Source organism: Mycobacterium scrofulaceum (genome assembly GCF_002086735.1).
In the GTDB taxonomy this organism is placed as follows: Bacteria; Actinomycetota; Actinomycetes; order Mycobacteriales; family Mycobacteriaceae; genus Mycobacterium; species Mycobacterium scrofulaceum.
Genome location: NZ_MVIJ01000002.1, coordinates 110643 through 163670 on the forward strand (window position 1 = coordinate 110643; position 53028 = coordinate 163670).

Below are 53028 nucleotides of genomic sequence, written 5' to 3' on the forward strand. Positions count from 1 at the left end.
CCATTTCCACCAGCCGTTGCACGACCTGTTCGGAAGGCACACCACCGTCGATATCCGTCGCGATCACGTGGACGCTGGGAAACCAGTTTTCAGCGCTGACTCCCGGCGGCGGGGGCTTCGCATCGCCCCCAATGCACTGAACGTAACCGTTGACGCCCGTCTCGGCGTGAGCCGGCGACGCCCCCATCGGCACGGCGACGGCCATGCCGACCGTCGCGGCGACATAGATGAAACGCATCCTCGCATTATCCCGCGTCTGCGCTTTTGCGGAAGACCCGCTTTTGGAGGTCGGCCCGCAGTGGCAGCCGCGAAGCCCGCTCGAGGCGATGAGATCATGAGCGGATGACCACCCAGACCTGCATGGGTTGTGGCCTGCAAACCCGGTACTCGTATGGGCGCACCTGCATGGGTTGCGGCCTGGAAACCCGCTACTCGTACGGGAGCCGTCCGGATCTTTACGAGCGGGCCGCGGCGGCGTCTGCCGCGCTGACGAGGATCATCAGCCTCAGCGACCGGCATCCCACGGCGGCGCTGGCGCTCACGGTGCCCAGCGTGATCATCGGCTTGGCCGCGGTCGCGGCGTACCCGTTCGTGTTCGTGCCGATGCTGGTTCTGCTCGGCGTGGCCTTGGTGGCCTCCGCCCGCTACGAGGAAGCCCGCAACCCCTCGAAGTAGTTGGTTGGTCGACACCAGCACCCGACGAGGGGGACGAAGCTCCCGCCCCCTACAGCGCTGGCGATCAGCAGCCGACCGGACCGCCGCCCGCCGGGCAGGTAGGGACGTTGATGGGTATGCAGCTCACCGACGTCGTCGAGCCGGCGAACGCGAGAAGAATTGCAAACAAGCCTTTCTTCCCCCTGATCATGAGTTGAAAGCTTACGCCCAGCAGGGATCTTCATTGGCGGATTCCGCAGAAGCAGCAGGAGTTTTGGCAGGCGTCATGCTGGGCACGCCGCCTGCAGTGCCTGGCCGGCCCGCTGGCTCTGGGCGGCGTAATCGGTGTAGGCGCGCTGGAAATCCTGACTGGATGAGCCACCGCCCGATCCCGGCTGCGATTGCCCTGGAATCGTCTGGCGCCACGCGTCGAGAATCTTGTCATCGAGACGGACTACGGCGTAGGCCTTTTCACGTAAGCCAGGATCATGGATCCGATCGGCGTACTGCCGCATGCGGGTCTCCCGAGTTTGATACGCGTCCACCAACTTCTGCGGGTCACCGATGCTGACTGGAATCAGGTTGCGCATCCGCTCATTTTCGGATTTCGAGTACTTGATCATCTCGTTGACGGTCGCACAATCTGACCGGAAGGAGAGTCTGAGGTAGAGCCAGAGCGACACCCCGACAGCGACTATTACCATAACCGCGACGGCCGCGGCAGTGACTACGGTGCGTCTAGTGGCCACTGGTCATGACCCGAGGTACTGGCGGGCCTCCGGCCCAAAAGGCTTTCGTGATTTCGATGTTGGCGTCAACGATCTCGTATGGCCAGGTGCGTTCCGTTGCCGGCCATCGCTGCGCCGGCGATGATCTCGATCAATGATGCTATGCCGTGGAGCCGTACCATCCGGCGGCGAGCAGGATGAGGCCGCAGCCAACAGAAACCAATGGCACCGACCGTTTCCATTGTTCCGTCGCGTCGGGATCTCTCCGAAGCAGAAGGCGCATGGCGGCCAGACCAGAACGCCTACGACAAAGACTGCCGCAGCAATCTCCAGGGCTATTACCGTCATCGCGGCCTTGGTTCAGTGCGCGGAACCGCTGCGCTCATCGACATTGCCAGCGCGGCCGTCCAACGCCTTCACGGTGAACGCAATCGACCACAGGAGTACGACGTAGGCGAGAGCGTAACTCGGCACCATGACCCACAACGATTTTCCACCCATGAACAGCCCGGCTACGCCGCTCACGGTGTCGCCTACGAATCCCGATAGCGCCACACCCGCCATGATGGCGATGTAAGCGTGCTCCCTCTTCTGCGTGGCCTTGCTGGATCTTCGTTGAGTGAAGTACCAGATCCCAAAGGCGACAACGACGATCGCCGAGGCGATGAATCCTGCCACGATCCACACGGGCAGGGGCTTGCTGGGGGTGATGTGGGCTGACTTGAACACAATGTCGACGGTGATCATCGCAGCGATGTACACCGGCAAGAGCAGGACCGCGCGCTTCAGATTGATCATGGCTTCGGCAACCCCGGTATCGGAATGTCAGCGCACTCTACTGCGCCCACGACGGCTGACTTTACGGGCGCTTCGACGAGGCCCCTGACGAACCCGCCGACGAAGCCCGCGACGCCCCCAGGTATCGCTCCCGCGCCGGCAAGTTCGGGTGTGGCGACCCCGCCCGCGATAGCGCCGCCGATTGCACCCTTGATCGCGTTCTCGTACCCGCTTTTGACCATTTCTTTGCCGATGCTGGCCTTCACTTGTCCACCCACACACTGGCCAAAACTTTGGGGAGGTACGTAGGGCGGCATCGGTCCCGGGGCCGGCTGAGGTCCGGGATCGGGGCGAGGACCGAACGCCGGCATGGGCGTCGTGGGCGGCGGCGCTTGCTGGCCGGGCGACGTCAGAGCTTGCTTGTACTGGTCCAAGAAGTTGGGCTGCTGCGGGGGCTGCGGAGCCCCGGGTTGTGGTTGTGGGCCGCCGTCCTGCTTGAAGTCGATAAGGCGCACCCCGTTGCGGTGCGAGCCAGATGTCATGCGGTTGTCGGCTGGTGCGCCGTGATTCTCGGCCGTCGCCGGCGCGAAGCTAACTTCACCCACGCCGCCTGCGGCGGTGGTGAGCTGACCGGCGACCTTGGCGTCTGCGCCGGCGAGCTGCTCCGCGCGCAACCGGATGTCCGCGGCGAACGCTTCGGCTTGAGCTTGGCGGGCGGCGCGTTCTGCTGGGGTAGTGCTGTGGGTGTCGGTGACCGACAAGTCCCCTCCGACCGCGAATCCCGCGTTCTGCGCGTCTTCGACGCCATAAAGGACTCGCCGCTGGGCGGCGCTGATGTCGCTGGCGCCGTTGCGGGCGATTCCCGCTGCCTGTCGTAGCAGGTCGGCTTTGCCGCTGACGACGGATAGGTCGCCCCGGTGCGTTGCCGCAGCGCGTCGCCGCCGGCGCCGTGCCAGGTGGTGGATTGCGCCTGGTTGCGCATCGTCAGGAATGCGTCTTCCCAGCGGTCGGCGGTTTGCGTCCAGTAGGCGGCGGCGTCGATGAGGTGCTCGGTGCTCCATGCCATGATCTGGGACAGGGTGGCGGGCATCTAGACCACCGTCACTTGCGTCACGTCGTTCATCGCGGCCGCCGATGTGGCCTCCTGGCCGAGGTATCCGCCGGCGGCCGTGGTCACCCCACCGACCGTTGCTTGCGTCCGCGCTGTGAAAGCTGCTGTGGCAACGCCGATCGCGGCGTTGACGGCGTTCACACCCGCAGTGGTGGCCTGGAACGGTGGTCCCGGTGACGGCGGAGCGCCCGCTAATTGGGAGGTCAGCGCTCCCCACTGGCCGGCTGTTGCTACGACTTCGGCGGGGACGACCTGTAATGCGTCTTGCCCCATAACTGCATGATTTTATGCGGGTCGCTCGCGGGCTGCTAATCACCTGCGGGGGCCGGTCCGGCGCTACGTGGCCGATCTGGCCTGGCCAAGCATGATCTTGGGGCAGGCGTGGCTGCGTTGGAGGCAAGAGGGTCGACGAGGGCTGGATAGCGAGGTATGAGTTGCAAATCTTTAGTTCTAAGACGGCAGTTTCGTGGCCGAACGATTGTTGGCCGAAGTAACTTGATTGCGAGGCGCAACAGAACAGAAGGGTGTCAACCGCTGGCCGCATAGGCCGTGCGACGAAGTAATCTCAATTGCGCGTATGTTGCGCGATGTTCGCCTAGTCAAACTAGATAAGCATGCTGAAATCGTCGAATTCTGGTGCGCGATACTGGGATTGAACCAGTGACCTCTTCCGTGTCAGGGAAGCGCTCTCCCGCTGAGCTAATCGCGCCGGGGTCCAAAGCTGGAGGTGGAGACGGGAATCGAACCCGTGTGCACGGCTTTGCAGGCCGTTGCCTCACCACTCGGCCACTCCACCGCTGGGACTGATGCCACTTGCACCTTCGAGCGGATGACGGGATTCGAACCCGCGACCCTCACCTTGGCAAGGTGATGCGCTACCAACTGCGCTACATCCGCGCGCCTCGGACGAGATCGTCGCCCGGTGCGAAGCACGACGATAGTCGACGTGAGCGGGCACATACAAATTTCTCCGTACAAGCCGTGTCCAGGCTAACGCAGAGCCGTAAAGGGGCGTATGGGCCGGTACTGTCGACACCGGGCTCGTGCTAATCTTCGACGTCGTTCGCCTGTCGGCGCCGGTCCCGTGGCTCAGTGGGAGAGCGTCCGCTTCACACGCGGAAGGTCGCTGGTTCGATCCCAGCCGGGACCACCCACATTCATGCACGTAGAATAGGGTATCTAGCCCAGCGAAGCAATGCCGGTGTTATGCCGGTGTTATCGCGAATCTGGCCGCCGCGTGGTTCTCCGCCTACCAAATGTCAAGTGTAGGAGGACAAATCATCGTGACGAACCCAACTGAAGCCCCACTCATCCCCGCCGACCTGTTGGCCGCCGACAACCAGCGTCGCCTCCCGGCTGGTGCCGTGCGCGCCGATAGTTGGCAGGCCGCTGACCGCCCGTACCGTTCCATCTTCACCGCTGATAGGCGGCTCGACGCCGCTGACGTGGCTGATGTTTGGGGCCATGCGATTCAGTTCTCGGGCGGCAGCATCGATACCGGCGACGTCGTGGATGCCCCGCGTGTGATGGCGGAGATCGGCGGCATCAGTGTTGATCTCGGTACGACCGCTGAGGTACGCGAGTTCGTTCGGGTGTGCATGGCGGTCGCGGACGAGCTCGACAGCTGGGCCGCTGACGGTAGCGACGGGTGATGACCACGATGCACGGGAAGGGTGTCGCCGCTCGGCGGCACCCCGACCCCAACGAGCCCACTACGGCCGCGGGGCCATGTGATGACGAGACCGTCATCGTGCCACCACCGACCGAGGCGGCGCCCGAGCTTGCGTGGTCGCGAGACGAGGGCGAGGTTTGGGATTACCCGACTACTACGGCGTGGTGGGCCAAGACCCGGCAGCGCGTCACCGACTTCTTCCACCCGTTCCCCGACGAGGCCCGTGTCGCCGCGATGGATGACTACGACGACGCGATGGACGATGACGCCGACGATGATGATGCCGAGCCGATCGAGATCCCCGACGCCTCGTGGCGCGCCGCTTTCGCCGCGGCGTCGCCGATCGTGTTCGCTTGCGCCCTGGTCCTCCTCATCGGCATGGTCGCGTTGTTCGTGGCCTCGAAGCGCCAGGACGCGCCTCAACCGGTGCCCGCGCCGCCACCTTCGGTGATTCCTGCGGCCGCGCTTCCATCTGCCGCTCCCGCACCGACGACGGTGACCATCACGCCGACACCCCCGGCAACGGTGACCGTGACCGCGACCCCGCAGGCCGCGCCATCACAAGCACCAGCAGCAGAACCACCAGCAGCAGCACCCGACCCCGACACGGTCTTCCGCAATTTGGTGCACGGCATCCCCGGCATCACGGTCACCAACTGGGACATCACGCAGGCCGGTGCGCACCGCGTATGCGGCTACCTGCGGGCCGGGCACAGCCGTGACGAGGCCGTGCAGCAGGTCCTGGCCAATGACCCGACTTTCACGCCCTGGCAGGCGTCGGCCATGGTCAACGCGTCTACCACCGCCTACTGCCCCCAATACGGCGCTGTCTAGGGGCGCAATCTGATAGTGATCCAGACACGGCCAGGCGTCATTGCCCGGCCGTGCTGGTCATGGTTACCGCCCGTATGAGGCGAATCCCGGCGGGAACGGCGGCTTCAGCGACTGGCGTCGCGCGCGGCACCCCTCGCATCCCTCACAGTAGGGCGGCTTGATCCCGTTATCCTTCGCTCGCGGCGAGTGGTCAGCGGGGTGTTTGCACACTTCACAGGTGCTATCCATGCTTTGTCCTCCTGGACTTGTTGGGTGAGGGACGGTTTTGCCCTCACCCCTTTGGTCACGGGAAGGCCGAAAACACATGAATGGGAACGCTAAGAGAACGGTAAGGTTTCTCTTAGCGTTCGCACCTACATGGGTGGGGAGCAGGCCACCAGCCGCCCAGGAATGCCACTGGCTCGTGATTTGTTTCACAGATGCGGGGTCTATACCCTGTAACTTGCTGTACTTCGCACCAATATGTAGTGCTTTGCACGCCTATGTTGCCGTATTCTCGGGTAGCGGCAATTTTCGCGATCCTGAAGGGAGGGGTGGGAATGGCCAGCATGACTGTTAGGAGCGGTGCCGGAGTCACCGTTGTCACTCAGCGCGAAATGAGGCAGATGACTGGCGCCGACACGCAGCCCAGTACTGCCCTGCAGCAAGCCATCGCGAAGCGGAACGCCAAAGCACACGCGCGTTGACGGATCTGCGCTTCGAACCGATCGGGTCGGAGCACGACGTCTCCTATTTCGATTGCGGGATCGCTTCCCTCGATAACTGGCTCGGTAGAGAAGCGCTCAACGCTCACCGCGGCGGCTTGTCCCGCACCCACGTGTCCGTCGACCCAGATGATGACTACCACGCTGTCAAGGGCTATTTCACTCTGGCGCCGACGCTGGTCACCGAGCAAGTCCCCGGCAGCAGCGGAAGCCGAACGGATGGGTATCCCTCGTACGTGCTGTGCAGGCTGGCCAGGGATCGATCGATGGCGCGCACCGGCCACGGTGCCGAGCTAATCGCCGAGGCCGTGGTCAAGACCCTGGAGGCCGCGGACGCCGCCGGCGGCCGGTTCCTGGTTGTCGACCCGCACTTCCAAGATCTGACGGACGGCGACGCGGAAAAGCTGAGGGCCTTCTACCGAACCTACGGATTCGTGGATCTCGTTGAAACGAACCGCATGTACGCGACCATCAAGACCCTGCGCAACTCATCGCGTTAGGGGCCATCGAGCCTGGGGGTTGAGTTTCAACCTCTCAAAATCGGCTGTCGTCATCTCCCGTACTGCTGCTCGGCGCCCTGGGCGCCGATGCCGAGCGCGGCGCCGATGACGGCCCACGAGTCGCCTGCGGCCCGCGCTGCCGCGACGGCGGCCGCCAGGGCGGCCTGCGTGGCGTTGTTGGTCATCGCGGCACGGATACGCCGGAAATGGGTGGCGTCGCGGACGTCGGCGGGATCTATATCTATCGAGTCCAGCCACTCGTTGATCTCATCGGCCGTCGGATCGGGCACGTAGAGCAGGATAATGCCGCGGAACGGAACCCCGACCGGGGCGTGGGCGCTCCGGGCGATTGTCCAGGTGTTTAGTCGCTGAGCGATATAGTTTGTCGGAGGGGTATGCGACCCTACTGGTATCAACAACCGCGCAACCGAAGGGGGTGTGAACGCATGGCAGTCAAACTTGAGAAGGTTACCGCGGAGGGATCGTGGCAGATCTTCGATCAGGCCGCCCACCGGCTCCTGGGCATTGACGCCGCGACGTTCGTGCAGCGTTGGGACAGCGGTTCGTACGCCGACGACACCGATACCAAGGTCATGAAGGTCGCCATGCTCCGTCCGAGTGGCCGGTAGGAACCCGACCGCGGCGGTCAAAGCATTCATTGCGCCGATTCAGGAGGCGCTCGGACTGTTTGCGTCCGGCAACGTGACTGCCGACAGCTATAGGGCCGACGTTGAAGGCGTACTCACGTTCAACCGTGGCGAAGTCGTCAAACTCCGGGGTGACAACAACGTCGGGCTGGCAATGAGCATGCGGTACCGCATCATCCAAACCGATGAACCCGGACGCGGGCCATGGAAGATCTCGACGGTCGGGTACATGTACGAGCTGCAGCTTGACGGCAAGACGCTGTACGACTACCACTGGCATCCCATCTCCGTGTCGCACGAGGTGCGTCCGCACCTGCATTGCGCAGCAGTCGGCAAGGGCCACATACCGACAGGCCGCGTCATGATCGAGGATGTGCTGAATCTTGCTGTCCACCATGGGGCGAAGCCCAACAACATGACGCGATGGAAGGAACTCGACCAACTCAACCGCGAGAAGTTCGCTCGCGGCGCTACTTGGGGCGTCGGGCCTGTCGGTGGTCGCGAGTAGCTTCGGCACATGGACGGATTCGACTACCAGCCGCAAGGCGGCGTCCTGAGCGAGTGGCTATTGGAAGTGTCGGGATATGAGGACCCTGTCTTGAACGGTCAGCTGGATCTCATACCCCCGCGCGGCTTAGTCGAAGTGGAGGACACCATCCGGTTGTGGGAGCGGGACTATGCGGAGGACACCGGCGCGCACGCGACTCGGATTTGCGGGGGCTACGGGTGGCGCGAATTCCATTGGCGTAACGGCGCATTGCACCGCTACGAGTGGAAACACGTCCTGATCGATATGCGCTGCCGTATCTGCATGCGGCCTCAAATTGCGCGGGTTTACATGGTGACCGACGAGGTGTGGGAGAGTTCCGGCCTCAGTGGTTGGCCGTGCTGGAGGTGCCTTGAGGATGCCATCGAGCGCCGCCTGGTGCCGGAGGATTTCAAGCCCGGACTGCCTTGCAACTCCGAGCAAGGCAACCACGAGCCCGAGCTGCGTGCCCGTATTGGGCTGGCCGAGTAAGGCAGTGGGTCAGTGGCCGAGCAGGGGCACGACGATCCCGCCCCAGACGGTGCTCGATGCCATCGGGGCGTTGAACGCCGGTGCCGCTTGCCACAGCGCGTCGCCGATGAGGCATGAGTGGGAGTTGCCGCTGATGTTTGCCACCCAGCGCTGGTTCTGGTTGTAGCCGGTGAAATTGGCGTAGCCGCCGAGCATCTGAAAGAAGCCGCCACGTGCGTCGCCGCCCGATGCGGACTGCCCGGCCGGGGAGGTGCTGCCACTGGCTTGTGCTGGGGTGCCCAATGAGACCACCCCGGCATAACTGACGGAGTTGGCGGTGACGGCGTAACTGTAACCGCCAGTAAAGCTTACGGCGATGATCGGGTTATTCTTCGGCGGGTTGAAGAACGAATAAATGGCCACCTGGCCTGAGCTGTTCACACCATTGCTGTAGTACTGAAAGCCAGCGACCTGGGTCATTGCCGTGCCGCCCAGTGTTGCGGTGAAGGTGCCAGGCCCTGACGCGAAACTCGATACCCCCACGAGCACAAGGCTTGCCCCGCCACCGACGGGATGCGGCCACGAGCCGCCGGTTGTGGCCTCGATGCCAGCACCGGTCGCATCAGGGAGCACCCGAGGGATCAGCGGTAGTGGCCGCATCAACGCGTTGCTAGGAAAGCCGCGCCCGAGTCTGACGCCACTCAACGTGGTGCGTTGTCCACGGGCACACCGGGATCCATCACCGCCGCGGTGATCTTGGTGTTCAGCTCCGACGGCCCGTCCTGCGCGGTGCCGGTGGACTCGACGCCACCCTGCGCCAACCCGTGTTCAAATGAGCCGCTGAAGTCGTCACGCGTGATTGCCATAATCTGTTGCCTTTCTAAATGTTTCGGTTAGCTACGGCCCGTGAACATGCTGCCCGACATCGGATGGGTGTTCTCGGCCATGGTGTATTTGTCGTTGAACTGCTGCATGCCGTCGTGGAACTGCATCGGGTCGTTAGCGTTTACGGTGACGGGTCCGTGGAGGTGGTACTGGATGTTGTCGCCGCCGTTGGCGTCGGCGTAGCCGGCGTTCTGGTTGCCCGCCAACGGGGTTTGCGTTTGCCCAGCGCTGTTTTGGGTGGGCCGCACACCAGCAATTCCCGAAAGAAGGCGTCCGGGAATGGTTTGCGCCCAGTCGCCGCCAGTGGATGACGAGCTGACGGTGAAGGCTTCCAGCAGTCCCTTGGCGGCGATACCAGCCGCCTGCGCGCCGTAGGATGCCGCCCGGTTCAACTCCTGGAACCCGATCTGCATCGCCGCGCCCGCAGCCTGCCCGGCTCCCGGCGCCATCATGTCGACACCCATCGAGGCACCTTGGGATGCAGCGCCTTCAAGCGAGCCGATCAGACCGCCCGAGAATCCGATACCCGGTGACGCGGGCAAGTTCTCGCCGGGCTGCTGCACATCCGCGCCCGGCGCCGGAGCGCCCCCCTGGCCCTTCTGCGCGCCAGGAGACTCCGCACCACCACCGACCGGCAGGCCACCCGCTGCCGTGCCCGGCGAAGGCGGTTGCGGGGCACCGGGAATGGCCGCGTCGTGCATGCTGGTGCCCGAGCCCTTCTCCTTCGGGCTGCCGGGACTGCCGACGTTGGGCAACGCGCCCTGACCCGGCTTCGGCTGCGGCGGCGGCGCGGGTTGCGACGGCTGAACAGGACCGCCGCCCGGCTCGAAATACTGGGGCACCATGCCGCCGGTGCTGAACCGGGCGCCCTTGTTCATGTTCTGCAGGTACGGCAGGTACTGCCGGGTTGCGTCGGCGTTCATGACGAATTCGCCGGGGGTCAGCCATGCCGGGATCGTGTCCGTGCCAGACGGGCCGCCATCGGCGAAGTACTTGACCAGACCGCCGGTGGACCAATAAGCGGGGTTGAGGTAGTCCATGACCTTCGGGACGTTCAGATGTCCTGTGCCGGAGGAACTTGGCGACCAGAAGCCCTGATCTTCCCGAGGGCGTTGCGGTGTCGGCTTTGCGCTGTGTCGGGTGTCCATGTCGCCGAAGCGGCGGCCGGTCCTCGGATTCATGGGAGGCAGCGGCGGCGAGTCCGGGGTTCCCTCCCCTGGGCGGATCGGAGGGCGTGTGAAAGCCTGACGCAGCATGGCTCGTTGCTCATCCACAGTCGCGTTGCCGTTGGCGTCCAGCATCCCGCGCTGCCGAGCAAATGCCTGCAGTTCCGGCGGAAGGCTGTCGGCGTCGGTCGGGGCGCCCTTGGGATACCAGTCCTTGTAGAAGTTGTGTGCGGCAGGCCCGCTCGGCGAGGGAGCTGGAGCCGGAGTTGGCGGGGGCGTGCCGAGATAGGCCCTTGCCCGCTGCATGAGCGGATCCCATGCCTGGGCACCCTCGTAAGACAGGGGTCCGCCAACAGAGGTCGACGCTAGCGCCCCATCACCTACTCCATAGGCGGCGCCCCACGCCTGGTTACGGTGCGGCTCAAGGGCATCCAAATACGCCTGCACGTTGCCGACCACCGAACGGCGGTTCTGGCCACGGGCAAAGGCCGTCTTTTCCTGGAACAGACCGAGGACCTCGTCATCTCCCTGCACTCCACCGGAAATGCCGGGGTTCAGCCCACTTTCGCCCACGGAGTAGGCCACGATCTGGGTAGCCTGATCGGGCGTGTAACCCCGTGCTAGGGCCGCGCTGTAGATGTATTGAGCCACCGACCGCGGGTCGTGGGACGGTTCGGTACCCACCTTGATGCCCGGATACCCAGACCCACCGGGAGCCGACGCGCCATGGTGGAAAGCGTTCAGCAGCAGTTGTTTCTGCTGTTCCGGTGACAGGCTACGGATTTGGTCAGCGGTCAGAGGGCCATTGAGGTCGACCGGGGCAGCGGTTGAAGACCCACCGAAGCCAGAACCGCCGGAACCGCCTGAGAACGAGCCGGAGCCCGAACCGGTGGCGCCGCCGCCGAAATAGCCGCTCCCCGCGCCGCTTCCGATACCTGCTGCTCCGCCACCACCAGGACCGCCGGGACCACCAGACGCCCAGTTCGTGACAAAGACCGGAACCACACCCGATCCAGCACCCCTGGCACCAGGGAGCAGACCCTCAGGGCCTTCCAGGCCAGACTCGGCGCCGAGACCCTCTTCGCGAGAATGCCTGCCGCGACTGCCGCGCCGTGAGCGCTTGCTGGACTTGCCGCCCGCAGCGTCAAAGTCCGGAATGCCATGGAAGGCTGCAACTTCCAGCGGTCCGAGAACCAGGTCTTCTAGGAAGCCGACGGTGTTTTTGACCAGGCCGGGGAGACCACCCTGCAGCCAGTTGTCATCGAGCTTGACGGGCATCCACGGCTCTTGGCTGCCGCCACGACCGCTGCCTTTCCCCCTAATCCCGGCGAGCTCTCTGTTGATCTCATCCAACTTTTTTTGAAGCCACGGGATTTCGCCACGACGCGCCGGGTCGTTAGATGCCCTGTCGTCGGCGATACGGGCCTGGATCTCGTTCGCCTCGGTTTGAAGATGCTCAAGCCTCTTGAGGTCTTCGTCAAGAGGGTCTTGGTCTTTCTTCTTCTTGCCACCTGCGCCACCGCCACCGCCACCGGCGTATGGCGCGTCGGGGGTTTCGGGCTGCGATTCGGGTGTGGGGGGCGTGAGGTCCGGGGTCGGCTGACTGGTATCTGGGGTCGGCTGGCTGGTGTCAGGCACCACCGGTACCGGCCCGTTGTCGGGGCTGGGGTTGTCGGGGGCGGCTACGTCGTGGTCGCCGCTGAAGTACTGGTCCCAGAGGGCGTAACCACCGCCGAGCGCGGCGCCGATGCCGCCACCAAGCAGCGTGCCGACGCCTGGGATGACTGAGCCGATAGCGGCGCCCGCCATGGCCATGTTGCCCGCATCTGATGCGATGACACCGAGCTTGTTCGGGTTGGTGTTTTCCCGTGTGTTCGCTTGCAGCGCATCACCGCCCAACGACAGCGCCGCACCACCTACGAGCGCAAGAGCACCCTTGGCCTTGTTGGCGGCGCCCATAACCCGGTTCATGGCACCGATTTCAGTATTAGCGGCAGCGACGACGCCCGCGGCGCCCGCCTCCGCGGCCGGGCCAGCCGCACGCAACTGCGCATTCGCTTCCTGGGCGGCCGTCCGGACGCGCTGCTCAGCACCGGCCTCTTCAGTAGAGGCGGCCTGGACGCCGGAGGCGCCTTGTCGGGCGGCGTTGCCGCTCTGGCGCAGTTCCTGGTTAGTCTGGTAGACAGCGGTTTTGACGCGGTCCTGCGCGGCTGCCTCTTCGGTGGAGGCGGTTTTGACACCGGCAGAACCCGCCTGGGCTGCCGGGCCGGATTGGCGGAGCGACGTATTAACCTCGTCCGCGGCCTTCTTGGACAGCCCGAGGTTGGACTTGAACAACTTGACGGTGCTGATCAGGGAGTTCGACAGCTTCATGCCCAGGAACAAACCGGACAGGACGGTAACGTCCTCGATCAGATCCTTGACCAGCGCCCGGTGCTGCTGCATCCAATGCACGCCGGTCTCAAGGGAGTGGACCCACTTGGTCGCAGTCGGGAGGAAATCCTCACCGAACTCGATCTTGAGCGAATCTAGTGCGCCCTTCAGGTCTTTCCATTGGGCGTTGAAGTTCTGCTGAGACCGCGCAAACTCCATGACGTTCCCGCTCGGATCGGCCTGGGCGTTGGCGATCTCCTCCCGATGCTTTACCGCCTCGGGATTGTTCTGGTCGGTCACCTGCAGAAGCGTTCGCGCATTGTCCTGGCCGCCGACCGCGGTCTGAAGCGCCTGCATCACACCCAGCTGATCGGTATTGAGACTCTTCAAGACCCGGTTGAAACCCTGATTGTTCTCGTGGGTCTGCATCCACTGATCAACGATCTTGGCCTCGGTAACCCCAAGGCCGCCACTGCTTTTCCGGAATTCCTTCTTGGAGAGCTGGCCGCTCATAATGCGGTCGGCGACGGCCTTCTCGGCGGGGCTGAGCTTGCCGTACTCCTCATGCTCCAAGGCCTGCGACGCCGGGTTGTTCTCGAAGGCATCCAGGATCACGTTTCCGTTGGGACCGAGGCGCCGATCGACAGCACCGCGGATCTCCTGGGCCGTACCGATATACCCCTTGCTGCGGAGGTCCTTTGGAATGTCACGGGGGTCCAAGCCGATGGCGGCCAACATCTCTCGCTGCTTCGGCTGGATGTTGCCCAGCGACGACAGAGCATGGTTGAGGTTCTGGCTGGCCTGGTCGGCGTGCATCCCGGACTGGGTCAACATTCCCAGGGTGGCCAACAGATCATTCAGATTTTCACCCACCGACTGGGCCGTCGGCTCCACGTTGTGAAGCGCGCCAGTGAAGTCGGCGAAGGTGGTCTTGCCCAGGCGGACCGCCTCGATCATCTTGGACGTGACGTTGGCGGCCTGATCGGCTTTGAGATGGTAGTCGTGCAGGGTGGTGGTGACCGCGTTGGCGGCCTCATCCAAACCAACGCCTTCCTCGGCGGCACCCTGAGCGGCGGCCTTCATGACCGTAAGCGCCTCACTACCGCGATACCCGGCCTGCTCAACCTTCAGCATCCCCGTGGCCAATTCCGTTGGGTGCCAACCGGTACTGCTCGCCAGGTCCATCAGACCGTCGTGAATGGACTTCAAATTCCGGGGAAGCTCACCACCGACTGTTTCCAACCGGACCAGCTGCACCTGAAAGTCACCGGCCGCCTTGGTTGCATCGGCTGCAGCGGCAACAAATCCACCCACGACGGCACCCGCCGCAAGCGTGGCGGCACCATGGAAACGACCGAGCGCCCCAGCCGATCCCGCCGCGGCGGCCTCCAAGTCCTTGTGCGCCGCAGTGGTGTCTTCGACCGACTTGGTGTGCTTGTTGGCGGCAACGGTGGCTGCTGCAGAGACGTCGATCGCGCTGGCCGTGGCTTTCATGGCCCTAGCGCTGGCAGCACCATACTTGTCCACCGCGTTCTCCGCGGCACGCCACGCAGCCACAGAACGAACAGATGCCGCCTCGGCCTTCTGCGCCAACAAAAACTCGGCCTGACCAGCCTCAACCAGCTTGTTCTTCAGCAGATCAAGCTCGCTGGCGCCCCCGATAGCCTTAAGCCCCTCTGAGACAGAGCCGCCCAGAATCTTCTTGATGTCGGCGCCGAGAGCCGAGAACACCGACGTGACTTCTCGGGCGGCTAGTGCGGCGGCTTGCTGAGCCCCACGCAGCTCAACATCTAAGTAGACAGGAATGGCTCGGCCTCCTCCGATTCGGGCGCATCATCCGGTATGACCAGAGACTAAATCCGCAGCGCCCCAAACACGTTGGACGTCGCGCCCCACGCGACACCACCAAACCCGTTGACACCAAGGCCATACCGTCAACACGTGAGCCAATTCCCAAAGCCATGCCTCGGCATCAACGGCACACGCTGCCCGGCACTCACACGCGCACCCGGCGGCCGCTGCCCCGCCTGCGCCCGCGAATGGGAACGGTTGCGCGGCACCACAACCCAACGCGGCTACGGCCCCGCCCACCGCGCGCTACGAGCCCACTGGGCACCCATCGTCGCCGAAGGCGGCGTCACATGCCGCCGACCAGGCTGCGGCCAACCCATCCAACCAGACGAACCATGGGACCTCGGGCACACCGAATCGCGAGCCCCCAACGAGCCAAGCGCGCCCGAACACCGCGACTGCAACCGCGGCCACCGCCCACGCCAACCAGGGCAGTCCGCTCAAACGGACACCCTCCACCAACCCGCCATCATCAACACCACCAACGACACCACCGACGTCGTCGCCGACTGCCCGTTCTGACACCTTTGGCGGCAGGTGTTAGGAATCAAACACCTGCCGAGCCCCCAACGACCTGTACCAAATTGGTACACCTCAAACCACGTTGATCCACAACAACAATGGGCGGCCCGCACCCACCTACCTACACGCACCAACCATGGGCGCACCTACCGCGCCAACCGCTGCCCGAGCACACCAACCCACCGCCAACAACGGCACACCAACCAACCCAACAGCGGGCACACCTACCGACACCCAACCGCCAAACACCACCACCCCGAGGCCAGACAGCAAGGCTAGGCCCATCTGGGCACCGCCTTCGCCCATGCCCGCGCCCACCCCGCACCAACCCTCCTGGCGCCCGTTTTTTGCCGCGCGCGCCGATCGACCCATTGCCCCAACGGAAGATCGCTACATAGTGCCCAGAAACTCGAAAATCCGGGCTCGAAACGGGCAGTACGTCGCCTACTTGCGGCAGATGTGCGCTGGTTGCGGCGGTTTCAAACCGCTGAACCTTAGTCTGCGTTTTTCCCGAGGTCAGTGACGAGCTGTAGCCGGATGTCGTCGGCGTCGTCGTCAGTGGCTTCGGCGTTCAGCTCGGCCAGTGACTTGAAGCTTTCGGAGACGACGAGCCCGAGCTTCAACTTGTTCATCGGTCCGATGCCGAGCTGTTTCTCCTCTTCCAGGACCATGGCCTGCAGCTTCAAGGCCAGTTGGTAGAGCGGGTTTCCGGCGGGCTGGCCCTTGCTGCCGGTGACGATCGGGTTGCGGTCGGCGGCCGCGATTAAGCGTTCGTAGCGGTCTACGTCCTTCACCCATCTCCGAACCAGCGCAATGTCGGCCGCGGTGGTGGCGCCGGAGACGTAGTCCGACCAATAGCCCGTCCACGCGTCCTGCGCGGCACGGCACAAACCCCTTGGCATGGGTGGCGCTGTGCCGGTTTCCTTCACCAACCCAATGTCTTTGGTGATGTTGTTCTGTCGCCGACCTGGTGGCTTTCGTGCGCTCATCAGACCGGCACGCTATCGAGCACGTTATAGCTCGGCGGCGCCACAGAGGCCCTATCCAGCGCCATGACTGCGGCCACCGCGAGGTCGACTTTCAGTGGTGAGTTAGGCGTCGCCTTGCAAATCCGCGTACCACGAGAGTCTGTCTTGCTCATGGCGTTGCCAATGTGCCGCGCCAGCCTCACGTCCCCCGAGTGAGTCACCGTCCGGTTCACCACAGCCTCGTACATTCTCTGCGTTGCGGGGATCATGTGCCCGGCGTTTTGCGGGAACGCCACAATCGGCAGCCCCTCATCCTCAAGGATCTGGTAGCTACGTGCCCATCGCGCTGGGTCGCACACGATTTCACGTACCTGCCAACGCCGACACGCCTGCCGGATCGTCTCTTCGACGTCGGCGATCGGCACCGCCCAGTCCGGGCCTGCGGTCGGCGGCTTCTCCCACAACTCGACCACGTCGAGGTGCGGGTTCTCGCCGCAGGACGCCACGACCAGGGCGGTGGCGTCGTTGTTGAAGGAGCCGTCGAACCCGAGGCAAACGTCTGCGCCGTCCGGGATGTTCAGGGTGGTGTCTTTGCAGGCGTCCCACGCGCCGAGCGGCAGCCACGCCTGGACACCCGACACCCAGCACGCAAGGTAGTAACGGAGCCACTCATTTTCGGGGATCTGGTGATAGCGGTTGGAGATGTCGCGAACGTCGGCGAACAAGTCCGCGGCCGGGCTGGCGTCCCTGATGGCCTGCTGCCGCTGCTCCTCGTCTGTCAGGTCGTAACGATCTGCAGGGCATCCCCACCAGACGAACAGAAACTCATCGTCTTGGATCTCGCCGCTGTTGACCCTAAGCCCGTAGTCGTGCATTCGGCCGGCCAGCGTGTTGGGGTCAAACCCCGGAGTGGTGGTATTCACGATCAGCGAATCTTGGCGCTTGGAGCAACCATTCGCGAGCACCAAGTGGACGCGCTCTTTGTTGCCGACCCACTCGTGGGTTTCGTCGGCCAAAAGGGTTGATGGCCGCTGACCGTCGTTCGTACCGGCAACCGCGGCAACCTTATACGCGCGGCCCGGCCCATCCTTCACCTGGATCTCATGTTCGAACGGAATCATCACCCGGCTCAGTGTTTTCGACTCCGAAACGCATTGACGCATGTCGCCGAACAACAGGTCGGCCTGCTCCAGCGAGGCGGCCGCCACCGGGATCACCGCCGCGTACTGGTTAGCGAGTTGGTAAGCGCCGATCCACGACGCCAGGGGCGTCTTTCCCTGGCCCTTTGGGCATTCCAGCAGTGCGCGCCTATAGCGGTACCGCCCATCTGGGCACTTTTCGAACAGCCAGATCAAGAAGATCCGTTGGAAGACCTCAAGTTTGACAGGTTGCCCAAACTTTGGTCCGCTCGTGTACACGCAGTTGCGCTCGATCCAGCGTGCAACCTTCGGGCCGTCGGACGGGGCGTCGGTAAACGCCGGGCACGACAACGGCTTCGGCACACCGGGCGGCCAGGGAATCTCAGCCATCCGCTTCGTCCTCGGGGGCCAGCCGATACCAGGGGCCTTCCCGCCATCGCACCGGGCGCTGCCCGGTCGAATTCTTCACCTTGGGGCCGAACCTGGCGAACAGCTCCGCCAGAAGCTCGTCAACTTTCTCCACCTCAGCGGGTACTAGTTCGGCCTCGAACCGCAGGCCCTCGCACAACTCCCAAAGTTCGTCGGACTGTGCGACGACGCCCAGATCTTGTAGTCGGTCCAGGAGGTACAGAAGGTGCTCCCGGTGGCAGCGAACGCGGTGCTCCACGCGTGCCATGCGGTCGGCCAACGTCACCCACCGCGACGGCGGCCTCCGCCTAGTAACGGCGTCCCACTCGGGCTTGTCCACGTTTACCTCCGTCGTGCCTTAGGTCCTCCGGGGAGCGGTGCGGCCAGGGGAGGAGGTCACCGCTCCCCGGAGTCCTTTGATTACCCCTCGCTTTCGGTCCTTCCTTAACCTCGGCTGGGGGCGGTCCCTGCGCAGCATCGGCGATGCTCGGAGCCGTTGCGCGCAGGGATGTCTGGGGATGCTTCATCGTCCGTTCGATGTGCTAGGCGTTGTGTGCTTTTCGGGCGTTGACCGGTACCCAAGGCGCCCGCACGCGCGGGCGGAGGCCGCGGTCGCGGACAGTCGGGCGCCACGTGACGCCGGGCCGCGATGATGCCCACGAGGAGTACGGCCGGTCAGCGTATGCGCGCTCAGCGATCACGCGAAAAATATGCGGGTAGGCGTCGCCCTCGCGCTTCTTCCGCTCCAAAATTTCCAGCGCTCGCTGAGGGTCACGGATAGGCTGCCGCGCCAGCTCCAGCTGCTTGCGGCGAATATCCGTGGGTACGGGTGCGTACGGCAACGCCCGCAGCTCAGCCAACTTGGCGGCAGCGTCTGCGCCGGGATCGGCCGGGCGATTACGCATCTCGGCCAGCATGGCGCGGTCAATGGCCTCACGCTCAGCCTCTAGACGGTTCCCTTCGGAGTTCAGCCATTCAATCCGCGATGCCTCGTCTGGCGTAAATCCCCTGGCCTCAAAGTTTTTGGTGCGCGCAATCTCCATAATCTCGGAGTGAACCCGTGCGCTCATTTCCGTGAGCTTCCGCCACCGGTCGCACTGTTCTCGTCGCACGCTCATGCGGGTGCCCCGAACTTTGTGCGCTGCATGATGTATTCACCTGACATCGCTAATTCGGTTGTTGTTTCGGCCATTACCGACTCGGCCCTCTCTAGCGGCGTGCTGCAGTTGGGGCAAATGGTTTGCGCGACAACACCCTCCCGGAGCACACTAATCCAACCATCTGCACTGGCGGAGTGCGGATTCCGTAGGCGCTTGCCGCAACGGAAGCACCGGTGAAGTTTCGTGGCCATTATTCCTCCTTCGGGTCTGTGGTTACAGAAATTGCTGCGGCGGTGAACTCGATCGCCAGGCGCCCTTGCATCCACATCGATGAGATTTCGTCTCGGACACGGTCCGGCGCACAATCCACACACAGCCAGGGCCGTCCCTGCATCTTCGTGACCGTGTCACGGTCCAGCACCGGCGCATCAACCTCGACCAGGACGCCGCGGCGCAGACGGCAGCTGCACAGTCCGCATCGGAATTCGCTCATGGCATCGGTTCCTCGACCTGTTCAACGAGACCCAGTTCTAGGTACCGTTCGGCTTGTTGTGGCGATAGCCATGGGATTTCAGGCCCACCAGCGCTGTGGTATCTGAGCTCGCCATCCTGGTCGCGGACGATTACCAGCGGCGTTTCGCCGGTCATTCTGTAGGTCATCACGCCACCTTCCTGCTGAATTCTTCGACTGCTGACAGCGGTATCCGCCACTGCTGGCCTACTTTGCGGCCCCGAATGGTGCCGCGTCGCAAATGCTTCCGTACGGTGTCCGGCTTCATGCCAAGCGCCGTGGCTGCAGTTTCGGGATCGACCTCATTCCGGAAGCCTAAACCCGCAGTCCCCCAATCGCGTTGGCCGTCGCGTCCCACGCGACAGCTAGGTGCCAGCACACGCCACAAAGCCTCGTACTGAGCGCTCAGGATCCGATCGCTGCCCGCCAATTCCGAATGGACACCCGCAATTAGCGCGCGCATCAGCACCAATACCGGCGCGGAAAGGACAGCGGCCCCGCCGGGCAAATGCTGCAGCTGCTGGCCGAGTTCTTCCATTTCCCGCCGAACGTGGGCCTCGCGGTTGGCGGCGTTCACTCCGCGTCCTGGGCTGCCTGGAGTTCCGCCGCGACCAGTTCGGATTCGAGCGCGGCGAGCGCAGCCTCCGCCGAACCATAGTCCCGCTCTAGGGCTTTCGCCGCGCGCGCGGTCAGGGATCCGAGCACGTAGCAGGTGCCCACTCCGCTCCGCGTCAGGCGCACCGCCTCGGCGGCGACACGCTCCCCGTCACCGGCGAGGCCGGCCAATAGCAGCCATAGCTCCGCTGCACGCAACGCACCCAGCTCCTGCGGCGACGGCTGAGCTTCCTCAGTGTTCACGATTCGTCCTCTCGTGGTGTCCAGGGTTAAGCGGCGGTGTCGCCGAATGCCTCAGCGATCAGGCTGGCTACGGTGCGTTGGTGGCGGCGGTGCTCCCTGTCGTAGAGCCACACCAACTGCTTCCCGTGGTGGTTACGTGAGCTCAGCTCTTTGCCGCGCAGATGTTGGATGAACGGAGGCGCTCCCCGATGTCCCCGTCGCTCGATCACGCGGTCGATGCTGCGCACCCGGTCGGGCCTCGCTACCTCGTACGCGCCTTCGTGGTTGCGGACCGGCCGCCAGTCGTCGAAATCGCTCATGCCGCCCGCCTACGTCGCCACCGCTCACTCGGCGACAACCACTCGCGTACCGTCCCGCCGACAACGCCGTGCACGTGGCCCTCCGGCAACGACGCGGCCCAGTCTGCGCATGCCTGGTAAACAGGGCACCGGAGGCATGCCGCGATACAAGCATCCGCAAGGCCGGGGTCTTCGACGGCGTCCGTGAAGGACTCAGCGTCGCCCACGCACAACCCCGCCGACAAGTCGGGCTGGCGGTGCAGATCGGCCAGCACCTCGGCTGCGCCGGTCATGACGCCCCCGGCGAGACCATGAAGACCGTGAGTGCCGAGTCGATTTCGAGTACGGCGTCGTGATCGTGGGCGGCCCAGTAGCGCAAGCCTTCAATTATTTCGTTGCTTCCGGTGTGGGCTACGGCTTCCTTGCGGCGGCGTTGGCCTGCCTTTACCCACACTTCGGGAAGGGGTTCCTGGTCCAGCTGCCGGATGTTGGCGGCGGGCACCCCGAGCAGAAGTGACATGGCGTCGGCGCTGAGGAATACGTCGTCCCCGGCGTCGTTGACGCGCGCCAGTTCGATGCGGTTGTCGGGGCTGTCGGTCATGGTGGTCATGGTTGGGGTTCCTTCGGTTGCGGTTGTGGTCAATCTGGTTGGTACAGCGGTTCTGTGAAATCGCGGCCACCGCGGGCCGGTGCGGTAGGTGGTAAAGAATTGACCAGCTGGTCCTGTCGACCAGCAGTGGCGTCGGCCACACGGGACACACAAGGGATCCTTCGGACCCTTCCGTCGGGGAGGCTGCACCAGGTCCCGGCCGGGGCCGAGCAGTGCCCACAGGGGACTGCCAGCGCATTGGTCTGGGCGTAGGCCGCCCAAATTGCTTTTCCCCTCATGCAGGCACCTCGGCGAACTGGGCTACGGGACTGCGTAAAGCTGGTGGTCCGAGTAGTTCGCCGTTCGCCGCCTTATAGAGGCGGCGGCGAACTGGCGAACTCGACTCGATCGACTTCGCTGGCGAACTGCGGCGAACTGCGGCGAACTGGCGAACTGACATCAGCCGAGCCGCCAATCTTGCGTCGGTGAGGGACACGATTCATGCCGCGGACCCCCTGTGATAACCGGCAGCCCGCACACCGAGCACGGATGCGCAATCCGGTGGAGCTTGGAGTTGTGACCGGTCCCGGTGTCGACGCAGACGACCTGATTCTTGACCGCCTCCTTCATGGCGTCGCGGACAGCGGCGCGCGTATGACCATCACCGCTGGGACCGAGTTCCGACTCGATGTCGGACTTGTTAATAGCTCCCCTCGAGAGCAGCCGAATCAGCGCCGTATAGGCCGCCTCAACCTTGCTGTCAGCCCGCGAGATCTGGTTGTAGGTGAAGCGCCGCGTCGCCGGGTCGAGGGTCATCCGGCCCTCGGGCACGTTGACGTCACGCCCATAGGCGCTGAAATACCTCGGGCCGTTCAGGTCGTCACCTTCGCGTACCAGCCGCCAGATCGCGTCAGGCCAGTCCTGCAGCCGACTGTCACCGCGGGCACGTTCTTGGCCGTGACCCATGTGATGAACGATGCCCGCGTTGGTGATCCCGGCCTCGGCGAGCAGCGCATCGAATGCGACCAGGAATTTTCCGGCCTCGTGATTCTCGTCGAGTCCCAGCGCGTCCAGTACCGGCCTTAAGCAGTCGAAAAACAGGTAGTCGCAACCGATGTCACGTAGCCTCGCTGCCCAGGCGGCGCGACAACGGTCATTCAGCAGGTCGAATGTGCCGACCTGGCCCCGTAGCGTCCACTCTGTGACGGATTGGGTGTTACGGATGCGCTGATCGCCGAGCCAGCGGCGCATCATGTTCTCGGACAACTCGTTGTCGATGAGCGCCACGCTGCTGATGGGCACGTTGACATCGAACCGGCCCAAAAACGGGTCACGGTCGGCCAGGCTTCGCAACATGTTGTGGATCAGGTGGGACTTGCCTGCTTTGCCCTGCGCGCTGAGCAGTATGCGGCTGTCGATCGGCTGCACGTCCGTGATCAGCCACTGCGTCGGCTCATCAGGTTCGGCCAACAGCGCGTCGAGCCGCTTGGGCTCGGGGATCGCGATCGGCGGCAGGTCTTCGACATCTACGCGGCGCCGCGCTTCCCGGCTGATGCGCAGCCGCTGCATCTGCCAGAGGATCTGCTCCTCGTCATAGTCCCACGGTTCGTCGTCGACCACGGCGCCGTTGACATTGCCGTCGGTGTAGGTCATGACGCCACCACACGTTTGGCCCAGGGGCGGCTAGTGCGGAAGCTTTGCAACGCAACAGTTTCTCGTGCCACCTGCCCCCAATCGGCGGCCGCCGATACGGCACGAGACGCCGCGGCCATCGCAACCTGTCCCGCTTCTACACGAGCGGTATGGTGCGGGCTGTCCAGCACGCAGGCCAGGATCTTCGCGGGATCGTCGTCGTCTAAGGCCACCCACGCTGCAGTGCCGGGCGGATGCAGATCCTCCGCAGCGATACCGGCCTCCGCCAGCAACTTCTGGCCGAACTCCCACACCGGCCAAAAGGTCCGCTGAGATGACGAAAGCCGCTGGTGTGCCCTATAATTCGACGTGTAGCTGCCAGATGCGGCTGCGATGTGTGGTGGTGATGTTGGGTCGGCCGGGTTGTTTTCCTGCACAGGGGGCACCCGGCCATCCCTTTCAGGATGGCTCATTTTTTCCGTTCGGGTCGGCCGGGTGCGTGGTTCCGGCGATTGATTTAATTGTGTTGTGTGACAGCGGCGTTAGCGTTGGCGGTCTAAGCCCTTAGTCGCCCCTGATGGGGGAGCCGATCAGGGCGAGCAGCGAGTCGCGGTCGACCCGCAGCACCCTTGGTCCGACGCGGTGGGCGGCAAGAGACCCCTCTGATATCCGGCGACGCAGTGTGGCGACGCTCAGGCGACTGATGTCCGCGGCCTCGCCCATGGTCAATAGCTGCGGCATCCCGGCGGTCGGAGGCGCCCGCGATGGCAACCCAGTGGTGTGGGGCGCTTTGTTGGAGCGCCCCGGCGCATATGTGGTCATGCGTGATAGTTAACCCAAGGGGGGCGCCAAGCGCCACACTACGATGCCGCTAAATGCCATGTGCCGCAACGCATGTAAATTGCATTCGTGCAAGGCTTGGGGTTGCTAGAGCAACGGCGCGGCCGCGAAGAGTCGCTGCGTGCGCGGCGTGTCGGTCTTGCGCCCGGCTGGGCCGGAAGGCGTTGCGCAGTAACGGATTAATTGCGTTTATGCAATTGGATTCGGCCGACATGTGGCGGAGATCACAGCGTCAAGGGGTTGCGGGGGCAGTGGAGAGTGGAAACTTTTGCCACTCTCCACCACACGTCAGTCTTTGTCGGTGGCGCCCGGTGCGGCCAGAGCCGACAGGGCGGCGGCGATCTCCGCGTCCCGGCCGCTGACGATGCCCTGATAGATCAGCGAGGCTTTGACGGTGCTGTGTCCCAGCCTTCCCATCGTCTCGACTAGGTTGCCGACGCGCGCCGTGTTCGTGCCGCAGAAGTGCCTCATGTCGTGGATGGAGGGCTGGGGCTTGTTTTCGCCGTCGCGGCCGATCTTGGTGAGCGCCTTCTGGTAGTACCGGCGAAACGTCTTGTCACTTAGGTGGCAGGAGCGGTCGGCGGCGAACAGCAGCGCGGCGGCGTCCTTAGCGACATATTTGGCCATGTGCTGCTTGACGGCCGGAATGATGTGCGGCGGCACGGCGACGGCCCGGCCCTTCTTACTTTTAGTCGTATCGGTGTGGCACTTGCCGTCGCGGTGGACGACACCCCTGCGCACGGTGATCACGGCGTAGTCGGTGCTGATATCGCGGCGCTCCAGCGCGGTTACCTCACCCCACCTGAGGCCGCACCAGGCGGAGATCAGGATCAGGGCCTTATAGCGCGCGTCGATGGTGTCGGCGAGTTGGCCCACCTCGTCGACGTCGAGGATCACCGACTCCTTCTTGGTGGCGGCGCTGCCGGCGCCCCGGATCACGGCGGGGTTGGCTTGGAGGTGTCCGTCGCTGACGGCGGTGGCCAGCACCGCGTGCAGCAACTGATAGGCGTGGGACCGGTAGGTGGGCTTGTCGATCAGCGTGGTGGCGTGCCAGGCGCGCACGGCGTCGGCGGTGATGTTGCGCATCGGGATCCGGCCCAGCTGCGTCGGTTTGATGTGCTCCTCGAACAACTTCGTGTAGTGCGACTTGGTCCGCGGTTTGAGGGGCTGCCCGGCCACAGTGCGTTGCGCAATCCAGGTGGGGGTGTAGTCGGCCAGGGTCATGCCCGCGGCCTGTTTCTTAGCCTTGCGTTGCGCCGGAGGAGTCCACGCATCCAACTCGATCAGGCGCCGCTCCGAGGCCAACCAGCCCTCGGCGTCCGAGCGGGCGGCATACGTGTGCGGCGCGTTGTGCCGAACGCCCTCATGGAGGTAGCTGGCGTGCCAGCGCCTGACCCGTCCGCGGCCGCTTTGACGCACCCAGCCCCACCCTCGGTGCCCCTTCTTACCTGCCATCCCAGTCGCCCTTCGTGGTGTTATCCGTGTGTTATCCAACTGCAGGGGTGTGTCTAGTTGTGCATAGGTACGCAACTACGCTAACGTCGGCATCACAGCAGGTGACAGGCATATTATTGCTGGTACCGGTTGTGCGGAGCAACTACATAGGCGGCTAATTCGATCCCAGCCGGGACCACAAGTAAAGACGCAGGTGGGCCTGTCGGGCCGCCGCTCAATCCCGAACCCGCAACACCTCGCTGAGCGGTCGTCGCGGCGTGAGCGCAGGCGGCTCGGCCGCGGGGGCCACCCCCACCCGGACCAGCACCTGCGGCCGCCTGCCCTCGTCCAGCAGGTTCGCGATCATCTCGCGCGTGACGTTGAGCTCGGTGACGTGCGTGACGGGGCAGGTCGCCAGGTTCGCCATCGTGCATTCCAGTAACACCGCCGAGAGCGCCTCACCGGACAACAACGCGGCCAGGCGGGTGTCGTCGTCGGTGGACAGCATCAAAATCGTCGACTCGTCCCTCGGAACCTCGGTGCGCCGTTCGGGGTCATGCGTCGTCGGGAACGTCCGCCCGACGTCGACGCGCTCGCGTTCGGCCGGCGACACCAGAGCGCTGTAGGGAACGCCCTCCGTGGCCTCGAAAGGCGCGGTCCACCAATGCAGTTCCTCTTGGTAGGCCGTGTCGTAGAGACGCACCGATTCGGCCACCGACGATGCCTGCGCCAGCATGTCGCGCACCTCGTCGGCCATCACGTCCAGGTGCACGGCATCCTCCTCGACGGCACCGCGCAGCGACGGCTCGAACGCCTCCCAGTTCATCGGCGCGATGAACGGCAGTCGGTCGGTACGGCGGGTCCAGATCGCGCCGGCGCGGCGCCGTTCGTCGTCGGTGACGTCCTGGACCGGGCTGACGTCGACGGTCGCCAGATGGTTCGGATCCTTTGGGTCGGGGAACCGGGAAATCCGCGCTCGCCACCCGGCGGCCGCGAGCGCCACCCGAAGGTGGTCGAGCGCGGCGCCGCAGCTGATCAGCGCCTCCCGGCCGGACCGGTCGGAGACCATCGCCCGGTTCGCATCGAGAAAGAGCTCCACCTGACCGCCGCCGGCCACCCACTGCCAGGGCTGGCTGTTGTGCAGCGACGGCGCGCGGCACGCTGAGCGCACCGCGTCCTCGAGGAGACCGGTGTCCACCAGGGGGGCTGGCATGTCGACCTCGATTCGTTGGCTGGCCCCGAGCATGTCACTTCCGCAGCCTATTGTCGGCCGAGTTTGCCCAGCGCGAACGTGAACAGCCCATACCGGCGACAATCGGTGACAACCAATCTGGCAAGGACGGTGAACGATGGTCGGCAACTTCGAAGGCATCGGCACGCTCAAACTCGAATGCCCGCAAGGCCACCCCGTGGGCCGGATCCTCAAGGACGCCCCCCACCAGGCCGTTCAGTACGATCCCGGCGCCATGGTGGGGCCGCGCCGATTCTGGCCCGACGAAGACGAGCAGCCGCAGTTCACGACGAGCTGCCGGTTCTGCGAGAAGCCGGTGGGGGAGACCACGGCCACGCTGCAGGTGAAACTGGCCGAGCTGCTCGCCGACGCGTCGGCGACCACCGGCATCGCCACGCTGGCGTATCTGTAGGGGGCCGCCGCCGCTACTGTAAGAGCGACAGTAGCGACCGACGTGAGAGGAATCCCGTGGCCCAGGTTCCCCCGACCCGCGACACCCCCCGCCCGCCCGAGGGGGACTGGCTCGGCACGCCCTACCTCACCTTGCAGCGCCAGGGGTCGATCGCGGTGTGCACCATCGATCGCCCCGACGCGCGCAACGCTTTGACGCCCGCGATGTACTTCGGGATCCGTCACGCGGTGGGCCGCGTCAACGAGGATCCCGACCTGGCCGGCCTGCTGATCACCGGAACCGGCGACGTCTTCGCGCCCGGCGGCGACATGGGCGGCGGGGGCGCCACCGACAACTGGATCACCTTCGGCGGCGCGCTGGGCATGGACGTCACCCCGTTCGACACCGTGCGCACCTCGGCCAAGCCGGTCGTCTCGGCGGTCAACGGCCTGTGTCAGGGCGGCGGGTTCCAGATCGCGCTGTGCAGCGACCTGTCGGTGGTCAGCGACCGGGCGACCTTCCGCGTGCCCGAGCTGTTCCGCGGCTACGCCGACACCTATTACAGCCAGATGCTCACCCGGGTCATCGGGCCGGTGCGCACCCGCGACCTGATGTTCACCGGCCGGGTGCTCACCGCCGTCGAGGCGCTGGACTGGGGCCTGGTCACCCGCGTCGTGCCGCACGAAAGCCTGCTCGAGTCGGCGAAAGAGCTGCTCGCGCAATGCTGCCGCACCGCGCCGCGCGCCCGCGGGGTGATCAAGTCCAGCATCGACAGCTACCTGGGCCTCTACGACCGCATCGGCATGACCAGCAGCCTGAGCGACGCCGAGGCGCGCGAGGGCTTTCGCGCCTTCAAGGAACGCCGCTCGCCGGACTGGGTGCACCCGGACCTGCGGGTGCAGGGGCGGCTATAGGTCGATCCATTCCCCGTGGGGCGCCACCCGCAACCGGTCGCCGATCCCGGCCTGGTCGAACGCGGCGGCGAATTCGTCGACGCCCTCGGTGAAGTGGGCCCAGCCGTCGACGTGGGCCGGTATCACCACCCGCGCGCCCAGAACCTCGGCGGCGGCGGCCGCGCGCGCCGCGGTCAGCGTCAGCGGCCGCCCGCGCTCCTTGGCCGGCACGCTGGCCGCGCCCGCGAACAGCACCGCGACGTCGACGACGCCCACCCGGTCGGCCACGTCCTTGACCGCCGTCATCGAGGCGTTATCACCGCTGAGGTACACCGTCGGCACGCCGGGCCCGGACAGCACGAACCCGGTCACTTCGCAGTTCACGTGACCGCTCGCGTCGCGCTGCCCGTCCGCCGGGCCGTGCACCGCCGGGACCGCCTGCGCGGCAAGCGATCCGGGCAGTTGGTAGGTCTGCCAGGGCGCCACGCCCACCGCAGGCGGCCCCAACCGGGCGGCGCCGCCGGGGTGGGTGAGCACCAGCGGCGCGGCCAGGGCCATCCGGCGGCCCTCGTCGTCCAGATTGTCGGGATGCTGGTCATGGCTGATCAGCACCGCGTCCACCGGGCCGAGCGCCTCGGCGCTCACCGCCGGCCCGGCGAGCTTGGTCAGGTACGCGTGCACCCCGGGCGGGTCGAACGTCGGGTCCATCACGATCCGCAGACCCGCGATGTCGACCACGGTGGTCGGGCCGCCCAGCACACCGATCGCGCAGGTGCGCCGCCGCGCATCCACCGATGCGCTCATATTCCTCGCGCCCGGTCACGCCAATAGGGTTCGCGCAACTGGGTTTTCAGGATCTTCCCGCTGGCGTTACGGGGCAGCGAGTCCACGAAGTCCACGGTCCGCGGGCATTTGAAGCCGGCCAGATGCTGACGGCAGAAGTCGATGACGTCCTGCGCGTCGACGTCGCCCTCGGCCACCACGATCGCCTTGACCGACTCGCCCCAGAAGTCGTCGGGCACGCCGATCGCCGCGGCATCGGCGATAGCGGGGTGCTCGATGAGCACGCTTTCCACCTCGGGCCCGTAGACGTTCTCGCCGCCGGTGATGATCATGTCCTTCAGCCTGTCTTCGATGTAGACGTAGCCGTCGTCGTCCAGGCGGCCGACGTCACCGGTGCGCACCCAGTCGTCGTCGGTGATCGTCTCGGCGGTCGCCTCCGGCCGGTTCAGGTAGCCGCTCATGTTCTGGTTGCTGCGCACCCAGATCTCGCCGGGCTGCCCGGCGGGCACCGGGGTACCCGTCTCGGCATCGACGACGCGAATCTCGGTGCCCAGCACCGCTTTTCCCGCCGCCAGCTGCAGGTGCGGGCGGGCGGGATCGCGGTGATCGGCGTCGCTCAGCGCGGTGACCGCCCCGCACAGCTCCGTCTGCCCGTACACCTGCACGAACCGGGTCTCGGGCCAGGTGGACAGCGCCCGATGCAGCAGCGGCAGCGGCATGGGCGCGGCCCCGTACACGATGTAGCGCAGGCCCGCGATGGTGGCGTGCGCCGCGTCGCCGGCCTCCAGGAACCTTGCGATCACCGGCGGGACGAAGAACGCGTGGGTCGCGCCGGCCCGCACCGCGCCCATCAGGGCGGCCGCGTCGGGTTCGCGGGTCATCACGGTGGGCACCCCGGCCCGAATCCCGAAGAGCGCGTAGCCGATTCCGCCGACGTGAAACAGCGGCATGGCCACCAGGTTCGCGTCCCCCTCGCCGAACGGGAACGCCGGAGCCAGATTCGCCGCGTGATTGACCAGCGCGCGCTGGCTCAGCAACACGCCCTTCGGCCGCCCCGTGGTGCCGGAGCTGTAGATAACCAGCGCGGTCTCGCCCGCGTCGACGTCCGCGTCGCTCCCCGTGGGCGCCGCCGCGTCCAGCAGCGACTCGTACTCGTCGCCCACCACGACGATGCGTTCCACGCCCGGCGCCCGTTCGGCGGCCGCCTCGGCCGCGGCCCGCAGCTCGGCGCCGACGAAGACCAGCCGCGCGCCGCTGTCGGCGAGCACGTGCACGAGTTCCTCGCCGATGACCCGCCAGTTGACGATGGTCGTCACGGCGCCGATCGACGCCGCGGCGAACAGCACCTCGAGGCAGGCGGGGTGGTTCTTGTCCAAAAACGCCACGCACTCACCGCGCCGCACACCGGCGTCGCGCAGCGCACCGGCCGCGCGGCGGATCCTCGCCGCCCAGTCGGCCCAGGACCACTGCCGTTCCCCGTAGCGAATCGCGACGGCGTCGGGCCGCTGCCGGGCGTGCCGGTCGACGAATCCGGCGAGCGTCTCCGTGGTGTCCGCCGTGGTGTCGGCTGGTGGCATGAATCCCTCCGGGTGAGTGAGTTTGTTCCTGTTGAGTGTGCACTGAGGGCTTTGACTGTGCGCCGAGGGCGGGAGCCGGACGATTTCCGCCGTCGATTCACGCGCGAAGCCGTGGATACACGCACAGAGCGCGGGATACGCACGCGAAGCCGTGGCCCCCGGATCAGAGCATGGATTCGATCATCACGCCGCCGTCGCGGGCCGCCTGCGCGGTCGCGTTGTTGTCCTGGCGGTAGTCGACGAACACCGACTGCCGGTTGGACGTGTTCAGCAGCTCGGTGAAGGTGCCGATGACCGGAATCGGGCCCTGGGGCGCCAGCACGTCGGCGCTGTAGTCGACGGACGCCTGCTGCTGGAATTTCGGACCCGGCAGCGTTCTGGTGTGCGGCTCGCCGACGTCCCGCACGTTGGTCAGGACGGCCGAGGCGTCGCCCGCCAACTGTGCTTTGTCCGCCTGCAGGGCGGCGACGACGTCGGTCCCGCCCGCGGGTTTCACCGTGACCCGCATCTGCGCGCTCAGATCGGCGTTGCTGAGCGCCACCCAGTTGGGGCCGCGGTGGCCGAGCGTCCAGCCGGGGGCGGGGACGATCGAGACGCCGTCGGCGATCGGGATCGCCCCGGCCGAGGCGAGCCGCACCGGCGAGGGCGTGCCGATCGGGACAAGGGCCGCCGCCACGGCGGTGGCCAGGACCGCGGCGACGGCGGAGGCCCGCCGCGGACGTATGGAGTTGAGGATCGACGAGAACATGCGCTGGCTCCTGTTCCGGGCATTGGGCGTGGGGGGATTCGCCCGCTGTTCCCACGATCCGCCCAAACGCGGGCGGTGTCCAAGACCGGATCGCTATTTGCTGATCGCTGCCCGTTATCAAAGGATCACCCGGCTACGGTGTTCGCCCACGCGCCCGCCGCCGATGTGTCAACATGTCTGCGGCGTAACACGATCCGAAACGAGGCCAGACGTGGTGAACCCCGAACGTGCCCGCTCACGCACCTTCGTGGTGACGGGCGCCGCTTCCGGAATCGGCCTGGCGAGCGCGCGGCGCCTCCTGGCCGAGGGGGCCACGGTGATCGGCGCCGACCTGGCCGCCGCGCCCGACCTAGGTTTCAGCGGCCCCCGGTTCCAGTTTGTGACCGCCGACGTCACCGACGAGGCCGCCGTCGCCGCGGTGCTGGCCGCCGTGCCCGACCGCCTCGACGGCGTCCTGCACGCCGCGGGCGTCGCCGGGGGAGGCCCGGTCCACCTGCTCGACCGGACCGAATGGGACCGGGTGATCGGGATCAACCTCACCGGCACCTTCCTGGTCGCCAAGGCGGCGCTGGCCCGGATGATCGAGCAGCAACGCGTCGACGGCGAACGCGGTTCGCTGGTGACCGTCGCCAGCGTGGAGGGCCTGGAAGGCACGGCGGGCGGCAGCTCGTACAACGCGGCCAAGGGCGGCGTCGTGCTGCTCACCAAGAACATCGCGCTCGACTACGGGCCCAGCGGCATCCGGGCCAACGCCATCTGTCCGGGCTTCATCGAAACGCCCATGGCCCAAAGCGTCTTCGGCCTCCCGGGCATGGAGGGCCCGCTGCAATCCATCACCACCGAACACGCCCTGCAACGGCTGGGCCAGCCGGAGGAGGTCGCGGCCATGGCGGCGTTCCTGCTGTCGCCCGACGCCTCGTTCGTCAGTGGGCAGGCGATCGCCGTCGACGGTGGCTACACCGCCGGCCGCGACCACGGTGTGGTCAAACTCTTCGGCTTTCCCTCCTAGCGCCTTAAGATTCGCCCATGGTCACTCCCGACGAGGCGATCGAGGCGATTCGAGGCACCGGCGGTGCGCAGCCGGGCTGCCGCGCGCTGCACGCCAAAGGCACCCTCTACCGCGGCACGTTCACCGCTACGCCTGACGCTGTCATGCTCACGCGGGCAAAGCATTTCGACGGTTCGACAGTCCCGGCGCTGATCCGGTTCTCCAACGGCGCCGGCAACCCCACGCAACGCGACAACGTGCCGGGGGTCCGCGGGATGGCGGTGAAGTTCACCCTGCCCGACGGCTCGACCACCGATGTGTCGACGCAGACCGCGCGCCTGTTCGTCTCGAGCACGCCGGACGGATTCGTCGACCTGCTCAAGGCGATGCGGCCCGGCCTGACGACCCCGCTGCGGATGGCCAAACACTTCCTCACCCACCCGCGGTTGCTCGGCGCGCTGCCGGTCCTGCGCGACGCCAACAAGATCCCGGCGAGCTACGCCACCATCGAGTACCACGGCTTGCACGCGTTCCGCTGGGTCGCCGACGACGGCAGCGCCAGATTCGTTCGCTACCACATGGTTCCGGCCGCCACGGAGAGCTACCTGTCGGCGTCGTCCGCGCACGGCGAGGGCCCCGACTTCCTCACCGGCGAGCTGAACTCGCGCCTGGACGGCGGACCGGTGCGGTTTCACTACCGCGTGCAGATCGGCGGGCCCACGGACTCGACGGTCGACCCGTCAGCGCCCTGGCAGAGCACGCAGATCGCGACCGTCGGCACGCTCGAGATCACCGGCCCGGAGACCGAGCGCGAGCACGGCGGCGACATCGTCGTGTTCGACCCGATGCGGGTGACCGATGGCATCGAGCCGTCCGACGATCCGGTCCTGCACTTCCGCACGCTCGCCTACTCGGCATCGGTCAAACTCCGCACCGGCGTCGACCGCGGCGCCGAGGCGCCTCCTGCCTGACGCGCACTCCACCCGCGCGCCGAAACCGGCGGCGCGCTAGGGTTTTTCTTCAGTGTCGCCTTCCCATATCCTCCTGATCTGCCTGGCCGGGTTCGGCGCCGGCGCCATCAACGCGCTCGTCGGGTCCGGCACCCTGATCACGTTCCCCACCCTGGTCGCGCTCGGCTTCCCGCCGGTGACGGCCACCATGTCCAACGCGACCGGCCTGGTCGCCGGCAGCGTGTCAGGCACCTGGGGCTACCGCGCGGAGCTACGCGGTCAATGGAACCGGCTGCGCTGGCAACTGCCGGCGTCGCTGGCGGGCGCGGTGCTGGGCGCCTTTTTGCTGCTGCACCTGCCGGAAAAGGTGTTCGCCGAAGTGGTGCCGGTGCTGCTGGTCCTGGCGCTGGCGCTGGTGGTCACGGGACCGCGCATCCAGGCGTGGACGGGCCGGCGCGCCGAGGCGGCGGGCCGCTCGCCCGAGCACATCACGCCGGGTCGCATGGCCGTCCTGGTGCTGGGCACGTTCGCCGTCGGCGTGTACGGCGGCTATTTCACCGCGGCGCAGGGCATCCTGCTGGTCGGCCTGATGGGCGCGCTGCTGCCGGAGTCGGTGCAGCGGATGAACGCGGCCAAGAACCTGCTGGCTCTGGTGGTGAATGTGGTTGCGGCGACGGCCTATACGCTGGTGGCCTTCGACCGGATCAGCTGGCCGGCCGCCGGGCTGATCGCGGCGGGCTCGCTGGTCGGGGGATTGGCGGGGGCGCGCTACGGGCGCCGGTTGTCCGGGAACGCGCTGCGGGCGACCATCGTGGTGGTGGGCCTGATCGGGCTGTACCGGCTGCTCGCGGTCGCGTGACTAGACCCCCTACATCGATGGGTTCGGAGGTTTAGGTCCTTGCGTTGATCGGCAGACGTACGATCCGGCCATGTCGATGCCAGCCGTGTCGCAACGCGATGAGAATTTCGTCCGACGAGCGGACCCGATTCCGCTGCGGGAGCGGCGACGCGACTGGTTTTTCATCGTGATGTACTCCTTCTTCGCGTTGACGTCCGCGCTTGCGGACACGGTCAATACGGTGGGTCATCCCGATCCGCGGTCGGGCTATTTCATGGCACGGTTCCTCTACAACGCCGGGACCGACTCCCTGCTGATCGCGAACCCCCGCTTCGTCCAAGTCAGCGTGGGCTATGTGTCGGCAATGCTGTTCGGCGTCTTCTATCTGGTCTTGATCTACGCGTTCGTGCGAGGACGGGATTGGATCCGCCTGCCAGCGGTCTTCTACGCGGGAATGGTGGTCATGGGCACGGGCGTGTACTTGGCCGTTGGGCTCTTGGGCGACGCGCCGTTGTTTCACCTTGCGTGCGGCCCGAATTCGAATTACGACTACGCGTTTCTCAACGCGGCGCAGTCTCTCGCGTACAACCTGCCCTATCCGCTGACGGGTCTGCTGCTCGTCGCGCGCATGTGGCGCGATCGTCCGTTCACCCGCTGAGCGTGGCCGCCGCAATTTCCGCAATGACGTCCATCACCTCGCCGCGGATGCGCCAGGCGCGCAACTGGCGCATGGCGCCGTTGCCCTGCGCGGCGACGCGGTCGAGTTCACCCACGACGCGGTCGTACTCGCCGAGAGTCTGCAGCGCCGGCCGCACGCGCTGCACGAAGGCGTGCAACTGCTCCCGCGCGGGCACCGCCCCGCGGCCGTGGATCAGGTCGAGCGTGCGCCCGGCGAGCCCGTCGTGGGCGGCCTTCCAGTACGCCGCGCGCAGGGCCGCCGGCGGAAGCCGCCCCGGTTCGCCTTCGCCGGCGTCGAGCGCCGTCATCACCGCGGCCCTGACCAGCGTGGCGAGCAGCACCGTCTCCGCGACGGTGGCCGGGACGTCGGCCACCCGCACCTCGATCGTCGGGAAGTTCTCCGACGGGCGCACGTCCCAATAGATCATCTTCTCGTCGAGGATCACTTCGCTGTCGATCAGCATCCGCACCGTGCGGTCGTAGTCGTCGGGCGACGGGAAGAAGGGCGGCGGTCCGGCCACCGGCCAGCGCCGCCAGAGCACGCTGCGCCAGCTCGCGTAGCCGCTGTCGGCGCCGCGGTACACCGCCGAATTCGACGACAGCGCAAGCAAAGACGGCAGCCAGGGCCGCAACCAGTTGCTGGCTCGAATGGCCGCCGCGCGGTCCGGAACCTGCACGTGCACATGGCATCCGCAGATGCCCTGCTCGTGCGCGACCATCCCGTACTCCTCGCCGATCCGCCGGTAGCGCGGGGTGTCGGTCACGGGGAACTCGTGCGGCGTGGCGGGCGGAAGCCCGGCCGCCAGTAGCTGAAGCCCGGCGGCCTCGGCCGCCTGCGCCGCGATGCGCCGCAGCCGGGCCAGCTCCTCGCCGAGTTCGGCGCCGGTCGCCACGACGCTCGAGGTGGTCTCCACTTGGCAGCTGCTCAGCTCCAGGTCCAGCTCGACACCGCGGTCCTTGGCCTCGGCGGCCACGTCGGCGTTACGTGGAGCCGGTTCGCCGGTTCGCGGGTCGACGAGGAGGAATTCCTCCTCCGCGCCGAAGGTGGGAGGCTCGCTCATCCGGCCGGGGAGCCGATCAGCGCCCGGGCCGCCCCGTCACCAACGGGGCGCGGACGCGAGCGCGGAATCGGCGGTCGGGTAGATGGGCAGCAGGCCGGACAGGCCGCACGCGTCGACGATGCGGGCGACGATCGGCTCGCGGCTCACCAGGCGCAACTCGATGCCGCGCTCCTTGCAGCGCTTCGCCTCGTCGGCCAGTACCGCGAAGGCGCAGCAGCCCATGAACTCCAGTCCGGTGACGTCGACGACGAGGGGGCCGGGCGCGACGGCGACGCCGGCGACCTCGCCGAGCAGCTGGCGCCAGGTGTGCTCATTGCACGCGTCGACCTCCCCGCCCGCGTAGATCAGCACCGCGGGGCCGCTGCGATCGGCCGTGGCGCGCAGCGTGCTGGTCGGATCGCCGAGCTCGTAGACCAGCTTCGTGCTCAGCATCAGGTGGGTAGTTGTCATGGGTTCTGCAATGGCAGAGCACATCGTGGACTCCTAATCGACCGGCGTCTACGACGCTGCGATGGATGCCCGTCCTGCCGTTTGAAGACAGACTCTTTCGCGGAATGCGAATCTCATTTCTATAACAAGACAGGTCAGTCTGTCTACATGTCGCGGCTAAGAGTACGTTGTGACTTGTCATGCCAACCCCCGATGTTGGAGCGCCCGCCGCATCGGCTCGCGAACGCATCCTGACCGCGGCTTACGAGCTGTTCAGCCGGCGTGGCATCCGCGCTGTCGGCACCGAAGAGGTGATCGACCGCGCCGGCGTCGCCAGGGCCACGTTGTACCGTCACTTCGCCACCAAGAACGACCTCGTGCTGGCCGTGCTGCAGCGGCGCGAGGAAGTGTGGACGCACGGCCTGATCGAGGAGCAGTCGCGGCAGCGGGGCGAGACGCCCGAGGAGCAGCTGCTCGCCATCTTCGACGTCATGCACGACTGGATCCAGCGCCGCGACGGCTACGAAGGCTGCTCGTTCCTCAACGTGCTGCTCGAGCTCGGGCCCGATTCCCCCGCGGGACAGGCCTGCATCACGCACATCGACCACGTCCGCGACATCGTGCGTCACCGCGCCGCCGCGGCCGGGCTGACCGACGTGGAGGAGTTCGCCTCGTCCTGTCACATCCTGATGAAGGGCGCCATGGTGCTGGCGGCCGTGGGCGACGTCGACGCCGCGTTGCGCGCCCGCAGGATGGCCGTCGGCCTCATCGACGATTACCGGCCGGTCGCGCCGGAGGATCTCGGCGAGGCGGCCAGTTAGCCGCGGTTCAGGCGGCGTCGGCGGCGGTGCTGCCGGCCTTGCGGTAGTGCTCGGCCTCGAGTTCGGCGATGGCCCGTGAGGTGCGTTCGCGCAGCGCGAAGGCGGCGATGAGGCCGAACACGATCGCGACGACCAGGGCTACCCACGAGAACCGCTCCAGCCAGCGCTCCGCGGCCATCCCGGCGAAATACACCAGCGCGGTGGTGCCGCCGGCCCAGCAGATGGCGCCCGAGACGTTGGCCGCCAAGAAGCGCGGGTAGTGCATCTTCAGCGCCCCGGCGAGCGGGCCGGCGAATATCCGCAGCAGCGCGATGAAGCGGCCGAAGAAGACCGCGCGAACTCCCCAGCGGCTGAACAACTTTTCGGCCAACGCGACGTGTCCGGGACCGAAATGCTTGGGGAACCGCCGGCCAAGGCGGTCGAAGAGCGGCATGCCGAAGCGGCGGCCGATCGTGTAACCGATCGAGTCGCCGACAACGGCGCCCATCACCGCCGCGAGGCCCACGCCGACGGGGTTGACCGGCAGGTCGTCATGCGACGACATCAGCGCCGCGCTGACCAGGATGATCTCCCCGGGAAGGGGGATGCCGAGGCTCTCCAGCCCCACCACACCGCCGACCACCAGGTAGACCGCGAGCGGCGGGATCGCGTGCAGCAAAGCCTCCACATCCATGCGTCCAGGATGCCTGACCGCCCGGCGATGCGCGCCCTAAACCCGCCGGTTCGCGTCCGCCGGCCTGCTCGGCGTGCTCAGGCTCTCCAGGCGCGGGCGTTTGGGTTCCCGCCCGTCGGCCGACGACAGGCCGCGCAGCCGGCGCCAGATCCACGGGAAGAAGCTGTCCTGCGTCCAGCGCAGCTGCTCGTAGGCGCCGGCGGTGACCGACCGCCGCCGGGCATCCAGGCTTCCGTACGCCCAATCATGGTTGCTGCCAGGCAGATTCAGGGCCTCGGCGGCCGCGGCGGCGAACAGCATGTGCCCCTTGCTGGAGGCGTGCACGCGGTCGATGGCCCAGGTGTCCAGCTCGCGCATGGACGGCGCGTTGTACAGGTCGACCAGCCCGAAGCCGTAGCGCTCGGCGGCCCCCGTGATGGCCGCGTTGATGCGGGCCAGCCGGCCCGAGACCAACCGCCCCAGCGGGAGGAACTGGGCGACGTTCGGGAACGTGGTCGTCACCACCGTGGCCCCTGACCTGGCCAGCGCGGCGTAGAGGTACTCGAGGTCCAGCAGGGCGGGCCCGAACGACCGCCCGGGCTGGATGACGTCGTTCATCCCGACGCACACGGTGATCAGGTCCGGCCGCATGGCCAGGGCCGGCGGGACCTGCTCGTAGAGAACGTCGCCGATGCGTTTGCCGCGGATCGCGAGGTTGGCATAGTGCAGTCCGGGGTAGACCGAATCGACCATGGCGGCGAGCCGGTCGGCAAACCCGAGGAGGCCGACGACGTCGTCGCCGTCCCACAAGCCCTCGGTCTGGCTGTCGCCGATCGCGACGTAACGGCGATATCCAGACGGAACAGCCCCGCTCACGAAGCCGAGAATAATCGCGATCGCCGTCGGAGTGCGGGAGGCGTGGCGACCCACTCGCCTGTGCGCAAGCCCAGGTCGTGGGCTAGCCTCGTTGGTCATGGCTATGCCTTTGGAGGGCAATGCAATTCACCACGGGGGCCGACGGACCGTCGCAATCGGCGTCGCCGTCGCCGCCGCCGTGTTCACGGCGGGTTTGCTGTGGGCGAAGTGGCTGCCCTACGCGGGGAAGGCCGCCACGGCCCATCGGACCCACCACTGGGCCGGATCGAGCGTGCTCGCCGTGGGCGGCGTGCGCGCCGGGGATCGCCCCACCTGGCACGCGGCCGCGACGTTCTTCCATGCGTACGTGTCGTCGATCTGGCCGGCGCTGGTCGCGGCGCTGCTGATCAGCGCGTCGGTGCAGGCGCTGATCCCGCGACCGTGGCTGCCGCGCGCGTTGAACAGGCGCGGCCTGGTCTCGAGCGCGCTGGCCGGCGGGGCCGCCGGCATGCCCTCGATGATGTGCACCTGTTGCGCCGCCCCGGTTGCCGTCACCCTGCGCCGCAACGGCATCACGCCCGCGGCCGCGGTCGCCTACTGGCTGGGCAACCCGTTGCTCAACCCGGCCGTGCTGGTGTTCTTGTTCTTCGTCGCCCCCTGGCAATGGACCCTGACCCGGCTGCTGGTCGGCGTCGCGACGGTGCTCGGCGTCGCGGCGGCGGTGGGGCTGGTCTCCCGCGCCCCCGGCGCCGGGCCGAGGCCGCCGCGGGCCGTCCCGGCCGCCGGCGACGGCGCGGGCATCGGTGGGCCGCGCGGGTTCGTGCGGGCGCTGTTGTGGCTGGGTCTGTTCCTGCTGCCCGAGTACGCGGTCCTGGTGCTGCTGGTGGGGGCGCTGCGCGGGTGGTTGCTCACACTGGCGCAACCGGCGCACCACGGCCTGCTGTGGGCGCTGCTGCTCGTCGTGGTGGTCGCGATCGCCGGCACGCTGATGGTCATCCCGACAGCAGGGGAAATCCCCATCCTGCAGGGGCTGGCCCTGCTGGGCGCGTCGTCCGGCACGATCGGCGCGCTGCTGATCACCCTGCCGGCGGTGAGTGTCCCGGGGGCCGCGATGATCGCCCGCAGCTTCGGGTGGCGCGCCGTCGCCACCGCGACGGCCGCGGTGACGGCGGCGGGATTACTCGGTGCGGCGGTCCTCAGCCTGCTGTGAGTTCAGCACCGGCGCGGGTGGTCCGCGGGTACCTTCACTGTCATGCCGGGTAAGCGTGAGCGGGACGCCGGGGACGCGGAAGCGCCGGGCGCCGATTCGCTTGCGCCGCAGTATCCGATCGAGTCGGTAGACAACGCGCTCAAGCTGCTGCTGTTGCTGGGCGAACGGCCCCAGATCCGGTTGAGCGAGGCCACCCGCTACCTGGGCGTGGCGTCGTCCACCGCGCATCGGCTGCTGGCGATGCTGGCCTACCGCGGGTTCGTCCGGCAAGACCCGGTGTCGAAGGCCTACCTGCCCGGCCCGTCGCTGACCGGGGTGGCGTTCGCGATCTTCGGCCGCATCGACATCCAGCGCTCGGCGGCGCCGATCATGCGTGGCCTCGCCGAGCAGCTGCGCGAAACGATCCACGTCGGCATGCTGGACGGGGCCGGCGTCCGCTTCGTCGCCGCCGTCGAGGGCCCGGCCGCCGTCCGGGTGGCCTCCCGGTTGGGCCGCAGCATGCCGGCGCATTGCACCTCGACGGGCAAGGTCATGCTGGCCCAGCTGCCGGAGGCCGAGCTGCGTCAGCTGTTGCCGCACGAGCGGCTGGACCGCATCACCTCGTCCTCGATCGGCAGCCGGACCGAGCTGGAGGCCGAGCTGGCCGCCATTCGCGCGCGCGGGTACGCCGTCAACCGCGAGGAGAGCGAGGAGGGCGTCGCCTCGGTCGCGGTGCTCATCCCGGCGCGGGCGCCTGGCCTGCGCCTCGCGCTCAACGCGGCCGCACCGCAAAGCCGGCTGGATGACGCCAGGTGCGCGACGGTTGCCGCCGCTCTTGGCAAGGCCGCCAAGGAGATTGGCGATCAGTTGGGCTGAGGCACCGCCCTGGCCGACGGCGGCGTCTAGGCCAGGTTCGGCGAGTGTGCGCCGGCCGTTAAAGCTTGTGCCGCAAGCGCGGTCGGCCTGTTGTCGCGGCGACGGGTGACGGCGGAATTGAGTAGTCCTACGGATTCGGCGAGCAGCTCGCTGCCGCAGGCTATTTGGCATGACCGTTCCCAACAGCATGTCCAAAACCACAGCCGCGTTTTTCGTTCAGGCCGCTGTCGCCTTCGCGATCAGCTTCATGACCGCGCTGGGCGGTATCTACTTGCTTCCGCTCGACGCGTGGCAGCGGGCCTTCCTCGGCATCACCTTCCTGTTCTTGGTGTCGAGCGCGTTCACGCTGGCCAAGGTGATCCGCGACCAACAGGAGGCCGCGACGGTGCGGGTGCGCCTCGACGAAGCACGCATTGAAAGACTGCTGGCCGACTATGACCCGCTCAACGCCGCCGCGAACTGAGTAGTACTACCCGGGCGCAACGCGTAGAACTGCGCGGGCGCAGGCCGTGCGCGACCGGCGATGCTAAGTGCATGGCGTCCGAAATAGCACTTCCCCTGGGCAGCGCCGCCTAAATCCGTTTTCCCACAGTATTTTTCCGAAAGGTCCGGTGACATTCACATGGCAGTCCTCACGAGATTTCCCGACGTCGCCGAGGTGGCGGCGGCCACTCCGGCCGGCCGCGACCGCGCTCTCGACGTCATCCGCATCGCGTCGCTGATCGGTGTGGTGCTCGGCCACACCGTGATGGCCGCCAGCATCATCGAAAACCACGTTTTGATCTGGGACAACCTGCTGACCACCTCGGTGGTGTTCCAGGCCGCGACCTGGCTCCTGCAGATCATGCCGCTCTTCTTCTTCGCCGGCGCCGCGGCCTGCGCGTCTTCGTGGTCCGCCGGGACGAACTGGGGCGACTGGCTGATGAAACGCTGCGCCAGGCTGTTCCGGCCGGTGTTCTACTACCTTGCGTTCTGGGCGGTGGCGCTGACGGTGCTGTCGCTGGTCCTGCCGCAACACGTCTACGAGCCGGTGGCCGGCGTCAGCACGCAACTGCTGTGGTTCTTGGGCGCCTACGTGCTGGTGCTGGCCGCCATGCCCATGCTGTACCGCATCACCACCGCGGGCCGGCTGGCCCTCGGTGTGGCCGGCGTCTACGGGGCCATCGCGCTGGTCGACGCCGTCCGGCTGCATCACCCGGCCGCCATGCCCCTGGGCTACCTCAACCTGGCCGTTTGGCTCATCCCGGCCATGTTCGGCATCGCCTACCGCCGCCGGCTGCTGAGCCGGCGCGCCGCCCTGGCCGTCGCGGCCGTTCTGTTCGCCGTCGACGTTGCGCTGGTGCGCTGGGGCCCGTACCAGATCAGCATGGTCGGCACCGGCGATCACCAGCTGTCCAACACCAGCCCGCCCTCGTTGCTGCTGGCCGGGCACGCGATCATCCTGAGCGCCCTGGCGATCGCCGCCGCGCCGGCCATCGCACGCTGGGCCCGGCGACCGCGGGTGTGGTGGTGGACCGCGATCGGGAACTCCGGGGCCATGACCCTGTACCTGTGGCACATGCCGGTGCTGCTGGGCGTGCATCTGGCCTTCGACTACCTCGGCTGCCCGCGCTACCCCGGCGCGCACGACTTCCTCGCCGTCAGCGTCGCGCAGCTGTTGGTCGTGATCGTCGCGTTGGCGGTGCTTTTCGTCGCGCTGCGGCCGCTGGAGAACAACCCGCTGTCGGGCTGGGACGGCGCCCCCGCGGTGACTGCCCGCGGCCGGGGAGCGGCCGTCGGCGCCCTGCTGTGCGTCGCGGGCGTGGCGATCCTCGCCGCCATCAGGTGGGGTCTCAAGGACGAGGGCCTGGTGTGCATGGCCGTGATGGTGACCGCGTTGGTGGGCGCCCGCGTGCTGGCCGCCGCACAGGCCAAGCGCCTCGTCGGGGCCCTCGGGTAGCCGCGGAATCCGTTGACCCGCGGGGCCCTCGGCTGGCCGCCCCGCGGGTCACGGCTCTTCGTCGAGGCCGTGCTCGATGGCGTAGCGCGCCAGCTCCACCCGGTTGGCGACCTGGAGTTTCCGAAAGGTCGCCTGCACATGGTTTTCCACCGTGCGGTGGCTGAGCGAGAGCCTCTGGGCGATCTGCTTGGCGGACAGCCCCTTTGCCACGTGGCGCAGCACCTCTGTCTCGCGTTCGGTGAGGTTGGGCCGGCCGGGACCGTCGTCACGGTTCTGCGCGATGCGCCGGTATTCACCCAACACCAGCCCCGCCAGGCTGGGGGTGAATACGGCGCGGCCCTCGGCCGTCGCCGTCACCGCTTGCGCCAGTTCGGATTTGGAGGCGCTCTTGACCAGATACCCGGTCGCGCCGGCCTTGACGGCTTCCAAGACGTCGTCGCGCTCGTCGGAGGCCGACAGCACCAGCACCCGCGACGAGGGGGAGACCGCGAGCACTCCCGCGGTCGCCTGCGCTCCGTCACCGTCGGGCAGCTGCATGTCCATCACCACCACGCCGGGTTTGACCACGGCCGCCCGCCGCCGCGCGGCGGCGACGCTGTCGGCGGTGGCGACCACGGCGAACCCGGCCTCGGCCAAGTCGCGCGCGACCGCGTCACGCCAGATGGGATGGTCGTCGACGACCATCACGGTCGTGGGGGTCTCAGCGGCCATGGGCTGCCTCCCCGCGGGGGACGCGCAACTCCCACTCGGTGCCTTCGCCGGGTTCGCTGTGCAGTTGCGCGGTGCCGCCCAGCGACGCCAACCGCCCGACGATCGATTGCGAGATGCCCAGGCGCCCTTGGCCGGCCGCTTCGTCGAGCCGGCCGGCGGCGATACCCACACCGTCGTCGCGGACGCTCACCACGACGGAATCGCCGAGGTCTTCCACCAGAACGAACGCGTGCGCGTCGGGCCCGGCGTGTGCGCCCACGTTGTCCAGGGCGTTGCCCACCGCCGCGTCGAGCTCGGTGCCCGCCCGGCGGCCCAGCGGCACCGGCGTCGCGGGGAGGCTGAGCGACACCCGGTCGGATTCCCGGCGGCGCAGCAGGACGCACAGGTCGACGGTGGCGCCGTCGGTGTCCGGGTCGACGTCCGTGCTGGCCAGCCACCGGCGCAGCGCACGTTCTTGCTCGCTGGCGAGGTCGGCGAGTTCGGCGGTGGCGCCACCGATTTCGTGACCCTTCTTGGCCACCAGCGCCAGCACCTGGATGGCCCCGTCGTGGACTTGGCGGGACAGGCGTTCCCGCTCCTGCGCGGCGGCCGTCAACCGGGCGGCCTGCTGCAGCTCGGCGTGGGCGCGCCGCGCGGTTTGCGCGGCCATGCCGATCGCCAGGCCGATCGCCAGCTCGATGATGACGGTGGCGTTGTGCCCCAGGTTGAGGGCGAGATAGTTCTTGACCGCGAAATTGGTGGCCATCACCACTAGGCCCGTGAGCATGCCGCCGGCCGGGCCGAACTGGATGGCCGCCGAGATCGTGGGGTTGCTGGCCCACAGCGTCGTCGGCCAGGTCTGGTTGTCGGCCGCCCACTGTGGGTTGGTGACGATGGTGTTCGACGCCATGAGCAGGACGACGATCACGAGCTCGGCGAGCACCCACGCCGGCCGGCGGCCGAAGCCGCGCAGGTACGCGACCGCGCACGCCGCGCTCCAGCCGATGAGCACGGCGAACAGCGCCCAGCCCAGCGCGGGCCGGCGCAGATCCGGGTTGACGGCGATTTGGAACCCGGTGGCGTAGACGCAGCTCAGCAGCCGGAACACCTGCGCCGCACGCCATAACGGCGCGGTGGGATCAAGGCCGTTTTTCGCCATCGTGGTCAGCATAAATGTGGGGCAGCCGCGCCACCTCGTGGCGCCAGGCGGCGTCCGCGGTGAACGCGGGCCCCAGGTCGGGCAGGTCGTCCCAGTCGGCGCCGTCGATCTCGCGCAGGGTCCCGCCGGCGGCCCGCACCCGCAGCGACATGCGGGCCAGCGCGTCGACGCTGATCGCCTGCAGCACCGCGTGCTGCACGGTGGCCGCCGCGCTGGTGATCCCGTGCCCGCGGCAGATCACCAACGGCCGCCCACGCATGGCCGCGACCATCTCCTTGCCCAGCGCCGGGGTGCGGATCAGCACCGCGCGCTCGTAGACGGGCACGCCGCCGCGCGCGAGCCACGCGCCGGGGATGTCGAACGCGCCGTAGATCGGCCGGATCGCGAGGCCGGCCAGGTCGGCGGCGACGACGGCGGGCGGGTGCAGATGGGCGACGGCGCGGTGCCGCGAATCGGCCAGCATGGTTTCGACGTGGATGGGCAGTTCGTTGGGCACGCGGTACCCGTCGAGTTCCCCCGCGGCGCCGGCGCCGCCGTCGAAGGTGATCAGCCGGATGTCGCCGGGCCGGGTGTAGGCCACCCCGGCGTCGGTGTCGCTGCGGCAGCGGATGAGCAGGCGCTCGTCGTCCACCCGCAGGCTCAGGTGACCGAGGATGCCGTCGACCAGGCCGCGGGCGGCGGCCACCCGGCAACCCTCGGCCACCAGCGCGCGCTGCTCGTCCAGGACCGTCATCGCGGTGCGCCCAGCCCGAATCCGCCGTCGGGGCGGACGGTTTCGCCGGTGATGCCGCGGGCGCGGTCGGAGGCCAGGAACACGAAACTCCACGCGTGGTCCTCCCCGGAGAGCGCCACGTTGAGCGGGGAACGCGCGGCCACCTCCCGGGCCCGGTCGGGGGTGTCGTCCAGGCGGACACCGTCGAGGCCCAGGCTGGCCGGGCCGCGCAGGTCGGTGTTCAGCGTGCCGCCCGGGGCCACCCCGTTGACCCGGATGTGCGGCGCCAGCTCGTGGGCCAGGGCGGCCACCAGCCCGCGGACGGCGAACTTCGACGACACGTACAGCGCCCCGCCGCGCCCGGGATAGAACGACGACGCGGACCCGGTCAGCACGATCGAGGGCCCCGCCCCGGCGCGCAGCCGGGGGAGCGCCGCCTTGACCGACTGCAGGTGGCTCAGCACGTTGGCGCGAAACATCTCGTCGAACGCGTCCGGGAGGTCGCCGGCGTCGATGTCGCCGACGCCCCGGTAGAAGTCGAAGATTCCGACGCAGTTGACCAGCGTGTCCAGCCCGCCGTGCGCGTCGACCGCGGCGGCGACCGCTCGTTCGTTGGCGTCGTGGGTGATGGCGTCGCCCTCGACGACCGCGACGCCGGACAACTGCTCGCGCAGCCGGTCGCACTTCTCCGGATCACGTTCCAGCGCACATACTTTCGCGCCCTCGGCGAGAAACGCATCCAGCACCGCCCGGCCGATCCCCGAACCGGCGCCGACGACCAGGGCGCGCTTGCCCTCAAGCCAGCCGGTCATCGCCGCCCTCGGCTTTCCCGGGCAGTAGCGGCGCGCCGCACTTGCCGACCATGGTCGCCAGTGTGCGGGCGTTCTGCCACGTCAGCGCCTCCAATTCCAGCGCGTCGAGGCTGATCGACCGCCCGGTTCTGGGTGCGCTGATCAGCAGCCGCGACCCGTTGCGGGTGTCCATCCGCCGCACCTCGACTTCGGCGAATTCGTTGGCCACCACGATGAGTTCGTCCATGCGTTCGTTCACAGGAACACCGCCAAGTTCTGCATCCGCAGCACCGACTCGTCGACAAAGATGTTGCGCCGGGCCAGCTTCCAGCCATCGTCGCACCAGCGCAGCAGGTCCTCGCGACCGCACGACAGCACGGCGCTTTCGGTCACGTCGCCGCGGCTGCGGAACAGCAGCTCGGCCGACTCGACCAGCAGGTGTCCCGGGTTCTCGCCCTCGAAGGTGCGGACGTTGGTGATGAAGTGCCGCAGCCGCGACGGCGGATCCTCGGCCCAGGCGTGCTCGGTGCCCAGCCGCGCCACCCGCTGGCTCAGCGAGTACTTGTCCTCGTCGAAGTGCGCCATCCCCGGCGAGGTGTCGAATCCGGCGCCGCGCGCGGTGGTGACCCGCACCGGCATCACGTAGCGGACGTCGTCGGTCAGCGTCGCGAGCCACGCGTCGTACCGCTGGGCGTCCAGCAGGTAGGCCTCGTCCACCAGGAACTGGTGGGCCTGCAAGTGCCGAGAATCGTTGAACGCCAACGGCTTCCTCATGCGCGGGCCCCTTGCAGGTAATCGGCCCACAAGTTCAGCAGCGCGCGCTGGTTGTGCTCGTTGTAGCCGACCTGCGCGCGTCCCGGACCGTGGAACGACTCAGGCGGCAGCGGTTCGACCACGGGGCCGCCGTCGGGCAGCAGGCCCATCCGGCTGTTGAGCAGCAGCCGCCGCGCCATGGATCCGCCGGCCGTCGTGGTCAGCGACACCCAGTTCTCAACGTCGTCCTGCTCGAACATGCCGGTCGAGCCGAAACACATCAAATACGCCTTGTACGAATCCTGTTTGTACTGGTCGGGAGCGGCGGAGTCCACCGCGAACCACGAGCAGACCTCGGTTTCGTTCTCGCTGATCGGCTGCCAGAGCCGGATCGAGATGAACGGCAGGGTCTCGTCGGCCCGGCCGTCACGCACCTTGGGCCAGTTGTGCACGAAGCTGAGATTCGGAAAGCAGGTGGCGGCCGAGATCATGAAACCGTCCTCACCGACCATCCGCTGTTGCCGCGGCGTCCAGACGCCTTTGACGCGGCCGATCATCTCGTCGGGATAGCCGACGTAGCGCATCCTCTCGTCGAAGCTGCCCGGGGGAAGTTTGTAGGTGGTGCCCCCGCCGCGGTGCGCCCAGTAGGTGGCGCCGTCCTTGCGCTTCTGCGCTTTCGGCTCGCGGAACAGGCCGATGTCGACGATCGACGCGTGGGTGTGCGGCGTGTGGTACATGTCGCCGGCGAAGTTCTCGGCACCGATCTTCCAGTTGGCCTTGATGCGCCAGCGCTGCGGCCCCCGCACTTCCAGGCCCCCGGCGCTCTGTTTGGTGTAGAAGTCCAGATAGAACCTGAAGTCGCCGAGGAAGTCCTCGAGCGGTTCGGCGTCGGCGTCCATGTTGATGAACAGCAGGCCGTTGTAGCTCGCGAATTGCGGTGCGAGCAGCAAGTTTTGGGTGCTTCTGGGGTACCCCTCCTCGCCGCCGTAGGCCTCCCGGTGGAACGGCAGGCCGGTGAGCCGGCCGTCGTTGCGGTAGGTCCAGCCGTGATACGGGCAGCGGAAATTGGAGGCGTTGCCCATCTCGGCGCGGCACACCTGCATGCCGCGGTGCAAGCACATGTTGAACAGCGCCCGCACCTGGCCCCCGGCGTCGCGCGTGATGATGAAGGAGTCGTCGAGGACCCGGCGCACGACGTAGTCGCCGTCCCGCGGAATCTCGGACTCGTGCGCCACGAACGTCCACGCCCGGCCGAACAGTCGCTCCTTCTCGAGCGCGAACAGTTCCCTGTCGTTGTAGACGTGGGCGGGGATCATCCCCTCGCGGACGGCGGCGAATACGTGGTCCAGGCCGTCGATGGCCTCGCGCCGGACTGTCACGGTAACCGCCTCACGCCGCCGTTTATCTGCTCTGCAGAGATGCCTTCCGCTAAGTAGAATCCCGCATCCACCCGCCGCCGGTCAAACACCCACGGATAGTGCCGCTCACCCGGCACTATCCGTGGTCAGGTATTTACAAGAATGCTTTGTGGTAACTCACAGGTTGCTACCAAACACGCGGCCAGAATGCCGGGATACGGTGGTCACGTCAGCTCTGCTGCGCAGGTGAGCGCGCGGTTAACCAAGGGGTAACGAGTCGATTCTGCGTGCGTTGCTATCCGTCGGCGGCGCATCTGAGGGAGGACTGGTGCAATGGCTGCTCGATCACCGGATGGTCGGTTGCAGAAACTCGGAGCGCGAGTGGTGTCCGCCATCGGGCGTCAAGAGTGGCTGGACCGGCCGAGCTACCGGTTCGAGCACCTGCTGAGCTTCGCATTCAACGGCTTGGGTAGCGCGCGCAACACCGTTACCAACGCGCTGCACGGAGTGTGGCTCGGCCACCCGGTGCACCCGCCCCTGGCGTCGCTGACGAGTGGCGCGCTGGGCACCACCGTCGCGCTGGACGCCCTCAGCCTGCTGCCCGGGCAGCCCGCGACCGAGGTGCGCGACGCGTCGAAGTTCGCGTCGCGCGCCCTGGGGGTGGGGATCCTGGCCAGCATCGGGTCGGCCGTCACCGGCGTCACCGACTGGCAGCACACCCACGAGGCCGACCGCCGGGTCGGCGCCGTGCACGGGCTGGTGAACCTGGCCGCCACCGCGCTGTACGCGCAATCCTGGTGGGAGCGCCGCCGGGGCCGGCACGGCCGCGGCATCGCCCTGACCGCACTCGGTTACGGCATCACCGTCGCGGGCAGCTACCTCGGCGGGGCGTTGGTGTTCGAGTCCGGTGTCGGCATCGACCAGTCGGGCGCGCGGCTGCGTACCACGCAATGGACGCCGGTGCTCCCCGCGAGTTCCCTGAACGGGAAGCCGGTGCGGGTGGAGGTCGACGGGGTGGGTCTGGTGGTGTGTCAGACCAAGCCGGGGGAGGTCGCGGCGTTCGGGGAACTGTGCCCGCACCTGGCGGCTCCCATGGCCGACGGCTGGGTCGACCGCGGCCGGCTCGTATGCCCTTGGCACGGTTCGTGGTTCGCGGCCGAGTCGGGAGACGTCCTGCGCGGCCCCGCGGCGGCCCCGCTGCCGTGCTATCAGGCCAGATTGGTCAACGGAATGGTCGAGGTTCGAGGCGAGCCCGAGCCCGCGCTCGGTGGAGCGGCGGGAATCGGAGAAGGGGAAGGCAAATGAACGCTTACGACGTCCTGAAAGAACACCACATCGTGATCAAAGGCCTCGGTCGCAAGATCAGCGAGGCGCCGGTGAACAGCGAAGAGCGGCATGCCCTGTTCGACGACATGCTGATCGAGCTCGACATTCACTTTCGCATCGAGGACGACCTGTACTACCCGGCCCTCAAGGACGCCACCAAGCTGATCGCGGTCGCCCACGCGGAACACCGCCAGGTGGTCGACCAGCTCTCCGTTCTGCTCAAGACTCCGCAGAGCTCGCCGGGTTACGAGGACGAATGGAACTCCTTCAAGACCGTGCTCGAGGCGCACGCCGACGAGGAGGAGCGCGACCTGATTCCGGCTCCGCCCGAGGTGAAGATCACCGACGCGGAGCTCGAGGAACTGGGCAACAAGATGGCCGCGAAGATGGAGCAATACCGGGGCTCCGCGCTGTACAAGATGCGGACCAAGGGGCGCGCGGCGCTGGTGCGCTCGCTGTAACGCCGGCCGCCCCGCCCATTCGCTCCGGTGCGCGGGGCCGTCCAGAGTAGCGTCTCGACTCATGAACCCCGGGTGTGTCGCGTCTCAGGGTGACATCACGGCCGAGATCGCCGCCATCGCAGCCGAATACCGGGGGAGCGAGGCGCTGCCGCGGCTCGACTACCCGCCCTACCGCGGCACCGCCCTGCGCCACCCCAACCAGCCCCTGGTTTCGGTCGATCCCGAAGAGGTCGAACGCTGGGCGCCATGCTTCGGCCAGCAGGACGTGGACCCGCTCGAGGCCGACCTGACGGCCGGCCACCCGGGCCCGCCCCAGGGGGAGCGCTTGATCGTCGCGGGGCGCGTGCTCGACGGGTCGGGCCGACCGGTGGCGGGGCAGCTGATGGAGATCTGGCAGGCCAACGCCGCCGGCCGCTACCGCCACCAGCGCGACCGGCACCCGGCCCCGCTCGACCCCAACTTCACCGGCGCCGGGCGGTGCCTGACCGGGTCCGACGGCTCGTACCGCTTCCTGACCATCAAGCCCGGCCCGTACCCGTGGCGCAACCACCGCAACGCGTGGCGCCCCGCGCACATCCACTTCTCCGTCTTCGGGACCGCGTTCCCGCAGCGCCTGGTCACCCAGATGTACTTCCCCGGCGACCCGCTGTTCGACCTGGACCCGATCTTCCAGTCCGTCCTCGACCCCGCCGCGCGCCGACTCCTGATCGCCCGCTACGACCACGACCTCACCGAGCCGGAGTACGCGACCGGCTATCGGTGGGACGTCGTGCTGGGCGGTGACGCCCGGACGCCGACCGAGGCCGACGATGGGTGAATGTGCGTGCACGCCAGGGCAGACGGTGGGCCCCTTCCTCGACCTAGGCTTGCCCTATCCCGGTGACAGCGCCCTGGTCGGCGACGGGCGGCCGGGCGCCCTCCGGCTGCGCGGCACGGTCTACGACGGCGCCGGCGACGGCGTGCCGGACGCCCTGGTCGAGCTGTGGCAAACCGACGGCAGCGGGCGGATAGTGCGACGGCCCGGTTCGCTGCGCCGCGGCGATCGCGACGATGCCGCGTTCACGGGATGGGGTCGCTGCGCGACCGATCCCGCCGGTCATTACGGCTTCACCACCGTGGCGCCCGGCTCGGCGGGCGACGGGCGGCCGCCGTTCTTCGCCCTCACCGTGTTCGCGCGGGGCCTGCTGGACCGATTGTTCACCCGCGCCTACCTGCCCGGCGGCGACCCGGGCGCCGATCCGCTGCTGGCGGGCCTCGACGCCGGGCGGCGCGCCACGCTGCTCTGCGTCGCCGAAACGGATTGCCCGGGTTACCGTTTCGACATCCACCTGCAGGGCCCGCGTGAAACGGTGTTCCTGGCGTACCGGGACGGCGGACGATGACCAACCTGTTGTGGCCGGGAGACCATCGCGCCGGCGAGCACATGAGCGACCGGGCGCTGCTGGCGTCGATGGTCGCGGTGGAATCCGCCTGGCTGGACGCCCTGGTGGCCGCGGGCCTGGCGCCCCGGGAGTGCGACGGCGCCGATCTGCCGATGTTGTTGACCGCCAACGATTGTGAAGCCGTGGCGGTCGCCGCCGAGGGCGGCGGCAACCCGGTGATCGGCCTCGTCGCCCTGCTGCGGGAGCGTGCCGCGCCGGCCGTGGCGCCGTGGATTCATCGCGGCCTGACCAGTCAGGACGTCCTGGACACCGGACTGATGCTCGGCGTGCGCGAGGTCGCGGGCGAGCTGGCCGCGCAGCTCAGGGGCCAGGCCTTGACGCTGACCGAACTCGCGGCCCTGCACCGGGGGACGCCCATGGTGGCACGCACCCTCACCCAGGACGCGGCGCCGACCACGTTCGGGGCGAAGGTGGCCGGCTGGCTGAACGGCGTCGTGGACGCCTTCGAGGGGTTGGCCACGCTCACCACACCCGTCCAGATCGGCGGGGCCGCCGGAACATTGGCGGCCACCACCGAGCTCGCCGCGCTGGTGACCGGCACCGACGACCCGGCCGTGGTCTCCGCCGGTTTGGTGCGTAACGCGGCAACGGCGTTGGGTTTGGTCGCCCGGTTCCCCTGGCACACGACGCGGACCCCGGTCACCGCCGCCGCGGACGCGTTCGTCGGCTGCACCGACGCGTGGGGCCGGATCGCCGCGGACCTCGTCACCATGGCCCGCCCGGAGATCGGTGAGCTGAGCGAGCCGGGCGGCGAGCACCGCGGACGTTCGTCGGCGATGCCGCACAAACGAAATCCCGTGTTGTCCATCCTGATTCGCCGGGCCGCGGTGTCCGCGCCGCAGCTGGCGGCGACCCTGCACACCGCCGCGGCGCTGGCCAACGACGAGCGGCCGGACGGCGCATGGCACGCCGAATGGGACACCCTGCGCACCCTGGCCCGGCGCACCGTCGTCGCCGGGTCGCAGTGCGGCGAGCTGCTGGCGGGGCTGGCGGTGCACGCCGAGCGGATGTCGGAGAACCTGGACGCCGCCGACGTGTTGGGGGAACAACAGGCGATCGCCGAGCTGGTCGGGGAGCCGCCGTCGCCGACCTACTTCGGTGCGGTGGACCGGCTGATCGACGAGAGCCTGGACCGCGCCCGGCGAACGCTCGGTCAGCGCTGGTAGATGCTGGCCAGCCAGATGTGCAGCAGCGTGTCGACCGCCCGGTCCTCGGGCATCGCCTCGTCCTCGGCGGTGAACGTCGCGGCCATCACCCGCTCGCTCAACATGTTGAGGGCGACCGACAGCTGTTCGGCCGGGACGGTGTCGGGGGCGGCGCCCCGACCGCGCTCCGCCTTGATGGCCGCCGTGGTCAACGAGATCCACCGCTGCATGAGCGTGGACCACAACTGCCGCACCTCCGGGTTGGTCGCCTTCGCCGCGGCGCCGGCCACGGCGACCGCCGGATGCGAACCCGACACCTCGAAGAACGCCTCGATGCGCGCGCGCCACAGCTCCGCCGGGTCGCCGGAGGAGATGCCGCCGAGCGCCCTGAGGGCCGCCTGCGCCTTGCTGTTCATCTGGTCGAGCAGCGACAGCAGCACCGCGTTCTTCGACGGGAAATAGAAGTAGAAGGTGGGCCGCGAAATCCCCGCGCCCTTTGCTAGATCGTCCACCGAAAAGTCGGCCAGCGGCCGTTCCTGCAGAAGCCGCTCCGCGGTGGCCAGGATCGCCCGCTCCCGGTCGTCGCCCGAGTGCGGCGCCGACCGGCGGCCCCGCGAGGCATGCAGGTACTTGGTCTGTGTCGGGAGGTTGGACACGCCCGTTACTGTTGGGCACGCCGATATACGCGAACGAAACTGTCGATTAAGCCCAGCAAGAATGTCGATTAAGTTCGACGCCTTTCTTCGCGGCCGCCGAGGCATTTGCTGACCCGATTCCCCGCGCCGGCCCGGCCGACGAACGGCCCCGCGATTCGGGACTTCCGCCCCTACTCCGGCCCGTGGCCGGAATGGTCGCATCTGGTGATGACGAAGAGCGACCAAGGCACGAAGTCGTGCCACATCGACGTGCTGGTCGAAGAGCGCGAGGAGAAAACCCGGGCCAAGGCGCGGCTGTCCTGGGCGGGCAGCACGCTCGTCGGCGTGGGCGTGGCGCGCCTCGACCCGGCCGACCCGCCCGTGGCCGCGATCGGTGACGAGCTCGCCATCGCGCGCGCCCTGTCCGACCTGGCGAACCAGCTGTTCGCCGCGACATCCACCGACATCCGGGCCAGCAC

At 67.4% G+C, this 53028-nt stretch carries 65 protein-coding genes, 4 tRNA genes and 1 pseudogene (2 of these 70 running past the window's edge); 26 read left to right on the plus strand and 44 right to left on the minus strand.

Annotated features, from left to right (window positions below):
* Positions 1-238 carry the 5' portion of a hypothetical protein gene (locus BST44_RS02610; RefSeq protein ID WP_083174927.1) on the minus strand. It extends 62 nt beyond the left edge of the window, so the window shows 238 of its 300 coding nt (coding positions 1-238); it begins with the start codon at positions 236-238; the stop codon falls past the left edge of the window.
* A gap of 104 nt (positions 239-342) precedes the next feature.
* On the opposite strand from BST44_RS02610, the gene BST44_RS02615 reads away from it, so the two are divergent.
* A complete protein-coding gene (locus tag BST44_RS02615; protein WP_083174929.1) occupies positions 343-675 on the plus strand; it encodes a hypothetical protein in 333 nt (110 codons plus the stop codon).
* A 263-nt stretch (positions 676-938) separates the two neighbouring features.
* Here the strand turns inward: BST44_RS02615 and BST44_RS02620 are convergent, their stop codons facing one another.
* The 7 genes and pseudogenes from BST44_RS02620 to BST44_RS02650 all read right to left on the minus strand — a co-directional run bounded on the left by BST44_RS02620 (position 939) and on the right by BST44_RS02650 (position 4167).
* Positions 939-1277 carry a hypothetical protein gene (locus BST44_RS02620; protein WP_244184713.1) on the minus strand — a complete coding sequence of 113 codons (339 nt, stop codon included), beginning with the start codon at positions 1275-1277 and terminating at the stop codon, positions 939-941.
* Positions 1278-1742: 465 nt separating this feature from the next.
* Complete coding sequence (locus BST44_RS02625; RefSeq protein WP_083174932.1) at positions 1743-2180, minus strand: hypothetical protein; 438 nt, start codon at positions 2178-2180, stop codon at positions 1743-1745.
* Positions 2177-3249 (minus strand): annotated as a pseudogene (locus BST44_RS31635) (hypothetical protein). Before BST44_RS31635 ends, BST44_RS02625 begins: the two are co-directional and overlap by 4 nt.
* A complete protein-coding gene (locus tag BST44_RS02635; RefSeq protein WP_083174933.1) occupies positions 3250-3543 on the minus strand; it encodes a hypothetical protein in 294 nt (97 codons plus the stop codon).
* A 361-nt stretch (positions 3544-3904) separates the two neighbouring features.
* Positions 3905-3979 (minus strand) — tRNA-Val (locus tag BST44_RS02640).
* A gap of 13 nt (positions 3980-3992) precedes the next feature.
* Positions 3993-4066, minus strand: a tRNA-Cys gene (locus BST44_RS02645).
* A gap of 28 nt (positions 4067-4094) precedes the next feature.
* Positions 4095-4167 (minus strand) — tRNA-Gly (locus BST44_RS02650).
* Positions 4168-4348: 181 nt separating this feature from the next.
* Between BST44_RS02650 and BST44_RS02655 the strand changes: the two genes are divergently transcribed.
* The 4 genes from BST44_RS02655 (at position 4349) to BST44_RS02675 (ending at position 6980) form a co-directional block, all read left to right on the plus strand.
* A tRNA-Val gene (locus tag BST44_RS02655) sits at positions 4349-4420 on the plus strand.
* A gap of 175 nt (positions 4421-4595) precedes the next feature.
* The gene (locus BST44_RS02660) at positions 4596-4922 is read left to right on the plus strand and encodes a hypothetical protein (protein WP_142274337.1); all 327 of its coding nucleotides are present in this window, start codon (positions 4596-4598) and stop codon (positions 4920-4922) included.
* Positions 4922-5776, plus strand: coding sequence for a DUF732 domain-containing protein (locus BST44_RS02665; protein WP_083174936.1), 855 nt, complete (start codon positions 4922-4924; stop codon positions 5774-5776). The genes BST44_RS02660 and BST44_RS02665 overlap by 1 nt, the downstream gene beginning before the upstream one ends.
* A 682-nt stretch (positions 5777-6458) precedes the next feature.
* Entirely contained in the window at positions 6459-6980 is a 522-nt protein-coding gene (locus BST44_RS02675) for a hypothetical protein (RefSeq protein WP_083174939.1), read from the plus strand.
* A gap of 50 nt (positions 6981-7030) precedes the next feature.
* Here the strand turns inward: BST44_RS02675 and BST44_RS02680 are convergent, their stop codons facing one another.
* Positions 7031-7270, minus strand: a complete 240-nt coding sequence (locus tag BST44_RS02680) for a hypothetical protein (protein ID WP_083174941.1) — start codon at positions 7268-7270, stop codon at positions 7031-7033.
* 156 nt (positions 7271-7426) lie between these two features.
* Between BST44_RS02680 and BST44_RS02685 the strand changes: the two genes are divergently transcribed.
* Genes BST44_RS02685 through BST44_RS02695 form a run of 3 tightly spaced genes read left to right on the plus strand, consistent with a single transcriptional unit; the run spans position 7427 to position 8645 of the window.
* Positions 7427-7609 carry a hypothetical protein gene (locus tag BST44_RS02685; RefSeq protein WP_083174942.1) on the plus strand — a complete coding sequence of 61 codons (183 nt, stop codon included), beginning with the start codon at positions 7427-7429 and terminating at the stop codon, positions 7607-7609.
* A complete protein-coding gene (locus BST44_RS02690) occupies positions 7599-8135 on the plus strand; it encodes a hypothetical protein (protein WP_083174944.1) in 537 nt (178 codons plus the stop codon). The genes BST44_RS02685 and BST44_RS02690 overlap by 11 nt, the downstream gene beginning before the upstream one ends.
* Before the next feature lie 9 nt (positions 8136-8144).
* The gene (locus tag BST44_RS02695) at positions 8145-8645 is read left to right on the plus strand and encodes a hypothetical protein (RefSeq protein WP_083174945.1); all 501 of its coding nucleotides are present in this window, start codon (positions 8145-8147) and stop codon (positions 8643-8645) included.
* 9 nt (positions 8646-8654) lie between these two features.
* On the opposite strand, the gene BST44_RS02700 is transcribed toward BST44_RS02695, so the two are convergent.
* Genes BST44_RS02700 through BST44_RS02705 form a run of 3 tightly spaced genes read right to left on the minus strand, consistent with a single transcriptional unit; the run spans position 8655 to position 14779 of the window.
* Positions 8655-9284, minus strand: coding sequence for a hypothetical protein (locus tag BST44_RS02700; protein ID WP_142274338.1), 630 nt, complete (start codon positions 9282-9284; stop codon positions 8655-8657).
* A 41-nt stretch (positions 9285-9325) separates the two neighbouring features.
* Complete coding sequence (locus BST44_RS30030; RefSeq protein ID WP_158086635.1) at positions 9326-9490, minus strand: hypothetical protein; 165 nt, start codon at positions 9488-9490, stop codon at positions 9326-9328.
* A gap of 27 nt (positions 9491-9517) precedes the next feature.
* The gene (locus BST44_RS02705; protein WP_083174948.1) at positions 9518-14779 is read right to left on the minus strand and encodes a phage tail tape measure protein; all 5262 of its coding nucleotides are present in this window, start codon (positions 14777-14779) and stop codon (positions 9518-9520) included.
* A 210-nt stretch (positions 14780-14989) separates the two neighbouring features.
* Here BST44_RS02705 and BST44_RS29370 point away from each other — a divergent pair, with 210 nt between their 5' ends.
* Complete coding sequence (locus tag BST44_RS29370; RefSeq protein WP_142274339.1) at positions 14990-15421, plus strand: hypothetical protein; 432 nt, start codon at positions 14990-14992, stop codon at positions 15419-15421.
* Between the two features lie 494 nt (positions 15422-15915).
* Here BST44_RS29370 and BST44_RS02710 read toward each other — a convergent pair whose 3' ends face one another.
* The 17 genes from BST44_RS02710 to BST44_RS02775 all read right to left on the minus strand — a co-directional run bounded on the left by BST44_RS02710 (position 15916) and on the right by BST44_RS02775 (position 26391).
* Positions 15916-16350, minus strand: a complete 435-nt coding sequence (locus tag BST44_RS02710) for a hypothetical protein (RefSeq protein WP_142274340.1) — start codon at positions 16348-16350, stop codon at positions 15916-15918.
* 59 nt (positions 16351-16409) lie between these two features.
* Positions 16410-17918 (minus strand): terminase large subunit domain-containing protein, encoded by a 1509-nt coding sequence (locus tag BST44_RS02715; RefSeq protein WP_083174951.1) that lies wholly within the window; start codon positions 17916-17918, stop codon positions 16410-16412.
* Positions 17911-18276: a hypothetical protein gene (locus BST44_RS02720; RefSeq protein ID WP_083174953.1), complete on the minus strand. Its 366-nt coding sequence runs from the start codon at positions 18274-18276 to the stop codon at positions 17911-17913. The genes BST44_RS02715 and BST44_RS02720 overlap by 8 nt, the downstream gene beginning before the upstream one ends.
* Before the next feature lie 202 nt (positions 18277-18478).
* Positions 18479-19006, minus strand: coding sequence for a hypothetical protein (locus tag BST44_RS29375; RefSeq protein ID WP_142274341.1), 528 nt, complete (start codon positions 19004-19006; stop codon positions 18479-18481).
* A 280-nt stretch (positions 19007-19286) separates the two neighbouring features.
* The gene (locus tag BST44_RS02730; protein ID WP_083174956.1) at positions 19287-19529 is read right to left on the minus strand and encodes a hypothetical protein; all 243 of its coding nucleotides are present in this window, start codon (positions 19527-19529) and stop codon (positions 19287-19289) included.
* Positions 19526-19696 carry a hypothetical protein gene (locus tag BST44_RS30035; RefSeq protein ID WP_158086636.1) on the minus strand — a complete coding sequence of 57 codons (171 nt, stop codon included), beginning with the start codon at positions 19694-19696 and terminating at the stop codon, positions 19526-19528. The genes BST44_RS02730 and BST44_RS30035 overlap by 4 nt, the downstream gene beginning before the upstream one ends.
* Entirely contained in the window at positions 19696-20124 is a 429-nt protein-coding gene (locus BST44_RS02735; protein WP_083174957.1) for a helix-turn-helix domain-containing protein, read from the minus strand. The genes BST44_RS30035 and BST44_RS02735 overlap by 1 nt, the downstream gene beginning before the upstream one ends.
* Entirely contained in the window at positions 20121-20405 is a 285-nt protein-coding gene (locus tag BST44_RS02740) for a hypothetical protein (RefSeq protein WP_083174958.1), read from the minus strand. The genes BST44_RS02735 and BST44_RS02740 overlap by 4 nt, the downstream gene beginning before the upstream one ends.
* A 26-nt stretch (positions 20406-20431) precedes the next feature.
* Entirely contained in the window at positions 20432-20704 is a 273-nt protein-coding gene (locus tag BST44_RS02745; protein WP_083174959.1) for a hypothetical protein, read from the minus strand.
* Positions 20701-20976: a WhiB family transcriptional regulator gene (locus BST44_RS31510; protein ID WP_083174960.1), complete on the minus strand. Its 276-nt coding sequence runs from the start codon at positions 20974-20976 to the stop codon at positions 20701-20703. Before BST44_RS31510 ends, BST44_RS02745 begins: the two co-directional genes overlap by 4 nt.
* Positions 20973-21293 carry a hypothetical protein gene (locus BST44_RS02755; protein WP_083174962.1) on the minus strand — a complete coding sequence of 107 codons (321 nt, stop codon included), beginning with the start codon at positions 21291-21293 and terminating at the stop codon, positions 20973-20975. The genes BST44_RS31510 and BST44_RS02755 overlap by 4 nt, the downstream gene beginning before the upstream one ends.
* A 29-nt stretch (positions 21294-21322) precedes the next feature.
* The gene (locus BST44_RS31640) at positions 21323-21571 is read right to left on the minus strand and encodes a zinc finger domain-containing protein (RefSeq protein ID WP_439330690.1); all 249 of its coding nucleotides are present in this window, start codon (positions 21569-21571) and stop codon (positions 21323-21325) included.
* 160 nt (positions 21572-21731) lie between these two features.
* Positions 21732-22925 (minus strand): AAA family ATPase, encoded by a 1194-nt coding sequence (locus BST44_RS02760; RefSeq protein ID WP_083174963.1) that lies wholly within the window; start codon positions 22923-22925, stop codon positions 21732-21734.
* On the minus strand, positions 22922-23377 hold the full coding sequence (locus BST44_RS02765) for a DUF2742 domain-containing protein (protein ID WP_083174965.1): 456 nt from the start codon (positions 23375-23377) through the stop codon (positions 22922-22924). Before BST44_RS02765 ends, BST44_RS02760 begins: the two co-directional genes overlap by 4 nt.
* A gap of 91 nt (positions 23378-23468) precedes the next feature.
* Positions 23469-23645, minus strand: coding sequence for a helix-turn-helix domain-containing protein (locus BST44_RS29380; RefSeq protein ID WP_142274342.1), 177 nt, complete (start codon positions 23643-23645; stop codon positions 23469-23471).
* A gap of 387 nt (positions 23646-24032) precedes the next feature.
* Positions 24033-25199: a tyrosine-type recombinase/integrase gene (locus BST44_RS02770; protein WP_083174966.1), complete on the minus strand. Its 1167-nt coding sequence runs from the start codon at positions 25197-25199 to the stop codon at positions 24033-24035.
* Positions 25200-25413: 214 nt separating this feature from the next.
* The gene (locus BST44_RS02775) at positions 25414-26391 is read right to left on the minus strand and encodes an Acg family FMN-binding oxidoreductase (protein ID WP_083175098.1); all 978 of its coding nucleotides are present in this window, start codon (positions 26389-26391) and stop codon (positions 25414-25416) included.
* A gap of 136 nt (positions 26392-26527) precedes the next feature.
* On the opposite strand from BST44_RS02775, the gene BST44_RS02780 reads away from it, so the two are divergent.
* Both BST44_RS02780 and BST44_RS02785 read left to right on the plus strand, forming a co-directional pair.
* Positions 26528-26821 carry a hypothetical protein gene (locus BST44_RS02780; protein ID WP_083174968.1) on the plus strand — a complete coding sequence of 98 codons (294 nt, stop codon included), beginning with the start codon at positions 26528-26530 and terminating at the stop codon, positions 26819-26821.
* Positions 26822-26877: 56 nt separating this feature from the next.
* Positions 26878-27714, plus strand: a complete 837-nt coding sequence (locus BST44_RS02785; RefSeq protein WP_083174969.1) for an enoyl-CoA hydratase/isomerase family protein — start codon at positions 26878-26880, stop codon at positions 27712-27714.
* Here the strand turns inward: BST44_RS02785 and BST44_RS02790 are convergent.
* From BST44_RS02790 to BST44_RS02800, 3 genes are all read right to left on the minus strand, one after another.
* Positions 27709-28485, minus strand: a complete 777-nt coding sequence (locus tag BST44_RS02790; RefSeq protein ID WP_083175099.1) for an MBL fold metallo-hydrolase — start codon at positions 28483-28485, stop codon at positions 27709-27711. The genes BST44_RS02785 and BST44_RS02790 overlap by 6 nt on opposite strands.
* 8 nt (positions 28486-28493) lie before the next feature.
* A complete protein-coding gene (locus BST44_RS02795; protein ID WP_083174971.1) occupies positions 28494-30053 on the minus strand; it encodes a long-chain-fatty-acid--CoA ligase in 1560 nt (519 codons plus the stop codon).
* Positions 30054-30216: 163 nt separating this feature from the next.
* A complete protein-coding gene (locus tag BST44_RS02800; RefSeq protein WP_083175101.1) occupies positions 30217-30690 on the minus strand; it encodes a hypothetical protein in 474 nt (157 codons plus the stop codon).
* 274 nt (positions 30691-30964) lie between these two features.
* On the opposite strand from BST44_RS02800, the gene BST44_RS02805 reads away from it, so the two are divergent.
* From BST44_RS02805 to BST44_RS02820, 4 genes are all read left to right on the plus strand, one after another.
* On the plus strand, positions 30965-31810 hold the full coding sequence (locus tag BST44_RS02805; RefSeq protein ID WP_083174972.1) for an SDR family NAD(P)-dependent oxidoreductase: 846 nt from the start codon (positions 30965-30967) through the stop codon (positions 31808-31810).
* 17 nt (positions 31811-31827) lie between these two features.
* On the plus strand, positions 31828-32760 hold the full coding sequence (locus tag BST44_RS02810; protein WP_083174974.1) for a catalase family peroxidase: 933 nt from the start codon (positions 31828-31830) through the stop codon (positions 32758-32760).
* Between the two features lie 52 nt (positions 32761-32812).
* Entirely contained in the window at positions 32813-33598 is a 786-nt protein-coding gene (locus BST44_RS02815) for a sulfite exporter TauE/SafE family protein (protein ID WP_083174975.1), read from the plus strand.
* Between the two features lie 70 nt (positions 33599-33668).
* Positions 33669-34235, plus strand: a complete 567-nt coding sequence (locus tag BST44_RS02820) for a DUF2781 domain-containing protein (protein WP_142274344.1) — start codon at positions 33669-33671, stop codon at positions 34233-34235.
* Here the strand turns inward: BST44_RS02820 and BST44_RS02825 are convergent.
* Both BST44_RS02825 and BST44_RS02830 read right to left on the minus strand, forming a co-directional pair.
* Positions 34225-35316, minus strand: coding sequence for a glutamate--cysteine ligase (locus BST44_RS02825; protein ID WP_083174977.1), 1092 nt, complete (start codon positions 35314-35316; stop codon positions 34225-34227). The two genes, BST44_RS02820 and BST44_RS02825, sit on opposite strands and share 11 nt — an antisense overlap.
* A gap of 36 nt (positions 35317-35352) precedes the next feature.
* Positions 35353-35790, minus strand: a complete 438-nt coding sequence (locus BST44_RS02830) for an anti-sigma factor antagonist (protein ID WP_208619713.1) — start codon at positions 35788-35790, stop codon at positions 35353-35355.
* 155 nt (positions 35791-35945) lie between these two features.
* On the opposite strand from BST44_RS02830, the gene BST44_RS02835 reads away from it, so the two are divergent.
* Positions 35946-36566 (plus strand): TetR/AcrR family transcriptional regulator, encoded by a 621-nt coding sequence (locus BST44_RS02835; protein ID WP_083174980.1) that lies wholly within the window; start codon positions 35946-35948, stop codon positions 36564-36566.
* A gap of 7 nt (positions 36567-36573) precedes the next feature.
* Here the strand turns inward: BST44_RS02835 and BST44_RS02840 are convergent, their stop codons facing one another.
* The gene (locus BST44_RS02840) at positions 36574-37239 is read right to left on the minus strand and encodes a DedA family protein (RefSeq protein ID WP_083174981.1); all 666 of its coding nucleotides are present in this window, start codon (positions 37237-37239) and stop codon (positions 36574-36576) included.
* A 36-nt stretch (positions 37240-37275) separates the two neighbouring features.
* Positions 37276-38094, minus strand: a complete 819-nt coding sequence (locus BST44_RS02845; RefSeq protein ID WP_083174982.1) for an SGNH/GDSL hydrolase family protein — start codon at positions 38092-38094, stop codon at positions 37276-37278.
* Positions 38095-38191: 97 nt separating this feature from the next.
* On the opposite strand from BST44_RS02845, the gene BST44_RS02850 reads away from it, so the two are divergent.
* The 4 genes from BST44_RS02850 to BST44_RS02865 all read left to right on the plus strand — a co-directional run bounded on the left by BST44_RS02850 (position 38192) and on the right by BST44_RS02865 (position 42077).
* Positions 38192-39283, plus strand: a complete 1092-nt coding sequence (locus BST44_RS02850) for a permease (protein ID WP_083174984.1) — start codon at positions 38192-38194, stop codon at positions 39281-39283.
* A 42-nt stretch (positions 39284-39325) separates the two neighbouring features.
* On the plus strand, positions 39326-40138 hold the full coding sequence (locus BST44_RS02855) for an IclR family transcriptional regulator (protein WP_083174985.1): 813 nt from the start codon (positions 39326-39328) through the stop codon (positions 40136-40138).
* A 169-nt stretch (positions 40139-40307) separates the two neighbouring features.
* Positions 40308-40601, plus strand: a complete 294-nt coding sequence (locus BST44_RS02860) for a YiaA/YiaB family inner membrane protein (protein WP_083174987.1) — start codon at positions 40308-40310, stop codon at positions 40599-40601.
* 159 nt (positions 40602-40760) lie between these two features.
* Entirely contained in the window at positions 40761-42077 is a 1317-nt protein-coding gene (locus BST44_RS02865; RefSeq protein ID WP_083174988.1) for an acyltransferase family protein, read from the plus strand.
* Between the two features lie 48 nt (positions 42078-42125).
* On the opposite strand, the gene BST44_RS02870 is transcribed toward BST44_RS02865, so the two are convergent.
* The 7 genes from BST44_RS02870 to BST44_RS02900 are packed head-to-tail and all read right to left on the minus strand — an operon-like array spanning position 42126 to position 47498.
* A complete protein-coding gene (locus BST44_RS02870) occupies positions 42126-42788 on the minus strand; it encodes a response regulator (RefSeq protein WP_083174990.1) in 663 nt (220 codons plus the stop codon).
* Positions 42778-43938, minus strand: coding sequence for a MacS family sensor histidine kinase (macS, locus tag BST44_RS02875; protein WP_083174991.1), 1161 nt, complete (start codon positions 43936-43938; stop codon positions 42778-42780). Before macS ends, BST44_RS02870 begins: the two co-directional genes overlap by 11 nt.
* Positions 43907-44659, minus strand: a complete 753-nt coding sequence (gene phtC, locus BST44_RS02880) for a 3,4-dihydroxyphthalate decarboxylase (RefSeq protein WP_083174993.1) — start codon at positions 44657-44659, stop codon at positions 43907-43909. Before phtC ends, macS begins: the two co-directional genes overlap by 32 nt.
* Complete coding sequence (hcaB, locus tag BST44_RS02885) at positions 44656-45450, minus strand: 3-(cis-5,6-dihydroxycyclohexa-1,3-dien-1-yl)propanoate dehydrogenase (protein WP_083174994.1); 795 nt, start codon at positions 45448-45450, stop codon at positions 44656-44658. Before hcaB ends, phtC begins: the two co-directional genes overlap by 4 nt.
* On the minus strand, positions 45434-45676 hold the full coding sequence (locus BST44_RS02890) for a dihydrodiol dehydrogenase (RefSeq protein WP_083175102.1): 243 nt from the start codon (positions 45674-45676) through the stop codon (positions 45434-45436). The genes hcaB and BST44_RS02890 overlap by 17 nt, the downstream gene beginning before the upstream one ends.
* 8 nt (positions 45677-45684) lie before the next feature.
* Positions 45685-46203, minus strand: a complete 519-nt coding sequence (locus BST44_RS02895; RefSeq protein ID WP_083174996.1) for a 3-phenylpropionate/cinnamic acid dioxygenase subunit beta — start codon at positions 46201-46203, stop codon at positions 45685-45687.
* Entirely contained in the window at positions 46200-47498 is a 1299-nt protein-coding gene (locus BST44_RS02900; protein WP_083175103.1) for an aromatic ring-hydroxylating dioxygenase subunit alpha, read from the minus strand. The genes BST44_RS02895 and BST44_RS02900 overlap by 4 nt, the downstream gene beginning before the upstream one ends.
* A 375-nt stretch (positions 47499-47873) precedes the next feature.
* On the opposite strand from BST44_RS02900, the gene BST44_RS02905 reads away from it, so the two are divergent.
* The 5 genes from BST44_RS02905 to BST44_RS02925 all read left to right on the plus strand — a co-directional run bounded on the left by BST44_RS02905 (position 47874) and on the right by BST44_RS02925 (position 51935).
* Positions 47874-48845 (plus strand): Rieske (2Fe-2S) protein, encoded by a 972-nt coding sequence (locus tag BST44_RS02905; protein ID WP_083174998.1) that lies wholly within the window; start codon positions 47874-47876, stop codon positions 48843-48845.
* Positions 48842-49327: a hemerythrin domain-containing protein gene (locus tag BST44_RS02910; protein ID WP_083174999.1), complete on the plus strand. Its 486-nt coding sequence runs from the start codon at positions 48842-48844 to the stop codon at positions 49325-49327. Before BST44_RS02905 ends, BST44_RS02910 begins: the two co-directional genes overlap by 4 nt.
* Positions 49328-49388: 61 nt before the next feature.
* The gene (gene pcaH / locus BST44_RS02915; RefSeq protein WP_083175001.1) at positions 49389-50144 is read left to right on the plus strand and encodes a protocatechuate 3,4-dioxygenase subunit beta; all 756 of its coding nucleotides are present in this window, start codon (positions 49389-49391) and stop codon (positions 50142-50144) included.
* Complete coding sequence (pcaG, locus tag BST44_RS02920; RefSeq protein ID WP_083175002.1) at positions 50137-50709, plus strand: protocatechuate 3,4-dioxygenase subunit alpha; 573 nt, start codon at positions 50137-50139, stop codon at positions 50707-50709. Before pcaH ends, pcaG begins: the two co-directional genes overlap by 8 nt.
* On the plus strand, positions 50706-51935 hold the full coding sequence (locus BST44_RS02925) for a lyase family protein (protein WP_083175004.1): 1230 nt from the start codon (positions 50706-50708) through the stop codon (positions 51933-51935). The genes pcaG and BST44_RS02925 overlap by 4 nt, the downstream gene beginning before the upstream one ends.
* Here the strand turns inward: BST44_RS02925 and BST44_RS02930 are convergent.
* Positions 51923-52570 (minus strand): TetR/AcrR family transcriptional regulator, encoded by a 648-nt coding sequence (locus tag BST44_RS02930; protein ID WP_083175006.1) that lies wholly within the window; start codon positions 52568-52570, stop codon positions 51923-51925. The genes BST44_RS02925 and BST44_RS02930 overlap by 13 nt on opposite strands.
* 207 nt (positions 52571-52777) lie before the next feature.
* Between BST44_RS02930 and BST44_RS02935 the strand changes: the two genes are divergently transcribed.
* Positions 52778-53028, plus strand: the 5' portion of a protein-coding gene (locus BST44_RS02935; protein WP_083175105.1) for a DUF1876 domain-containing protein. It continues 31 nt past the right edge of the window; the window shows 251 of its 282 coding nt (coding positions 1-251); the start codon lies at positions 52778-52780; its stop codon lies beyond the right edge, outside the window.

Bases quoted from the DNA above. Each gene is read 5' to 3' on its own strand.
- BST44_RS29380 (WP_142274342.1), bottom strand. From the start codon at position 23,645: ATGCCGCAGCTATTGACCATGGGCGAGGCCGCGGACATCAGTCGCCTG.
- BST44_RS02890 (WP_083175102.1), bottom strand. From the start codon at position 45,676: ATGGACGAACTCATCGTGGTGGCCAACGAATTCGCCGAAGTCGAGGTG.
- BST44_RS02685 (WP_083174942.1), top strand. From the start codon at position 7,427: ATGGCAGTCAAACTTGAGAAGGTTACCGCGGAGGGATCGTGGCAGATC.
- BST44_RS02715 (WP_083174951.1), bottom strand. From the start codon at position 17,918: ATGGCTGAGATTCCCTGGCCGCCCGGTGTGCCGAAGCCGTTGTCGTGC.
- BST44_RS02910 (WP_083174999.1), top strand. From the start codon at position 48,842: ATGAACGCTTACGACGTCCTGAAAGAACACCACATCGTGATCAAAGGC.
- macS (WP_083174991.1), bottom strand. From the start codon at position 43,938: ATGCTGACCACGATGGCGAAAAACGGCCTTGATCCCACCGCGCCGTTA.
- BST44_RS02900 (WP_083175103.1), bottom strand. From the start codon at position 47,498: ATGATCCCCGCCCACGTCTACAACGACAGGGAACTGTTCGCGCTCGAG.
- BST44_RS02895 (WP_083174996.1), bottom strand. From the start codon at position 46,203: ATGAGGAAGCCGTTGGCGTTCAACGATTCTCGGCACTTGCAGGCCCAC.
- BST44_RS02780 (WP_083174968.1), top strand. From the start codon at position 26,528: ATGGTCGGCAACTTCGAAGGCATCGGCACGCTCAAACTCGAATGCCCG.
- BST44_RS02745 (WP_083174959.1), bottom strand. From the start codon at position 20,704: ATGAGCGATTTCGACGACTGGCGGCCGGTCCGCAACCACGAAGGCGCG.
- BST44_RS29375 (WP_142274341.1), bottom strand. From the start codon at position 19,006: ATGAGCGCACGGGTTCACTCCGAGATTATGGAGATTGCGCGCACCAAA.
- phtC (WP_083174993.1), bottom strand. From the start codon at position 44,659: ATGACGGTCCTGGACGAGCAGCGCGCGCTGGTGGCCGAGGGTTGCCGG.
- pcaG (WP_083175002.1), top strand. From the start codon at position 50,137: ATGGGTGAATGTGCGTGCACGCCAGGGCAGACGGTGGGCCCCTTCCTC.
- BST44_RS02765 (WP_083174965.1), bottom strand. From the start codon at position 23,377: ATGAGCCATCCTGAAAGGGATGGCCGGGTGCCCCCTGTGCAGGAAAAC.
- BST44_RS02835 (WP_083174980.1), top strand. From the start codon at position 35,946: ATGCCAACCCCCGATGTTGGAGCGCCCGCCGCATCGGCTCGCGAACGC.
- BST44_RS02830 (WP_208619713.1), bottom strand. From the start codon at position 35,790: ATGTGCTCTGCCATTGCAGAACCCATGACAACTACCCACCTGATGCTG.
- BST44_RS02865 (WP_083174988.1), top strand. From the start codon at position 40,761: ATGGCAGTCCTCACGAGATTTCCCGACGTCGCCGAGGTGGCGGCGGCC.
- BST44_RS30035 (WP_158086636.1), bottom strand. From the start codon at position 19,696: ATGACCTACAGAATGACCGGCGAAACGCCGCTGGTAATCGTCCGCGAC.
- BST44_RS02695 (WP_083174945.1), top strand. From the start codon at position 8,145: ATGGACGGATTCGACTACCAGCCGCAAGGCGGCGTCCTGAGCGAGTGG.
- BST44_RS31640 (WP_439330690.1), bottom strand. From the start codon at position 21,571: ATGAGGGGAAAAGCAATTTGGGCGGCCTACGCCCAGACCAATGCGCTG.
- BST44_RS02760 (WP_083174963.1), bottom strand. From the start codon at position 22,925: ATGACCTACACCGACGGCAATGTCAACGGCGCCGTGGTCGACGACGAA.
- BST44_RS02810 (WP_083174974.1), top strand. From the start codon at position 31,828: ATGGTCACTCCCGACGAGGCGATCGAGGCGATTCGAGGCACCGGCGGT.
- BST44_RS02635 (WP_083174933.1), bottom strand. From the start codon at position 3,543: ATGGGGCAAGACGCATTACAGGTCGTCCCCGCCGAAGTCGTAGCAACA.
- hcaB (WP_083174994.1), bottom strand. From the start codon at position 45,450: ATGACCGGCTGGCTTGAGGGCAAGCGCGCCCTGGTCGTCGGCGCCGGT.
- BST44_RS02625 (WP_083174932.1), bottom strand. From the start codon at position 2,180: ATGATCAATCTGAAGCGCGCGGTCCTGCTCTTGCCGGTGTACATCGCT.
- BST44_RS02820 (WP_142274344.1), top strand. From the start codon at position 33,669: ATGTCGATGCCAGCCGTGTCGCAACGCGATGAGAATTTCGTCCGACGA.
- BST44_RS02805 (WP_083174972.1), top strand. From the start codon at position 30,965: ATGTGTCAACATGTCTGCGGCGTAACACGATCCGAAACGAGGCCAGAC.
- BST44_RS02855 (WP_083174985.1), top strand. From the start codon at position 39,326: ATGCCGGGTAAGCGTGAGCGGGACGCCGGGGACGCGGAAGCGCCGGGC.
- BST44_RS02825 (WP_083174977.1), bottom strand. From the start codon at position 35,316: ATGAGCGAGCCTCCCACCTTCGGCGCGGAGGAGGAATTCCTCCTCGTC.
- BST44_RS02870 (WP_083174990.1), bottom strand. From the start codon at position 42,788: ATGGCCGCTGAGACCCCCACGACCGTGATGGTCGTCGACGACCATCCC.
- BST44_RS02755 (WP_083174962.1), bottom strand. From the start codon at position 21,293: ATGACCACCATGACCGACAGCCCCGACAACCGCATCGAACTGGCGCGC.
- BST44_RS02850 (WP_083174984.1), top strand. From the start codon at position 38,192: ATGGCTATGCCTTTGGAGGGCAATGCAATTCACCACGGGGGCCGACGG.
- BST44_RS02770 (WP_083174966.1), bottom strand. From the start codon at position 25,199: ATGGCAGGTAAGAAGGGGCACCGAGGGTGGGGCTGGGTGCGTCAAAGC.
- BST44_RS02840 (WP_083174981.1), bottom strand. From the start codon at position 37,239: ATGGATGTGGAGGCTTTGCTGCACGCGATCCCGCCGCTCGCGGTCTAC.
- BST44_RS02665 (WP_083174936.1), top strand. From the start codon at position 4,922: ATGACCACGATGCACGGGAAGGGTGTCGCCGCTCGGCGGCACCCCGAC.
- BST44_RS30030 (WP_158086635.1), bottom strand. From the start codon at position 9,490: ATGGCAATCACGCGTGACGACTTCAGCGGCTCATTTGAACACGGGTTG.
- BST44_RS02860 (WP_083174987.1), top strand. From the start codon at position 40,308: ATGACCGTTCCCAACAGCATGTCCAAAACCACAGCCGCGTTTTTCGTT.
- BST44_RS02700 (WP_142274338.1), bottom strand. From the start codon at position 9,284: ATGCGGCCACTACCGCTGATCCCTCGGGTGCTCCCTGATGCGACCGGT.
- BST44_RS02925 (WP_083175004.1), top strand. From the start codon at position 50,706: ATGACCAACCTGTTGTGGCCGGGAGACCATCGCGCCGGCGAGCACATG.
- pcaH (WP_083175001.1), top strand. From the start codon at position 49,389: ATGAACCCCGGGTGTGTCGCGTCTCAGGGTGACATCACGGCCGAGATC.
- BST44_RS02730 (WP_083174956.1), bottom strand. From the start codon at position 19,529: ATGAGCGAATTCCGATGCGGACTGTGCAGCTGCCGTCTGCGCCGCGGC.
- BST44_RS02775 (WP_083175098.1), bottom strand. From the start codon at position 26,391: ATGCCAGCCCCCCTGGTGGACACCGGTCTCCTCGAGGACGCGGTGCGC.
- BST44_RS02620 (WP_244184713.1), bottom strand. From the start codon at position 1,277: ATGATCAAGTACTCGAAATCCGAAAATGAGCGGATGCGCAACCTGATT.
- BST44_RS02795 (WP_083174971.1), bottom strand. From the start codon at position 30,053: ATGCCACCAGCCGACACCACGGCGGACACCACGGAGACGCTCGCCGGA.
- BST44_RS31510 (WP_083174960.1), bottom strand. From the start codon at position 20,976: ATGACCGGCGCAGCCGAGGTGCTGGCCGATCTGCACCGCCAGCCCGAC.
- BST44_RS02905 (WP_083174998.1), top strand. From the start codon at position 47,874: ATGGCTGCTCGATCACCGGATGGTCGGTTGCAGAAACTCGGAGCGCGA.
- BST44_RS02615 (WP_083174929.1), top strand. From the start codon at position 343: ATGACCACCCAGACCTGCATGGGTTGTGGCCTGCAAACCCGGTACTCG.